This is a genomic window from Novosphingobium sp. (assembly GCF_032093395.1).
Classification (GTDB): domain Bacteria; phylum Pseudomonadota; class Alphaproteobacteria; order Sphingomonadales; family Sphingomonadaceae; genus Novosphingobium.
On record NZ_DAMDBA010000012.1, the window covers coordinates 1 to 57006 of the forward strand.

Consider the following 57006-nt stretch of genomic DNA (forward strand, 5'->3'; position numbering starts at 1 on the left):
CGCACGGCGTCGATCTGCGCACCGGCGTGGCGGTGGAATGCCTCGAGGGCGACGGTCACAAGGTAACCGGCGTGAAGCTGGCGGACGGCGAAGTGCTCCCCGCCGAGGCGGTCATCGTCGGCATCGGCATCGTCCCGGCCGTCGGCCCGCTGATCCTGGCGGGCGCGGCGGGCGCGAACGGTGTGGATGTGGACGAATATTGCCGCACCTCGCTGCCCGACATCTACGCCATCGGCGATTGTGCGGCTTTCGCCTGCGACTTTGCGGGCGGCACGGTGATGCGGGTGGAATCGGTGCAGAACGCCAACGACATGGGCACATGCGTGGCCAAGGCGATCTGCGGTGACGAGAAGCCCTACAAGGCCTTCCCGTGGTTCTGGTCCAACCAGTACGACCTCAAGCTTCAGACTGCGGGCATCAACCTGGGCTTCGACCAGACCGTGATCCGCGGCAATCCCGAGGACCGCAGCTTCTCGGTGGTCTACCTCAAGGAAGGCAAAGTGCTCGCGCTCGATTGCGTGAACATGGTCAAGGATTACGTTCACGGCCGCAAGCTGGTCGAGGCAGGCGCCATGCCGGGTCTGGAAGCGCTGGCGGACAAGGACAGGCCGCTCAAGGAATTGCTGTAAACGGCACGGAATTTTCCCTGCCGATCGGTGGGGAGGCCTGCAATCGCCGTGCGGCCCACTCCGCGGCTTCCGCCACGGCGGGGTCCGGGTCTTCCAGCAGCGGAGAGACTTGCGCCATGAGCGCCGCCTTTCCGCTGTTTCCGGCGGCATAAAGGCAGTTTCGCACGAAGCGGTCGCGGCCGATTCGCTTGATCGGCGATCCCGAAAACAGCTTGCGAAAGCCCGCATCGTCCAGCGTCAGCAGATCGGCCAGGTTCGGCGCCGTCAGTTCCGCGCGCGGCAGAAAGGCCTTCAGGCGATGCGCCGTCTCGGCGAACTTGTTCCATGGGCAGACGGCCAGACAATCGTCGCAGCCGTAGATACGGTTGCCCAGACCTTCGCGGAACTCCTCGGGAATCGGGCCTTTGTGCTCAATCGTGAGGTAGCTGACGCAGCGCCTTGCATCGAGGCGGTAAGGCGTGGGGAATGCGGCCGTCGGACAGGCATCCTGACAGGCCCGGCACGACCCGCAGCGATCCCGGCCCTCCCTGGAAAGCGGCAGGTCCAGCGTGGTGTAGATTTCGCCCAGGAACAGCCACGAGCCATGTTCGCGGCTGACCATGTTGGTGTGCTTGCCCTGCCAGCCCAGCCCGGCAGCGGCGGCTAGCGGCTTTTCCATGACCGGGGCGGTATCGGTGAAGACTTTCACTCCGGCCGGTCCCAACCCGCGCTTGTCGGCCTCTGAAACCAGCCAGCGCGCGAGGTTCTTCAGCGCTTTCTTGACCCAGTCGTGATAGTCGGCGCCTTGCGCATAGACCGAAATGCGTCCGACATCCGCCGCATCGGCAAGGCTTAGCGGATCGCCCGCGGGCGCGTAGCTCATCCCCAGCGCGATCACGCGCCGCGCCTCGGGCCAGAGTCCTTGGGGCGAGCGGCGATGATGGGCGCGATCGGCCATCCATTCCATCGACCCGTGCATGCCTTCCGCCAGCCACGAATCGAGCCGCGCCGCCCGCTCCGGGTCTTCCTCGGCCGAAGCGACGCCGAACGCGCAGAACCCCAATTCCCGGGCTTGCGCCTCGAGATCACGGGTCAGGGCCTTGAGGGCATCGTTAACCAAGCTTGCGGACTTTCCAGTACATAGGCACGACCACGGCGCCATCGCATGAACGTCGCAGTAGGAGATTGGGCCTTGGCCAGCAACTTGGAAGGGCATCCCCTCGCGATCGAGGCGCGGGGCCTGGTCAAACGCTTCGACGGTTTCACGGCGGTGGACGGGGTAGACCTGCAAGTGCCGGTGGGCGCGGTTTACGGCATTCTCGGCCCCAATGGCGCGGGCAAGACCACGACCTTGCGCATGTTGCTGGGCATCATCGACCCGGATGCGGGAACCCGCCGCATCCTCGGCGCCGAGCGTCCTCACGACGTGGCCCATGCCATCGGCTACCTGCCCGAGGAGCGCGGCCTCTATCCAGCGATGAAGGCCACCGAAGCCATCGCCTTCCTCGGCGCCTTGCGCGGATTGCCGCTGAAGGAAGGGCGCCGCCGCGCGCACGACCTGCTGGAGCGGCACGGGTTGGGCTACGCGGCAGACCGGCAGATTCGACAGCTTTCCAAAGGCATGGCGCAACAGGTGCAGATTCTCGGCACATTGGTCCATCGGCCCCGGCTGGTCGTTCTCGACGAACCCTTTTCCGGGCTCGATGCACTCAATCAAGGGAAGCTGGAGCGGTTGATCCGCCAGCTTGCCGAGGATGGAACGACGGTGATCTTTTCCACCCATGTCATCGCCCATGCCGAGCGTCTTTGCGACGACGTGGCGATCATCGCCGGGGGCAAGGTGCCCTTTGCCGGCCCCGTCGATGCCGCGCGGGATCGGATACCCCGGCAGGTCCGCCTCGAAACGCGGGAGCCGGACGGTCCTTGGCGCCGGGCTCTGCCTGAGGATGCGCGACGGGAGGGCGCGAGCTGGAGTTTCGCCTTGCCCGAGGGCGGCGCGGAACCTCTGCTGCGTGCGCTTATCGAAGGCGATGCTGGGATTCTCTCGCTCTCGATCGAGCGGGCGGGGCTTCACGATGCTTTCGTTGCGATCGCCGGCGAGGCTGCCGCGCGTGCGCTGAAAGCCAGCCCGGAGCAGGAGGAGCTGCGATGATGGGGCGTCTTTCCGGTCTCGCCGCGGCCTGGGTCGTGGCGCGTCGCGATTTCACCGCCATTCTGTTTAGCCGCAGCTTCTTTTTCTTCCTGTTGGGGCCACTGTTCCCGATCGTCATAGCGGTGTTGGCGGGCAGCCTCGGCTCGCGTGTCGATGCAAGCCAGGAACGGCTTCTGCTGGGGGTGGCGATGGGAACGGGCGAGGTGCGGAAGCTGGAGCAGGCCCGCAACCAGCTTGCGCCTGCGCTGGATGACGAACTGCCGCGGCTGGTGGTGATCGGCAGGCTGGCCGACGGCGAGCGCCATGATCCGGCCCAGACGCTGGCTTCACGCAAGGCGAATGTCGCGGCCATTCTGACGGGCTCGCTGGCCGCGCCGGTGCTGACCGGGCCGGACGGCTTGATCGAGGCCTGGCAAGGGCCGGTGGCGATGCTTGCGGCGCAGGCCCGTTCAGGTCAGCCGATCGCCTATCCCGCAGTCGCGCTGGAGCCGGTGGCGCGCAGCAACGCGACCGACCGCAAGGGGCGTTTTGCCACCGCTCAGGGCGCCCAGACCCTGCTGTTCCTCTTGACGATGATGCTGGCGGGCATGGTCCTGTCCAACCTGGTGGAGGAAAAGGGCAACAAGATCATCGAAGTGCTGGCGGCGGCGGTGCCGATGGACGCGGTGTTCCTGGGCAAGCTCTTCGCCATGCTGGGCGTTTCGCTGGTCGGCATCGCCACTTGGGCGGCGATAGGCGGCCTGCTCTGGCTTGGCGGCGGTATCTCGCCGGAGCGCTTCCCCGATCCTGCGGTCGGATGGCCGCTGCTGATCGGACTTGGCGTGATCTATTTCGCGATGGCCTATCTGTTGCTCGGCTCGGTGTTCCTGACGATCGGCTCGATGGCGACCACCGTGCGCGAAGTGCAGACCCTGTCGATGCCGGTGACGATGGCCCAGCTCATGGTATTCTTCTTCGCCAGCTTTGCCATGACCCAGCCCGGCAGCGCGGTGGAGATCGCCGCAGTGCTGGTGCCTTTCAGCTCGCCTTTCGCGATGCTCGCACGCGCGGCGCAGGAGCCGGCCCTGATGCCGCATGTGCTGGCGATCGGCTGGCAGGCGCTGTGGGTCTTGCTGCTGGTGCGCGGAGGGGCGCGCCTGTTCCGTTCGCGGGTTATGAAATCGGGACCGGCCGGGAAGGTGAAGCGCTCGGGGCGCCGCTTTTCGCGCCGCCTTTGAGGGGCTCCCGCTGAAGGGGCACAGTTTCTGGTACGGACGGCGGGACTCGAACCCGCACGATCAAGGATCAAGGGATTTTAAGTCCCCTGCGTCTACCATTCCGCCACGTCCGCACGAGATCGGCCACCTGCTGGTGTCTGCGCGCGATCTGGCAGATCGCGCGCGGCAGGGCAACTGCGACACGCGAATTATGCCGGTGCGGCGTTCACATCACTCGACGTTGAGACGGGCGCGCATTTCCTTGCCGGGCTTGAAATAGGGTACGCGCTTTTCCGGCACGTCCACGCTTTCGCCGGTCCGGGGATTGCGGCCGGTGCGGCCGTCGCGATGGCGGGTGGAAAAAGCACCGAATCCGCGCAGTTCCACACGGCCGCCGTCGGCCAGGCGCTGGGTGATCTCGTCAAAGAAGGTATCCACCGCGCGCTCCACATCCTCGGCGCGAAGCTCGGGGTTTTCCTTGGCGAGAGCGAGCAGCAGTTCGGACCTGATCATCGCGTGCTTCCCTTTCAAAATGCCCTTCGGAAAAAATCCCGACGTCACGGCGAATCATAATATTTCGCGTGACTTGGCCCCGTCTTCCCAAGAAAATGCCATTCCGGGGCCATTCGCGCAATGGCTCTCCAGAGGTAGGAAATTTCGGTCGGGCATGGACCGCAAAACCGCCTGTCGAGGTGCGGGCGACCCATTTACACGGCCGATTTGGCCGCTAACGTCCCCGCTTTCAAGCTTGTGGGTCAAGCTTTTCGGGCGACAGGACAAAAGAAGGGCGCATGAAAGATATCGCAACCTGGAACGAGGGGGACTGGATCGCCGCGATCGGCGCCATTCTCCTCTTTGCCGTGCTGGCGATCGGCGGCGTGATCGCCACCCGCAAGAGCGAGGAATTCGTCGGCCACCCGCGCGGCCTGTTCGTGCTGTTCTATGCCGAGATGTGGGAGCGTTTCTCCTACTACGGCATGCGCGCGCTGCTCATCCTCTATCTCACCAAATTCTGGCTGTTCAATGACGGCAGCGCCAACCTGATCTACGGCGCCTATACCAGCCTGGTCTACATCACCCCGGTGTTGGGCGGCTATCTGGCCGACCGTTACCTGGGTCAGCGCAAGGCGGTTCTGTTCGGCGGTATCGTGCTTGCGGTGGGCCACTTGTTCATGGCCTACGAGGGCATCCACGGCGCCACCGATCCGCTGGTGAAGCAGGCGGATCCTGCGATCAATGTGTTCTGGCTGGCCCTGGCGCTGATCATCGTCGGCTCGGGCTTCCTCAAGGCGAACATCTCGGTGATCGTCGGCCAGCTCTACAAGATGACCGATTCCCGCCGCGATTCGGCCTACACCATCTTCTACATGGGCGTGAACACCGGCGCCGCGCTGGGCACGATCCTGGTCGGCTATCTGGGCGAGACGATCGGCTGGTCGTGGGGCTTCGGCCTCGCCGGCATCGGCATGGTGCTGGGCCTGCTCATCTTCGTGGCCGGCAAGCCCGCGCTCAAGGGCCGGGGCGAGCCGCCCAAGCCGCTGGCCAAGAAGGGCGAACTGACGCTCTACGGCATCGGCATCGGCTCGGTGGCGGTGATCTGGTTCCTGATTCAATACGTCAGCGTGATCCAGTCGCTGCTCGTCGTATCGGGCATCGCGATGCTCGGCTATACGCTCTACGAAGCGTTCAAGCTGCCCAAGGAACCGCGCGAGCGCATCTTCGCGATCCTGTTCCTGATCGCGCTGAACCCGATCTTCTGGGGTCTGTTCGAGCAGGCCGGCGGCTCCCTGAGCCTCTATACCGACAAGTTCGTTGACCGCGGCGGCGTGCCGACCAGCCTGTTCCAGTCGATCAACCCGATCTACATCGTGCTGTTCGGCCCGATCTTCGCGGCCCTTTGGCAGTACCTCGGCCGCAAGGGCATCGAGCCTTCGGCCCCCGCCAAGTTCGGCCTCGCGCTGATCCAGGTCGGCCTCGGCTTCCTGGTCTTCGTCTGGGGCGCGGGCAGCGGCGATCCGGCAGCGATGACCTCGGTCTTGTTCGTGTTCCTGATCTACGCCTTGCACACGACAGGCGAGCTTTGCCTTTCGCCCGTGGGCCTCTCGGCCATGACCCGCCTCTCGCCGCTGCACCTCGGCAGCTTCATCATGGGCGCGTGGTTCTACATGACCGCCGTGGGCAACTTCGTGGCGGGCAAGATAGGCGAGGCTACCGGCGGCGAAAGCGGAGTGATGGACAAGCAGGTGACCCTGGGCATCTACTCCACGATCGGCTGGACCACGATCGGCGTCGCGGTCGTGGTGCTGGCGCTTTCGCCATTGGTGAAGCGCTGGATGCACCTCAACACTCTGGAGGATCGCGGGATCGACCGCGATCTGGCGGGACAGAGCGAACTGGGACTGGAAGCGCAGGAAGCCGGCTTCCACCCGGAACGCAAACCGCACTGACATCAAACCGGCCCGGCGAACCAAGGTTCTTCCGGGCCGGATAATATTTGAACAGGGGAAATACGACATGAGGGTATCGCCGGCATTGCGGCGCTGGTCGTCCACGCTCGTCCTGGGCGCGGCACTGGCGCTGGGGGCTACGGGTGCGGACGCCAAGAAGCAGGACAAGAAGGCGGCGCCGATTGCCGCCGATCCTTATCCTTCCACCTACAAGTCCTATCCCGGCACGCCGACGGCTCTGGTGGGTGCCACCGTCTATGACGGGCGCGGCGGCAGGATCGAGAACGGCGTGGTGCTGTTCCGCGACGGCAAGCTCCAGGCCGTGGGCGCTGCCGACATGGCGATCCCCGAGGGCTATGCCCGTATCGACGGCACCGGAAAGTTCGTCACGCCCGGCGTGATCGACATCCACTCGCACCTCGGCGTTTATCCCTCGCCCGGCGTGGATGCGCTGGCGGACGGCAACGAGATGACCAGCCCGACCACCCCCGACGTCTGGGCCGAGCATTCGGTCTGGCCGCAGGATCCTGGTTTCACCCGGGCGCTGGCCAATGGCGGCGTCACCAGCCTCCAGATCCTGCCCGGCTCGGGCAACCTCATCGGCGGCCGCGCGGTCACGCTGAAGAACGTGCCGAGCATCACCGTGCAGGGCATGAAATTTCCCGGCGCGCCCTACGCGCTGAAGATGGCCTGCGGCGAGAACCCCAAGCGGGTCTACGGCGGCAAGGGCCAGAAGCCCTCGACCCGCATGGGCAACATGTCCGTCGATCGCCAGGCCTGGATCGATGCGCGTCAGTACATGGACGGCGACCATTCCGAGCGCGATCTCGGCAAGGATACGCTGGAAGGCGTGCTCAAGGGCGAGATCCTGGTCCAGAACCACTGCTACCGCGCCGACGAGATGGCGCAGGTGATCGATATGTCCAAGGAGATGGGCTACAAGGTCACCGCCTTCCATCACGCCGTGGAAGCCTACAAGATCGCCGATATCCTGCGCGAAAACGACATCTGTGCTGCCATCTGGGCCGACTGGTACGGCTTCAAGATGGAAGCCTATGACGGGATCCCCGAAAACGCGGCGCTGCTGGCCAATGCAGGGGCCTGCGTGGTGATCCACTCGGATGACGAAAACGGCATCCAGCGCCTCAACCAGGAAGCCGCCAAGGCCCAGGCCGACGGCCGCCGCATCGGCATCGACATTCCCGACGCGCAGGTGGTCGGCTGGTTCACCTACAATGCCGCCAAGACCATGGGCATCGGCGAGAAGACCGGTAGCCTTGAAGCGGGCAAGATGGCGGACGTGGTACTGTGGAACGGCAACCCGCTCTCGGTCTATTCGCGGCCGGAGAAAGTGTGGATCGACGGCGCCCTGATGTTCGACGCACAGGACGCCAGACGCCGTCCGGTCAGCGATTTCGAGCTGGGCCAGCCGGGTGAAGGAGACGTGAAATGAGCCGCCGCGCCCTTGTCATAGCCGCGCTGGCGGCAGTCGCCCTTCCGGCCATGGCCTCTGCGCAGGACTTCGCGATAACCAACGCCACCGTCGCCACGGGAGACGGCGGCGCGCCGATCGAGCATGGCACCGTCGTCGTGCGGGCCGGCAAGGTGGTCGCCGCGGGGGCCGGTGTTGCCGTGCCCGCCGGCATGCGAAGTGTGGACGGCACCGGCAAGTGGGTGACGCCGGGGCTGTTCTCGGCAGTCACCGACCTTGGCCTCTGGGACGTGGAAGGCGTGGCCGACAGCAACGATTCCGAAGCGGGCAAGTCGCCGTTCAATGCCGCGCTCGATGTGGCCCCGGCGATCAATCCCGCCAACGCGCATATCGCGATCAGCCGCGAAGGCGGAGTTACCCGCGCCAGCGTCGCGCCGGTAAACGGAGATTCGATCTTCGCCGGGCAGGGCGCGCTGATCGATCTGGGCACCGGCGTCGATCCGGTGAACATGGCGCGGGCCTTCCAGTTCGTGCAACTGGGGGAAGCGGGGGCCAGATTGGCAGGCGGCAGCCGCATTGCCGCCCATGTTGCGCTGCGCAATGCCCTGCGCGAGGCGCGAGACCTTGTGGCGGCGCCCGGCGCGCGCAGTAGCGATGCCATGCTCACCCGTGCGGATGCCCTGGCACTGGCGCCGGTGCTGGACGGCCGTCAGGCGCTCTATGTCGGCGTCGAACGCGCCGCCGACATCCGCAGCGTTCTGGCGCTCAAGACCGAGTTTCCCAAGCTGAACCTCGTGCTGGTGGGGGCGACCGAAGGCTGGCTGGTGGCCAGCGCCATCGCCGCCGCCAAGGTGCCGGTCATCGCCATGCCGCTCCGCGATCTCCCCGCCAGTTTCGAGAGCCTCGCGGCCACCCAGTCGAACGTCGGGCGGATGAAGAAGGCGGGCGTAAAGGTTGCCATCGGCATGTTCGGGGGCAGCAACCAGCCGCGCTATGCGCCGCAGCAGGCAGGCAATCTCGTGGCCCTGAACAGGCTGCCCGGCGCGGCAGGGCTTACCTGGGGTGAGGCGCTCGCCGCGATCACATCGGTTCCGGCCGAGATCAGCGGCATGGGCGGTAAAGAAGGCGTGCTGGCGCCGGGTGCGGCGGGCGATGTCGTCATCTGGGACGGTGACCCGCTCGAGCTCTCATCGGCGCCGGTGGAAGTCTATATCGACGGGATCAAGCAGCCGTTGGACAACCATCAGAGCCGCTTGAAACAGCGCTACAAGAGCCTGGATCGGACTTATCTGCCCAAGGCTTACGACTGGTAAAGGAAAGGGGCCTTCGGCGATTGCCGAAGGCCCCTTTTAATTCGTGTCGGGGCAACGCTCCGAGTCTCTACCCCTCGTCATTGCGAGCGTAGCGAAGCAATCCAGGGGAGGCTCTGCGCGACTCTGGATTGCTTCGCTACGCTCGCAATGACGAATCTGTCATAAGGTCGACGACGAACGTTCCGTCAGGCCCGCGCCTCGTTCACGCCGGCGCTGTTGTGGCGCAGGGCCTTCAGCACGGTGTCCACGATCTGCGGCGCGTTCAGGCCCGCCTCGTCGTACTGCGCCTCGGGCTTGTCGTGATCCTGGAACACGTCCGGCAGGCGCATGGTCCGAATCTTCAGGCCTGCATCGGTCAGGCCCTCGTCGCTGGCCATCGTCAGAACGTGCGCGCCCAGACCGCCGATGGCGCCTTCTTCCACGGTGACGACCACGTCGTGGCTCAGCATCAGCTTGCGGATCAGGTCGGTGTCCAGCGGCTTGGCGAAACGCAGATCCGCCACAGTGGTGGAAAGACCCTTGGCGTCCAGCAGATCGGCCGCCTTGAGTGCTTCGCCGAGGCGGGTGCCGAGCGAGAGTAGAGCAACCTTGGTGCCTTCGCGGACGATCCGGCCCTTGCCGATCTCCAGCAATTCCGGCGTTTCCGGCAGATCGACGCCAACGCCGTTGCCGCGCGGATAGCGGAAGGCGATCGGACCGTCATCATACTGTGCGGCGGTGTGGACCATGTGGACCAGCTCCGCCTCGTCGGCGGCGGCCATGACCACCAGGTTGGGCAGGGTGGCCAGATAGGTCACGTCGAACGAGCCGGCATGCGTGGCGCCGTCCGCGCCGACCAGGCCGGCGCGGTCGATGGCGAAGCGCACGGGCAGGTTCTGGATGGCCACGTCGTGGACCACCTGGTCGAACGCGCGCTGGAGGAACGTGGAATAGATCGCGCAGAACGGCCGCATGCCCTGCGCCGCCAGACCGGCCGCGAAAGTGACGGCATGCTGTTCGGCAATGCCCACGTCGAAGCTGCGGTTCGGGAAGAGTTGCGCGAACTTGTCCAGCCCGGTGCCCGAAGGCATGGCGGCGGTGATCGCACAGATGCGGTCGTCCTTCTCCGCTTCGGCAACCAGCGCCTTGGCGAAGACGCCGGTATAGCTGGGCGGGCCAGCGGGCGCCTTGGCCTGTTCGCCGGTGACGACGTTGAACTTCTGCACGCCGTGATACTTGTCGGCGGCTTCCTCGGCGGGGGCGTAGCCCTTGCCCTTCTGGGTTACGACATGGACCAGGATCGGGCCTTCGGCAGCATCGCGCACGTTCTCCAGCACGGGAACCAGCGCATCGAGGTCATGGCCGTCGATCGGGCCGACGTAGTAGAAGCCGAGTTCCTCGAACAGGGTGCCGCCCATCGCCATGCCGCGCGCGAATTCGTCGGTCTTGCGGGCGGCGGCGTGGAGCGGGCGGGGCAGGCGGCGCGCGAACTTGCGAGCAAGGTCGCGCAGGCCCAGGAACCGGCCCGAAGAGACGAGGCGCGCAAGATACGAGGACAGCCCGCCGACCGGGGGTGCGATCGACATGTCGTTGTCGTTGAGGACGACGATCAGGCGGTTTCCGGCCTCGGCAGCGTTGTTCATCGCCTCGTAGGCCATGCCCGCGCTCATCGCGCCGTCGCCGATCACGGCGATGCCGCGACCCGGCGTGCCCTTGATCTTGTTGGCGACGGCGAAGCCAAGCGCGGCCGAGATCGAGGTGGAGCTATGGGCGGTGCCGAAAGGATCGTATTCGCTTTCGGAGCGCTTGGTGAAACCCGAAAGCCCGCCGCCCTGACGCAGGGTGCGAATGCGGTCGCGGCGGCCGGTGAGGATCTTGTGCGGATAGGCCTGGTGGCCCACGTCCCAGATCAGCCGGTCGGTCGGCGTGTCGAACACGTAGTGGATCGCAACGGTCAGTTCGACGACGCCGAGACCGGAGCCGAGGTGGCCGCCGGTCTGGCCGACCGCGGAGATCATCTCGGTGCGGAGTTCGTCGGCCAGTTGACGCAAGTCCGCAGGCTTGAGCTTGCGAAGATCGTCCGGAGTGTCAACGGTGTCGAGGAGCGGCGTGGCCGGGTTGGCTGTCATGGTCTGCTTCTACACGCTACATGTTCTGGTGTCGAATTAAGCGGTGGGCAATATGCCGGTGCCGTCCGAAAGGACAGGAAAAACATGAGGCCTCGTGCTTCGATGCGACGTTTCCGCGCGTCTTAACTACAGGTGGCGCAAGTGCCGCGCAGCTCCACCACCGGGCGCACGCCCGCGAACCCGGCCTGCTTCGCGGCGGCGATGAGGGCGCCGGTCAGCTTGTCGTCGTCGATATGGACGGCCTGTCCGCAGACGTCGCAGATCAGGAAGATGCAATCGTGCTGGCAGCCAGGGTGGCTATTGGCGAGGTAGGCATTGGCGCTTTCCACCCGGCGCGCGAGATTGGTGCGCACGAACAGGTCGAGGATGCGATAGACGCTGTTCGGCGCCACCCGCTTGCCGCGCAGGTTCGAGACGCTTTCGGCCAGATCGTAGGCGGAGGCAGGGCGATCGCGTTCGGCCAGCGCGCCGAAAACGTCGGCGCGCATCTCGGTCCATTGCTCGCCGGCCTTTTCGAGAGCGGCGCGCGCCGCATCGATCAGGTTTTCGCCGGAATGTTCGTGATGATGATGCGCATTAGCCATGTCGCCCATATGGGCACTGCCGGCCTCGTGCGCAATTGAAAGCTGGAGAGGCGGGCCTCCCGCGATCAACGCACCTGCGCTGCCGCTTCGGCCGGAGGCAAAAGCCCATCCGCGATCGAGTGATTGCCCACGCCCATCACGCCGAGCACCAGCAGCGCACCGCCGGCGAAGCCGAGAGCGAAGAAGCGGTAGAAGTCGGCCTTGAAGAGTCCCATGACGAAAATCAGCTCTGTTGCTTGGTAACGATTGCGTGCGGCCCACTTGGGACGAATCGCCTTGCCGTCCAGTGAATGGCGACGAATTGCGCCACGTTATGCGACGAACCGTTTGTCGCAGGCGGTGAAGCGGCGGAACCGTCACATTTCCGTCAATGCGGACCCATCAACGGGGCGTGCCGAGGATCAGCGCCGAGGCCACCGAGACCACGGCCAGCACCGCCACCGGCAGCGCCGCGCAGCCGAAGGGAAGGGCGAGTGCGCCGACGACGTGATGCGGCTTTCGGATTCGTCCAAGGCGGACCAGCACCGCCGCCGTGGCCAGCCCGACGAGGAAGGCGACGGTGACGAGCGGTCCAAGCCACATCAGCCACATATTCGTCTCCTTCGCGTCGTCGGACCCCGGTTCAAGCCGCGTCCTTCGGGATCAGTGCTTGAAGTGGCGCATGCCGGTAAAGACCATGGCGAGGCCCGCTTCGTCCGCAGCGGCGATAACTTCATCGTCGCGGATCGAGCCGCCCGGCTGGATCACCGCCGTCGCGCCCGCTTCGGCGGCGGCCAGCAGGCCGTCCGCGAAGGGGAAGAAGGCGTCCGAAGCGACCGCCGAGCCGACCGTGCGCGCCTGCGCCCAGCCGAACTTCTCGGCGGCTTCCGCGGCCTTCATCGCGGCGATGCGCGAGGAATCGCGGCGGTTCATCTGGCCCGCGCCGATCCCGGCGGTGACGCCGTCCTTGGCATAGACGATCGCGTTCGACTTGACGTGGCGGGCCACCGTCCAGGCGAACAGGCAGTCCTTCAGTTCCTGGTCGGTCGGTGCGCGCTTGGTCACGACCTTGAGATCGTCGAAGCCGATGGCGCCGTTGTCGCGGTTCTGCACGAGCAGGCCGCCGGTGATCTGGCGCACCAGCAGGCCAGCGCGGCGCGGATCGGGCAGGTCGCCGGTCAACAGCAGGCGCAGGTTCTTCTTCTTGGCGAAGAAGGCGCGGGCGTCCTCGTCGGCATCGGGGGCGACGACCACTTCGGTGAAGATCTGGCAGATCGCCTCAGCCGTGGCGCCGTCGAGCGTGGTGTTCACCGCCACGATCCCGCCGAAGGCCGAGACGTCGTCACAGGCCAGCGCGCCCTGCCAGGCTTCGAGCAGGCTCTTGCCCTGCGCGACACCGCAGGGGTTGGCGTGCTTGACGATGATCACGGCCGGATCCTGGCCCTTGAACTCGGCGGCGAGTTCGAAAGCGGCATCCGCATCGTTGTAGTTGTTGTAGGACAGTTCCTTGCCCTGCACCTGCTCGCTCTGGGCAAGGCCCTTGGTGAACGGGCCTACGGGCGTGTAGAGCGCGGCCTTCTGGTGCGGATTCTCGCCATAACGCAGCTCGGTGCCGAGACGGCCGTTGATGCTGAGCATCTCCGGGAATTCAAGGCCCTGGTCGGCGAAGGCGAACCACTGCGAGATCATCGAATCGTAAGCGGCGGTCTGCGCATAGGCGCGGGCGGCCAGCAGCTTGCGGAAGGCGAGCGTGGTGCCGCCGTCGGTCGTCTCCAGCTCGGAAAGCAGGCCGTCGTAGTCCTTGGGATCGGTGACGATGGCAACGAAGGCGTGGTTCTTCGCGGCCGAGCGCACCATCGACGGGCCGCCGATGTCGATGTTCTCGATGATCTCGTCACGATCCGCGCCCTTGGCGACGGTCGCCTCGAAGGGATAGAGATTGACGACGACGAGGTCGATTGCGCCGATTTCGTGGTCGGCCATGGCCTTGGCGTGTTCCGGATTGTCGCGCACGGCCAGCAACCCGCCGTGGACCTTGGGATGCAGAGTCTTGACGCGGCCGTCCATCATTTCCGGGAAGTCGGTGATTTCGGAGATGTCCTTCACGTCCAGACCGGCTTCGCGCAGTGCCTTGGCCGTGCCGCCGGTCGAGACCAGCTCCACTCCGCGTGCGGCGAGCGCCTTGCCCAGATCGGCGAGGCCGGTCTTGTCGGAAACCGAAAGCAATGCGCGGCGGATCTGGACGGTATCGGTCATGAAAGCGGCCTCGTTCTGAACGTGCGGAGAGGGATTTTGCGCGCCGTCTAGGTTGGCAAAGCGCAAGCCGCAAGGTCAGGGTGCCACAAGCCGTGGGGCTCGTCTCGGCATTTCACCCCATTTTCTTGATAAGCCACCCGAAATTACCGCCTCCGCGCGAGACGAGTCCCTGGATTACCAGCTGCTGTGTCGCCTGGGGACGCCCCTGACCGTCCACCCAGAGCGAATCCTCCAGCGTCACCTCGCCCGCGCTGCTGCGGAACTGCCAGAGGCTACCGTCGGCCAGGGCCATGCCCGCGCCCTGTCCATCCTCGGTGAGCAGCACTTCGACATCGGCCCCCAGGTGGAAGCGGATGGCGAAGCCCACCTTGCCGCGATGGCCCTTGCGCCCCGCCGGAATCAGCACGTCTTCGCCGCGAAGCTCGCTGCCGTCGTCGCGCAGGATCAGGATGCGGCGATGGGTAAGGCCGTAGCGCGCCTCGTAGCCGTTATGGCTGGCCTCGATGCGGGTGGCGTTGCCGCCGTTCTCCTGGGTCAGCGTCTTGCGGTCGATATCGACTTCGCTGACGCCGCCGCCGATCGCGCCGTTGATGAGGACGGCGGTGGAATTGGCATCGTCCAGCGTCAGCGTGGAATGAGCGGCGGTGGCGCGCAGGCCCTGTTCGAGGCGCACGGGGACCAGCCCGCCGCCGCTGGCCGAACCGCCGCAGTTGACGATCAGGCGATGGCCGGAATGCGACATCTCGAAGGCCAGCGTGGAGGCGCAGCCGTAGCGCGCGTGGGCCGGCAGCGGCGGCGGCGCGGTGTCGAACTGGAGGATGGACTTGTGCGCAAGCACGCGCTGGTAGCCCCATTGGCGCACTTCGCGCAGCGGGCGCGTGCGCACGCCGGTGGCCTTCACGAGGGCGTTGACGTCATCGCCGTCCACGGCCCAGCCGCCCTGCCACGATCCCAGCGAGCCATCGCCATGGGTCAGCGCGAGCAGCGGCGGTACCAGCAGTTCGATCACGCGTTCCACCGCCTTGGGCGCGTCCCGGCGGGTGGCGTGATAGCAATTGCGCAGCCGCACCAGCACCGCGATCGCTTCCATCTGCGCGAGGGGGCTGCGCGACAATACGCCGCCGTCGTCGCCGATCAGTTCGCCCAAGGCCTTGACCAGCCCGGCCTCCCCATAGAGGCGGCGCGGGCGTCCCTCGGGCAGCAGCAGGCCGGCGGCGACGATCGCGCTCCAGCCGGCCAGGGCGGCGAGTTCGTCCTCGGCCCGGCCGACGTGCCGGTCCAGCCAGCGGGCCGTCTCGGAGATATGCGCCAGCGTGCGGTTGCGCAGCGCTTTCTCGCCCGAAAGGATGAGCGGGGCATGGGCCAGCCAGTTCATCAGGCGCGCGCCCGTGTTGCCGACATCCCAGGCCGGACCCTTGCCGGGCTTTGCAGGCGGCTTGGGATTGGCTTGGAGCCAGGCGGTAAGGATACGCTCGGCCGTAGGCGCGCCCTGTTCGCGCGGACCGCAGGCTTCCAGATCGGTAAGCCACGAGAAGCTGTGCACCACCCGCTCCAGCGGCGGCGTGACGCGCGAGGGGCCGGCATAATCGACCTGGGCGATCGGCGTTTTCGCGCCGTGGATCAGGAAATGTCCGGCCCGCAGCGCGGTTCCGGTGGCCGCATTTCCGGGCAGCGTGTTGCTGACGGTCGCCAGCAGGCGCGTGCGGGCCTTCTTGCCCATCGGCGCCGACAGCATCGAGCCGGGTATGCCGAGCCGGTAGGCGAAGCGGATGAAACGCTCGCCCGCGCCCACCGCGGGAGGCGAGAAATCGGCCAGGGCCAGCGCGCGGCCGCCCTCGATCTGGCCGATCTCCACTTGCGGGCCGGAATGAACCTGGTCGCGGGGCGGCAGGAAGCCATGATCCTCGGCCCCGAAAGCGGAGATATCGGTGATGTCGGGTTCGGCAGCCGTCGCCAGGGACGGCGCTCCGCTAACGCTCTGATTCAAGGCACCCTCCACCCCGCCGAATTGCGGTCCATCCGCCGAAGAAATCTCCCGGAGCCCGCCCAGGTTCCCATCGGTCGTTCCCCTCGGGAAAGCGCGGATGGGCGTTCAGGGTCACCGTCTCAGTCAAGCCCCTTCAGGGCGCGGATGTTGGCGGCGTATTGCGAAGGGCCGCCCCGGAAGGTTGCAGAACCGGCCACCAGCACGTCAGCTCCCGCCGCAACGCAGAGCGGTGCCGTCTTGGCATCGACGCCGCCGTCTACTTCGAGGCGGATGTCGCGGCCGGATTTCTCGATCATCTTGCGCACGGCCTCGATCTTGCGAAGCTGGCTGGAGATGAAGCTCTGGCCGCCGAATCCGGGGTTCACGCTCATGATCAGGACAAGGTCGATCTCGTCGATCAGGTAGTCCAGCATCTTGGCAGGCGTAGCCGGGTTCAGCGAGATGCCCGCCTTCTTGCCCAGATTGCGGATCGTCTGCACCGTGCGGTGGACGTGCGGGCCCGCCTCGGGGTGGACGGTGATGTAGTCCGCACCGGCCTCTGCGAAGGCTTCGAGATAGGCATCCACCGGAGAGATCATCAGGTGGACGTCGAACACCTTGGCCGAGTGCGGGCGAAGCGCCTTCACCACGGCGGGGCCGATGGTGATGTTGGGCACGAAGTGGCCGTCCATGACATCGACGTGGATCCAGTCGGCTCCGGCTTCGTCGATCGCGCGGACTTCCTCACCCAGGCGGGCGAAATCGGCGGACAGGATGGAGGGCGAGATCAGCGGCGTGGTCATGGTAAAGAACGGTACTCCTCGATGCGAAGGATAGGGCACCAGATGTTGGGGCTACAAGCGCGGCGGTCCCGTTTTCCACACGCCATATGGAGGAAGCTCCGTGAATTCGCCGACCCGGAAGGGTGTCGTCCGGGATCCGGGCGGTTGTGAATTGCCAATTCAGAGTGCATTCACGGCCCGAATGGCAGTGCAGCGCCAGATATTTCACGGGGTTGGACCGCGTGAAGAGCAACGGAACCGGAGATGAGTTTGAAGTTCCCCAAGGCGCCTCTGGCCGCCGCAGCAGGCCTTGCTGCCCTGGCCGTCGCGATGCCCGCCGCAGCCCAGTACCGTGACGAGGCTCGTAACGACATGAGCCAATGCCGCGCCGGCGGCGGCCCTGCGATCATGGTTACCGTGGATGGGATCAAGGCGTCCGAAGGGCGCATGCGCGTCCAGTCCTACCGCGCGACATCGGCGGAATGGCTTGCCAAGGGCAAGTGGCTGAAGCGGATCGAGGCGCCTGCCAAGGCCGGGACCATGACGTTCTGCGTGCCGGTTCCCGCTACCGGCACATATGGCATCGCGGTCCGTCACGATGTGAACGGGAACGGCAAGACCGACCTCGGCTCGGACGGCGGCGCGATGTCGAACAATCCTTCGATCAACATCTTCAACCTCGGAAAGCCGAGTTACACCAAGGTCGGCGTGCCGGTGGGCAACAAGGAAGTGAAGTCGATCCGCATCCAGATGCGTTATATGTAAGGCGACGGCGGGCTATTGACGCTTCCGGCTTGCCCCCGAAGCATTGCCTTCAGTCTTACGCACTCCGTCATCCTGAACTCGTTTCAGGATGACGGTTGCTTTGAGGGCGAGGCGCGAGGCTGCTCCGGCGTCAATGCCCGCTTCGCCAGGATCGCGCGGGCGTCCACGAGGTCGGACGGCTTGTCCACGTCGACCGCCGCCAGCCCGTCCCGCGCGGCGACGAGGCGGGCGTTGAGGCCGATTTTCTTGCCCAACCGGGCGAGCGCGGCGGAAAGGGTAAGGCGGCCCAGCGCATAGCTTGCGAGCATGCCCAGCCCGAGCCGCGCGGCGATGCGCCATGGGCGCTTGCGATCGGCCTCGACCAGTTTCCAGGTCTCGATCGCGGCTTCGGCGCGGTTGGTCTTGAGCAGGAACAAGTTGCAACCGGACCAATGGCCATCGGCAAAGCGCAGGTACGTCCGCCGCGATCCCGGCATGGCCGTTTCGATCGCTTCACGCCGAGCCAGGAGAACGGAGACGTCGGCCTCTTCCGGCGTGTCTTGCAGGAAATCGCTCACCCACTGCCCGCGAAGCAGCGCATGGTCTGAGGTGGTCACCAGCATCGGCGCGCCGAGCAAGGCAAAGCCTTCCGCGACGCTGGCGCTGGGGCCGGATGCGGCGGGCACGGTCTCGCAGCCGAGCAGTTCGGCAAGGGCAACCACCGCCGGGTCGTTGGCAACGACTGCGACGCGCGTGATCCCCGCATCGCGCAAAGCTTCCACGACATGGGCGAGCATCGGCTTGCCCTCCAGCTCCACCAGGGCCTTGTGCGTGACGCCTTCCGCCGCGGCAACCGGATCGGGGGCACCGGGGCGCGAGCCTGCCAGGATCAGGGCCGAGGGCCGGGTCATGCCGGCTTGCGCTCCATCGCCCTCTTGGCGCGCCAGACCTGCCAGAGCACGCCGGGTGCCGAAAGCACGGGATGTCGCTCGCGCCAGGGCGTGATCGTTACCGGCACGCCGGTGTGGCGCTCGATTTTCCACGCGGCATAGCGGGCGGCACCTTCGAACGTGGTGGACGCCTTGAGCAGGCGTAAGACGTTGTAGGGCTTGCCCAGGCGGCGGCGGCGTTTCCACCAGTCCAGCACGCGGGCCCGTTCGCGCGGGGATACTTGAGGGCGTAGCGCACCGTTGGGCAGGCGTTCGAAAGCGATATCGTCGGCCGCGAGTGCCAGCGGCAGCAGCCCTTCGAAATGCTCCTGGTTCACGGAAAGGATCGAATCTTCCCGACCGGCTTTCTCGACCCGAAACTCGGCGGCGTACGTCGCGCGGAACAGGGCGCGCCAGTAATCCTCGGCCGTGCCCGACTCCGGCCCGAGCGCCACGGCGAGTCGCGCGGCGGTGCGGGCCGCGCCGGAAACGGCAGCGACGATATGGCCGCGCGCGACTTTGCCGCCAAGCCATGCCAGACCGCTGGGCTGGACGAAGCGAGCCCAGATCGTGGTATCGACAAGTTCACCGGCAGCGGCGGCGCGGAAGGTTTCCAGCGCCATTGTGGCCACCTTGGCGCGCAGGGGCACGCCCTGGAAGGTCCATTCGTGATAGCTGACGCGGGGCCAGATCTTCTCGACCTGGGGGCCTTCGGTAAGGACATAGAAGTCCAGCACGCCTTCCAACGAGCCGGTGCGCAAGTTCGAGCCGTAGAACAGCACGGCCACGGCGTTTCCCGAAGCCTGCGCCAGTCGCTCCGCGAAAGCGCGAACTTCAGGCACGACAGGACGCTGAAGCGCCTGGTCTACGCGCCCTTCGAGATATTGGGTCATATCGTCATGCTCGGGCACCGGCGCGGCGAAATCAAGCGCGCCAATGTCATTCAGCACGCCATCATCCGAAAAATGCCGATCAGGGGACCACGAAGGTCAGTTGCGGGCCTTCTTCCAGCACGTAATCGCCGGCGGGGAAGGCTTCGCCATCGAGGATGAACGAGCCGCCCAGTTCCAGATCGACAGCGCTGGCACTGAGGCGATGGGCGCCGCGACGTTCGAGGAACCTGCCGTTGAAGCCGAACATGATGGCAGGCAGCAGGGCGATGATCCAGCGCACCGGCGAATCGATCACGCCCAGCTTCATGCCCGGCGCCACGTCGCGACCGAACGGCTTGGCTCCCAAGGGGAACTTTTCGAACGTGGTGGCGACGGCCATGAACCGTTCGTTCGGATTACCGTCGCCCATGTAGGACAGGTCGCGACCGGTGTGGCGGTCGATCAGGCGCATCGGCGTGCAGGATCGCCAGGGATTGCCCGCGCGGCCGAAAAGCGTCTGGATCATGGTCCAGAGCACGCTCAGGCCTACGGCGAAGCTGTTGAACGCACCACGGCGATGCGCTTCCTGCCCAGCCTCGGTGGCGAGCGCGAAAGCGCCCGTGCCGAGGATGAAGCCCATGATCTGGCCGCTGGCCCCATCCTGCGACGACACGCGGAGAGGGCGGCGGGTAACTGTATTGCCCTTGTGCGCGGCGGCCAGCGCTTCGGCGAGCGACCAGTGAGTCGGCAGGCCGATGTCGATCGCCAGTGCATTGGTCTTGCCCTTCGGCAGGACCATGAGCGTGGGCCATTCGTCACCGAAGATCTCGGCGCCGCAGGTCAGCACGTCGCGAACGGTGCCGTCCCCGCCGTCAACAACGAGGTAATCGACGCTGCGACGGGCGAAACCTTCCAGCACCCGGTAAAGCTCCGGGCGCGTGCGCGGGGTTTCCGTCAGGATGTTGGAGCAATCCTCCATCTCGGGCGCATGGCCCTTGTTGCGATGGCTACGAGGATTGCGAATGATGCCGACGAGAGGAACGGCGCGTCCACGGCGCGCCACGCGCGCAGGACCAGTGGCCTTACGCTTGCCTTGCTCACCGAAGGTCGGCAGCGTTTCGAATTCGTAAATGGTTCCGTACACGGATCTCTATGTAGGGATGCCGTGCAGGAAAATCATCAGGAAACATTCACTGACACATTAAGGTTACAGTTGTATGGCGTTTATGCGCCACTTGCAAGTCCGGCAAAATGTGCCGCATTTTCCGCAAGTCCCGCCGTTGCTTCCGGCGAAACGACCGATTACGGCCGGAATCATGCCCGAACATGACATTGCCCCCCAAGTCGCCACAATCGGTGCGAACCCCGTCAAACTCTGGGGTCTGACGATGGCGGAACGCGTGGCGCGCATAGCCCGCGCGAACGGCGCGCAGCCGCAGCTCAACTTCCTGGAAGTCGGCGCCGAGGGGCCGTTTATTCTTTCGAATGCGGCATTTGCCTGGGATCCGGCCTGGTTCAAATATGTATCATCCCATCCTGGCATGGTGCTGACGCTGGGCGGCTTGCCCGCCCTGGCCCACGCCGCCGATGCCGCCCAGGCTTCGCGAATCGCCGAGGCCATGGCGACCGGGGTGCCGCTCCGCGATGCATCCGGCCTGCACATCGTCACCTACGAGAGCGGGCCCACCATCGAGAACAAGCAGCTGCGCAAGCGCGAGACGCCGTTCCTCATGGCCTTGACGCCTGCCTCGGTCCGCACGATCGAGCGGGCGAGCTATTTCGGCGCCTACAAGGGTGTGACGGACGTGCTCACCAAGTACCTCTGGCCCGAATGGGCGCTGGTACTGACGCGAATCTGCGCCAGGCTGCACATCACGCCGAACATGGTGACGGCCCTGGGCGCAGTGTTCTGCGTGGCCGCCACGGTGCTGTTCGCCTACGGCCATTACTGGCTGGGCATGGCGCTGGGGCTGGCGTTCATGGTGCTCGACACGGTGGACGGCAAGCTTGCCCGTTGCACCATCACCTCTTCGGAATGGGGTAATGTGGCCGATCACGGCATGGATCTGGTCCATCCGCCTTTCTGGTGGTGGTTCTGGGCGACCGGGCTCGCCACCTGGGGGCTGGCCTATGACGACGTCACGTTCTGGTGGGTGCAGGGCGCCATCCAGGGCGGCTACGTGGTCCAGCGCCTGATCGAAGGGCTGTTCATGAAGCAGAACGGCCTCATGCATATCCACGTCTGGCGCAAGTTCGACAGTCAATTCCGGCTGTTCACCGCGCGCCGCAATCCGAACATGGTGATCCTGTTCGTGGCGATGCTGTTCGGCCGCCCCGATATCGGCCTGATCGCGGTGGCATGGTGGACGGCGATTTCCTGCCTTATCCATGCTGTGCGGCTGGTGCAGGCTTGGATCGTCCGCGCACAGGGCGGCAGGATCACGTCCTGGCTGGCGGATGCCTGAGGGAGAAACGAAGATGAACGCGACGATCGAAAAGTTCGGATATCCGCACACGCTCGTCGCGGAATTCGCGCATTGGGTCGTGCTGGCCCGCCCCGCGCAGCCGACGTTGGGGTCGCTGGTTCTGGCGGCCCGGTCGGAGGCGACCGCCTTCGGCGACTTGCCCGCAGAAGCCCATGCCGAACTGAAGGCGGCGACCGGCGCGATCGAGGCGGCCCTGGGCCAGGCGGTCGGCTATTCGCGCCTCAACTACCTGATGCTGATGATGGTGGACCCCCACGTCCACTTCCACGTCATCCCGCGCTACGAAGGCACGCGCGAGTGGCAGGGGCGCGAGTTCGTGGACTGCGGCTGGCCCAAGGTGCCCGATCTGGGGCACGCGGTGGCGCTGGAAGGCGACGAACTTGCCGGGCTGGTGGCCTGGCTGAAGGGGCATTTCGGCTGAGCCATGGCCCGTCGTCCCGGACTTGATCCGGGACCGCTGGCCGTGAACGGCCCATCCTGCGGCTAGGCGCCCCGCCGCAAGCTCGCGTCTAAAGAACGCCAGCGGTCCCGGATCAAGTCCGGGACGACGTTATTCTCTCACCAAATTCTCTCACCAAATTCTCTCATCAAATTTTCTCACCGGCTATTCTCACCAGGTGTCGGTCAGCTTCGTGGCGATCTCGATATCGTTGAGGAAGTCCACTTCCGCCCAGTGCATTCCCTCGATGGAGACGGTACCGACTTTGCCGGTAGGCGCGATCGAATCGATCACCTTGAGGTACCAGTGCTGGACGCCTTCCGGCGTGCGCATGGCCTGGCGAACGGTTTCGCGGAACAGGTCCGCGCCTTCGCCGCGAAAGGCCAGGAAGCCGATCGATTCGGAATTAGACTGGGCTGCCGTCAACGTCTTGCCGATGTGGACGAGGCGGCCGTCGGCCTCTCGTTCCACTTTCATGTCGTCGCTGTCGTAGCCCTCCGCCTTGACGTCCACGGTGACGGTGATCGGCCACGTCTGGCCGGAGGCGTCGGTTGCGCCCTGCTGGACCTTGCTGACGATCTCCTCGGAAACGAGCGTGTCGCCGTTCAGGATCAGGAAGTCGCCGCGCATGGCCTCGCGCGCGATCCAGCAGGAGCCGAGATTGTCGGCCACCTTGAAGAAGGGATTGAAGCGGATGTTGATCTCGACCCGCGGATCGACGATCGCGTTCAGGTGCTCTTCCAGCATGTCGGTCATGAAGCCGGTGACGACGTCGATCCGCTTCACGCCGCCGCGGGCGAGCATCTCGATCTGCCATTCGATCAGCGACTTGCCCGAAAAGTCGATCATGCACTTGGGCCGTTCGGCGGTAAGCGGAAGCAGGCGCGAGCCCTGGCCGGCGCTGAGAAGAATGGCATGTTCGATCATGGGATTTTCGCGTTTCGTCAAAGGGGGAGATGCCCGCATCTAGGGACTGCGGGGCGAAAGGGAAAGGTGCGCCGCGCACGCGGGCCATTAGGGGGGCAGCACGGGGCCTGGCAGCTCCGCTTTTCTTTCGCCATGGAGGGCATCGCTGCTCGCCACAGCTTGCAAGTCTCATCCCCCTCGTTCACATGCTGCCGCAATGTCCGCCAAATTTCACCGCCGCGAGAGCAACTCTCCGCTAGGGCGGATCCTACAGAACACGGCCTGGCTGCTGGGCGGCAAGGGCTTCGGCGCCGTCTGCGGCCTGGCTTACCTTGCCATTCAGACGCGGTCGCTCGGCCTGAAGGATTTCGGCCACTTCTCGCTGATCTTCGGGACGGCGCAGGCGCTCATCGCGCTGGCCAGCTTCCAGACCTGGCGGGTGGTGGTGCGCTACGGCAGCGAGCACGTCCACCAGAAGGATTGGGGCAAGCTGGGCCGCCTCGGCATGCTCTGCGGCCTGCTCGACGGTGTGGGCGCGATCATCGGCTGCGGGCTGGCGGCGGTGCTGATCTACGGGTTCGCGCATAAGCTGGAACTCAACCCCCATTTCGTGGACGTGGCTTTCTGGTTCTGCGTGGGGTCGCTCTGGGCGCTGGTTTCGGCGCCGACCGGCATCGTCCGCGCGCTCAACCGCTTCGACATGGCGGTCTATGTAGAGGCCATCGTTCCCAGTGGGCGCCTGGCCGCGTCGCTGGCGATCTGGCTGACCGGCCCAAGCGTCGGCCGGTTCCTGTTCGCCTGGGCGGCGATCGATATCCTGGAAGCGCTGCTCTACTGGATCATGGCCCGGCGGCTTTGCCCCGAAGCGGTGAACCTTTCCAACTTGCGCAACTGGCGCAAGGCGATCGACGAAAACCCCGGCGTCACCCGTTTCGTCATGCAGACTTACGGGGCCTCGACGATCGACGCGGCGATGCGGAACGGCCCGCTGCTGATCGTCGGTGCCTGGGTAGGCACCAAGGCGGCGGGCCTCTACCGCCTTGCCTCCCAACTTTCCCAGGCGCTCAGCAAGCTGTCCTCGCTGCTCACCCGCTCGGTCTACGCCGAAGTGGCGCGAGCGCGGGTGTCCTCGAAGGCTGCGGAGTTCCGCAAGCTTGCGCTCCAGACCAGCAAGATCGCGGGGGTTGCGGGGATCGTCGTGGTGACGGTGGCGGTGCTGCTGGGCAAGCAGATGCTGGAATTCATCGGCGGCGACGATTTCGAGCAGGGCGCGGCGATTCTCGTGCCGTTGACGCTGGCCGCCTGTTTTGACCTCGCCAGCGTGGCGTTCGAACCGGTGCTTCACGCCACCGGCCGGGCGCGTCATTCGCTCGTCGCGCGGCTGATCGCCCTGATCGCGCTGGCTATCGGGCTGGTGTACCTGCTTCCCGTAGGCCCCAGCGGGGCGGCCTGGGCCGTGGCCGTGGGCGGGGCGGTATCGTACATCGTCATGGGCCTGATGGCCTGGCGGACCCTCCAGCAGATCGATCGCAACGAGATCACGATCAAGCCGGACCCTGAGGACGACCTCCCAGTCGCCGATTCGGCGGTCTGACGCTCGACACCTGCGGTCTGGGAGCTATCATGCGACGATGCTCTCGACCGCGAACCCCCTGACGGAGGAGGCTGCGGGCCTCGCCGACCGCATCGTCGCCCTGCGCCGCGCCATCCATGCCGATCCGGAGATCGGCCTTCACAATCCCAAAACGCGGGACAAGATCCGGCAGGCTTTGGCGCATCTCCCGCTGGAATGGCGGGAAGGGCCGTCCACCACCGGCCTTGTCGCCACCCTAAAAGGCGGTGCGGGAACCGGCGGATGCGTTCTGCTGCGCGGCGATACCGATGCCCTGCCGATGCCCGAGGAAACCGGGCTGGACTTCGCGTCCACCACGCCCGGCGTCATGCACGCCTGCGGACACGATACCCACGTCGCCATGCTGGCGGGGGCGGCGGAACTCCTGTCGGCCCGCCGCGAAAGCCTTGCCGGCGAAGTGCGCTTCATGTTCCAGCCGGGCGAGGAGGGCCATCACGGTGCCCGCTTCATGCTGGAGGACGGCCTGCTCGGCGGTGACGGTTTCGACCGACCGCTGCCCGATGCGGCTTTCGCGCTCCACATCATGCCCAATGCCCCTCACGGCGTGATCGGCGGCCGTGCAGGGCCGCTGATGGCAGCGGCGGACGAACTGCGGATCACCGTCACCGGACGCGGCGGTCACGCCTCGATGCCGCACGACACGGTCGATCCGGTGCCGGTCGCCTGCGAGATCGTCATGGCCATCCAGACCATGGTCGCGCGCCGCTATAGCGTGTTCGATCCGGTAGTGGTGACGATCGCCAAGATCGAGGCGGGAAGCGCGCACAATGTCATCCCGGACACGGCTCGGCTAACCGGCACGATGCGCACCCTGTCAGCGGCGAATCGCGCCCGGCTGAAGGAGGAACTGCCCCTGCTCGTTGCCGGTATCGCCGGAGCCCACGGGCTCAAGGGCGAGGTCGCGATTCTGGAAGGCTTCCCCGTGACCGTGTGCGATCCGCGCGCGGTGGACTTCGGCGAGGGCGTGGCGCGCGATCTCTACGGCGACATGGCTTTCCAGCGCCTGGCGGACCCGATCATGGGCGCGGAAGACTTCGCCTACGTGCTGGAAAAGGTGCCCGGCGCGATGTTCTTCCTGGGCGTGGCGGACGACGGTGCCGACTGGAAGCATTGCTGCGGCATCCACTCAACCCGGATGATGGTGGACGAAAAAGCCCTGCCGCGCGGCGCCGCTTTCCTGGCCGGACTGGCGCAGGATTGGTTGGCGGGGGGCTTCGGCTGAGGCATTTGCTCCTTTTCCGAGGCCGCACTTCTTTCTTCGTCATTGCGAGCGTAGCGAAGCAATCCAGGGCAGTTTCGCGCCGCCCTGGATTGCTTCGCTACGCTCGCAACGACGAGAGAGGCGAATGAGGAGCGGCATCAGGCCTTCACGTCTTCCCATTCCGGATGTCGCCGGAACGCCGCCACCACGTAGCTGCACAAGGGCGCGATCTTGAAATGGTTCTCCCGCGCGTCGGCGACCATGGCTTCGACCAGCCGCGCCGCCACGCCGCGGTTGCCGATTTCGGACGGCACCAGGGTATGGTCGGCGTAATGCACGCCGTCCCGCGTCTGCCAGGTGAGGTGGCCGGTGACGTCGCTGTCGGCAACATGGGCCTGGTATTCCCCGCCGGTGGCGGTCTCATGCTTGGTGATGGTCAGGCCGACCATGGGCATGTCTCCTGAAAAGGTCTGCTTGACGGCGCGTTCGTCCGCTTGAGCTTCTGTTTGCCGCGTTTTCCGAGTCATCAGGATTCCTCCTGATTAGAAAACGCTCTAGCAGGGGAATATGGTCATGAAATTCCTCTCCGACAACGCCGCACGGGTCCACCCGAGGGTATGGGACGCCATGATGGCGGCCGACGCGCCGGATGCGCCTTACGATGGCGACGCGCTCAGCGGCCTGCTGGACGAGCGCTTCTCCGCGCTGTTCGGTCGCGATTGCACCGCGCTCTGGGTGGCGACCGGAACGGCGGCGAACTGCCTTGCGCTTTCCGCTATGGTCGAGCCGCACGGCGCGGTGATCTGTCACCGCGAAGCCCATATCGAGATGGACGAAGGCGGCGCGCCCGGATTCTACCTCCACGGCGCCAAGCTGCTGCTGGCCGATGGCGAGGGCGCCAAGATCACCTCCGAAGCGGTCACCAAGGTTATCGACCCGATTCGCGACGGCGTGCACCAGGTACAGCCGCATGCGATCTCGATCACCCAGGCGAGCGAATATGGCCGCGTCTACCGGCCCGAGGAACTGGCCGAACTGGCGGCATTCGCGAAGGGGCGGGGGCTCCGCCTGCACATGGACGGGGCGCGCTTCGCCAATGCGGCGGCGTTCCTGGGCGGCGATGCGGCGCGGACGGCGGGAGATGTCGACGCCCTGAGCTTCGGCATGGTCAAGAACGGCGCGATGAGCGCGGAAGCGATCGTGTTCTTCGACCCGGCGATGGCCGACAAGGTCCGCTTCCGGCACAAGCGGGCGGGGCACTTGCAATCGAAGGGCCGCTATCTGGCCGCGCAGATTCTCGTCATGCTGGAGGGCGACCTCTGGCTGGACAATGCGCGCGCGGCCAACGCCGCCGCTGCCGAGATCGCCAGCGCGGCGCAAGAGCGCCTGCTTCACCCGGTGGAAGCGAACGAGATATTCCTGACCACCACCGCCGTCGAGCGGCTGGCGCTGCGCGAACAGGGCTTCGCCTTCTACGACTGGGGAGACGATGCCGCCCGCCTCGTCACCGCCTGGGATTCGCGTGCGGATCACGTCGCAGCCCTTGCCAATGCGATCTCGTCGCTGTGAACGGTTCCGTCGATACCGCACCGGGCTTCATGAAGCCGGCCGTTGCGCTGCCGTTCCTGGTCGTGGCGCTGATCTGGGGTTCCACCTGGTTCGTCATCACCGGCCAGATCGGGGACGTGCCCGCAAGCTGGTCGGTCGCCTGGCGCTTCGTGCTGGCGACGCCCGCGATGTTCCTGGTGGCCGTGGTGATGCGGAAAAGCCTGAAGCTGGGGGCAGCGGGCCAGTTGCTGGCGCTGGCGGTCGGCGTGGCGCAGTTCTGCGGCAACTACAATTTCGTCTACCGCGCGGAGATGCACCTGACCTCCGGCATCGTCGCGGTGATGATCGGGCTGCTGCTGGTGCCCAACGCCATCCTTGCGCGGCTGCTGCTGGGTCAGCCGATCACCGGGCGCTTCGCCATCGGCAGCCTGATCGCCATTGCGGGCCTGGCCCTGTTGCTGCTCCATGAGGCGCACGAAGCGCCGCTGGGCGGCAAGGTTCTGCTCGGTACCGTCTTCGCGCTGATCGCGATGCTCTGCGCCTCGGTGTCCAACGTGATCCAGGCCAACGAGACCGGCAAGGCGCTGCCGATGGTCAGCCTGCTGGCCTGGGCGATGCTCTACGGCACCCTGGCCGACGTCATGATCGCCTGGGTGACTTCCGGGCCGCCCGTCATCCCCCGCGACCCGCTCTACTGGCTGGGCACCGCCTATCTGGCCATCCTCGGCTCGGTGGTTACCTTCCCGCTCTACTACACGCTGATCCGCCAGCTTGGCGCGGGCAAGGCGGCTTATAACGGCGTCATGGTGATCATCATCGCCATGCTGATCTCCACCGCGTTCGAGGGCTATCGCTGGTCGCTGCTGGCGATCGCCGGGGCGGCGCTGGCCACTGTAGGCCTGGTCGTGGCGCTCAAGGCGCGCAGCCCTTCGCGATAGGTCGGGAAGCGGGGCTTCCAGCCAAGCACGCGCCGGGCCTTGCCGTTCGCGACGCGCCGGTTCTCGGCATAGAACCCGCGCGCCATCGGCGAGAGCTGCGCCTCGTCCATGGACTGGAGCGGCGGAAGCGGCAGGCCGAGCAGGCGGCAGGCTTCCTCCACCAGGATGTTCTGGCCGCAGGGCAGGTCGTCCGCAAGATTGTAGGCCCCGGACGGTCCTTGCAGTCCGGCGATCACCCCGGCGGCGATGTCTTCCACGTGGACCCGGCTGAAGACCTGTTCCGGCAGATCGATCCGGTGGGCGCGGCCCTGCCGTACCCGCTCCAGCACCGAGCGCCCCGGTCCGTAGATGCCGGGTAGGCGATAGACCCGCGCGCCCAGCGCCAGCCATTCCGCATCCGCCTCTGCCCGCGCGGTGCGGCGGCCGGTGCCCACCGGTGCGCTCTCGTCCACCCAGGCGCCGCCGGTGTCGCCATAGACCCCGGTGGAGGAGAGATAGGAGAGCGGTATCCCTTTCAGCGCATCGCCATAGCGATCCAGCACCGGGTCGAGCGGCTCTCCCCGCCCTTCGTTACCGGGCGGAACCGAGGAAAGCACATGATCGGCATCGGCCAGCGCCAGCCGCACGTTGCCCTCGTCCTCGAACGAGAGCGTGCCCTCGCTGCCCGTGGAGATCACTTCCCACCCCCCCGCAAAGGCCCGACCCGCGATGGCCTTCGCGGTATAGCCGAGCCCGAAGATGAAGAGGCGCTTCGGCAGGACGGTGGACATTAGGGCATTCCTTTCGATTCGCCTGTGAATTCGTCTTGGCTGTGAATTCGTCGCGCGGTCTCTGGCATTCGAGGCACAAGGCTCTAATTTAGCGGCATGGACATTGCCAGCACCCCCGCCACGCCCGATGCCGAAGCGCAGATCGCCGATGCCGCGCCCCCTCCTCACGCGCCGCCGGTCATTCGCCGCGAAGACTATCAGCCGCCGGCCTGGCTGGTGCCGCAGATCGCACTCGATTTCCGGCTGGGCGTGGACGAAACCCACATCACCGCCAGCCTGTCCGTCCGCCGCAATTCGAACGGAAACGGCACTTCGACGCTGCACCTGAACGGCGACCAGCTTACCCCGCTGGCCGTGCGCGTCGATGGCGAGGCGGTGAACGACTGGCGCATGGATGGCGCCGACCTGCTGGTCGAACTCTCCGGCGATGCGCATGAGGTGGAGATCGAAACCGCCGTCAATCCGGCGGCGAACAGCCAGTTGATGGGGCTCTACGCCTCGAACGGCATGCTCTGCACCCAGTGCGAGGCCGAGGGCTTCCGCCGCATCACCTTCTTCCCGGACCGGCCGGACGTGCTCTCGACCTACTCGGTGCGGATGAGCGGCGACAAGGCGCAGTTCCCGATTCTGCTCTCCAACGGCAACTGCACCGCCACGGGTGAGGGCGAGCACGGCACCCACTGGGCGGAATGGCACGATCCCTGGCCCAAGCCGAGCTACCTATTCGCGCTCGTCGCGGGCGATCTCGTCGCCAACCACGCCGCCTTCACCACCCGCTCGGGCCGCAAGGTCGATCTCAACATCTGGGTGCGTTCGGGTGACGAGCAGCGCACCAGCCACGCCATGGATTCGCTGATCCACTCGATGAAGTGGGACGAGGATACCTTCGGCCGCGAATACGATCTCGACCTGTTCAACATCGTCGCCGTGTCCGATTTCAACATGGGCGCGATGGAGAACAAGGGCCTCAACGTCTTCAACACCCGCTACGTCCTTGCCGACCCGGAAACCGCCACCGATGCCGACTATGACGGCATCGAAAGCGTGATCGGCCACGAATATTTCCACAACTGGTCGGGCAACCGCGTCACCTGCCGGGACTGGTTCCAGCTTTCCCTCAAGGAAGGCTTCACGGTACTGCGCGACCAGCTGTTCAGCGCCGACATGGGCAGCGAAGCGGTGAAGCGCATCGAGGACGTGCGCGTCCTGCGCTCGGCCCAGTTCCCCGAGGATTCGGGCCCGCTCGCCCATCCGATCCGGCCTGATTCCTACCAGGAGATCAGCAACTTCTACACCGCGACCGTCTACAACAAGGGCGCCGAAGTGATTCGCATGATGCGGACCATGGCCGGGCCGGAACGGTTCCGCCAGGGTACCGACCTCTACTTCGACCGCCACGATGGCGAAGCGGCGACGTGCGAGGACTTCGTCAAGGCGATCGAGGAGGGGACCGGGCTGGACCTTGCGCAGTTCCGCCTCTGGTATTCGCAGGCGGGAACGCCGCAAGTGGCCGTGGAACTGGCGCATGAAGGCGATACGGCGACGCTGACGCTCACCCAGATCGTGCCGGCCACCCCCGGCCAGCCCGAGAAGCAGCCGGTGCCGATTCCGCTGCGCCTGGCCCTGTTCGACCGCGACACCGGGCATCACGCGGGCGAGCAGCTGGTCGTCTTCGACAAGGGCAGCCAGAGCTTCGCGTTCGAGGGCTTCTCGCGCCCGCCGGTCGTCTCGATCAATCGCGGCTTCTCCGCCCCGGTCGCGATCGACATGGAGCGCTCGAACGAGGATCTCGTGTTCCTGGCCGCTCATGACGACGATCCCTTCGCCCGTTACGAGGCGATGCAGAACCTGGTGGTCCAGCATCTCGTGGCGGCCGTAAGCAGCGGGCTTTCCGATGCCGCGCGGGCCGAGGGACGCAAGGCGATCGGCGAGGCTTTTGCCGCCGTGCTTGCGGACGAATCGCTGGACGACCTCATGCGCGGCGAACTCATGGTCCTGCCGGGCGTCGCCTACCTTGCGGAACAGGTGCTGGTGGCCAATCCCGCCGTCATCCACGAGGAGCGCGAGGCGCTGAAGGCTTGGCTTGGCCACGAGCTGTCCGAACCGCTCGGCGCGCTTCACGATCGCGTCTCCGCCGTGCCCTATGGCCGCGATGCCGCCGCGCGCGGCGCCCGTAAGACCAAGGCGCAGGCGCTCGTTCTGATCGCTTCCGGCGACACCGCCGAGGGTGCCCGCCGCGCCATTGCCCAATACCGCGCGGCCGACAACATGACCGATCGCCAGTCGGCGCTGACCGTGCTCTGCAACATCGAAGGGCCCGAACGCGAAGAGGCGCTGGCCGATTTCCACCGCCGCTACCAGGGCAATGCCCTTGTCATCGACAAGTGGTTCGCGCTTCAGGCGGGCTCGTTCCATCCGCAGGTGCTGGACCATATCGAGGCGCTTTCCCGGCATCCGGACTTCACGCTGAACAACCCCAACCGCGTCCGCGCGCTCTATATGACGGCGGCGGTAAACCCCAAGGCATTCCACGACGCGGGCGGGGCGGGCTATCGCATGACCGGCGAACTGATCCGCAAGCTCGATCCGATCAATCCGCAGACCACCGCGCGATTCGTCCCGCAGTTGGGCCGCTGGCGGCGGATCGAGCCTACCCGCGCCGCCATGATGCGCGCCGAACTGGAGAAGATCGCTGCCGAGCCCAACCTTTCGCGCGACGTGCGCGAACAGGTGGGCAAAAGCCTTGGTTGATCTTGGAAGCGACGCGGTCGAGGTCAATCTCGCGGGCCTGCTGGACGGGCTGCCGCACGGCTTTCTCGGCCGTCGCGGCGGGGTGAGCAGTGGCGGGGTCGCAGGTCTCAACGTCGGCCTCGGCTCGGGTGACGAACCTGCCGCCGTGGCCGAAAACCGCCGTCGCGCGGCCGAAGCCGTGCTGCCGGGCGCGCCCCTCGCGTCGGTCTACCAGATACATTCGCCCGACTGCGTGATCCTGAGCGAAGAGGTATGGAGCGATGCCCAGCGTCCCCACGCCGATGCCCTCGTCACCAACCGGCCGGGCGTGTTGATCGGCGTGGTCACGGCGGACTGCGCGCCGGTGCTGCTGGCGGACCGGGTGGCTGGCGTGGTCGGCGCCGCTCATGCCGGGTGGAAGGGGGCCATCGGCGGGGTGACGGACAGCACTATCGCCCAGATGATATCGCTCGGAGCCGAACGCGCCCGCATTGTCGCGGCGGTCGGCCCTTGCATCGCCCAGGCTTCCTACGAAGTGGACGGTGCCTTCCGCGATCGCTTCCTCGCTATGGCCGCGGACAACGCGCAGTTCTTTGCGCAAGGCCGCGAAGGGCACTGGCAGTTCGACCTGGAGCTATACGTCGCCGCGCGGCTGGAATCCGCCGGAATCGCCGGTGTCGAGCGGCTTGGCCTCGATACCTATCCGGCGCCGGAGCGTTTCTATTCCTATCGCCGTGCCACCCACCGGCAGGAGGCGAGCTACGGACGCCAGATTTCGCTGATCGCAGTTGGCTGACAAAGCGCCATCCGGCATTGTTGCCGGATGGTTATACCTTGAATTCCTTGACGACCCTCCGCTGCCGCCCAACCAAAAACACGGTTGGCAGGGCAGGTTTCCCTGTATATCAGAACCCCAAAGTCGGTATTCGTCTCGGGTCGCTCCCGAAGCATCTAACCGTCGACGGGGGGCCGTTTACGGGGATACCAGACAAAAAATAGAATTGGTCAGGAATCTGGGCTTGCTTCCGGAATCCCGGGAGTAGGTTTGTCAATAACAAGGCAAGGGCAATCATGGCAGAAGCAGATGGCGTGCGGCGGCGCGATTTCATCAATATCGCCGCGGTAAGCGCGGCGGGTGTCGCCGGCGTGGGCATCGTCGTCCCGCTGGTCAGCCAGATGTCCGCGTCGGCGGACGTTCTCGCGGCGTCCTCCACGGAAGTCGACATTTCCTCGATCCAGCCCGGGCAGGCCATCAAGGCGATCTTCCGCAAGCAGCCCGTTTTCGTGCGCAACCTGACGGCGCATGAGATCGCGGAAGCCAACAAGGTGGACGTCTCCTCGCTCCGCGATCCGCAAACGCTTGAGGAACGCACCAAGGAAGGCAAGGAAAACTGGCTGATCACCATGGGCGTCTGCACCCATCTGGGCTGCGTCCCGCTCGGGGCCGGCGAGGGTGAATCCAAGGGCGAGTTCGGCGGCTACTTCTGCCCCTGCCACGGCTCTTCCTACGACACGGCAGCCCGTATCCGTAAGGGCCCTGCGCCCAAGAACCTAGAGGTTCCGGAATACGCCTTCACCACCGACACGGTCGTAAAGATCGGTTGAGGCCAAGAGAGAGGATCAAGAACATGAGCTTTCCCTGGGCCAAGGAATATACGCCGAGCCACCCCTTCATGCAGTGGATGGACCAAAGGCTGCCCCTGCCGCGCCTCGTCTACAACGCTGTCGGCGGCGGCTATCCGGTTCCCCGCAACCTCAACTATTTCTGGAACTTCGGTTTCCTCGCCGCCCTCTGCCTCGGCTTGCAGATCGTCACCGGCATCGTCATGGCCATGCACTATGCGGCCAATACGCAAGTAGCCTTCGACACCATCGAGCAGACCGTCCGCGACGTGAACTGGGGCTGGATGATGCGCTATGCGCACGCCAACGGCGCCTCGGCCTTCTTCGTCGTGATCTACATCCACATCTTCCGCGGCTTCTTCTACGGCTCGTACAAGGCCCCGCGCGAAATGGTGTGGCTGCTGGGCGTGGTGATCTTCCTGCTGATGATGGCCACGGCCTTCATGGGCTACGTGCTGCCCTGGGGCCAGATGAGCTTCTGGGGCGCCAAGGTCATCACCGGCCTGTTCGGCGCGATCCCCTTCGTGGGCGAACCGCTCCAGCAGTGGCTTCTCGGCGGTTTCGCGCCGGATAACGCCGCGCTCAACCGCTTCTTCTCGTTGCATTACCTGCTGCCCTTCGTGATCGTGGGCGTGGTGATCCTGCACATCTGGGCGCTGCACATTCCCGGTTCGTCGAACCCCACCGGCGTCGAAGTGAAGACCGAGAGCGATACCGTACCGTTCTACCCCTACTACGTCGCCAAGGACGGCTGGGCGATCGGGGTCTTCGCAATCCTGTTCTGCGCCGCGCTGTTCTTCTTCCCGAACGCGCTGGGGCACCCGGACAACTACATTCCGGCCAACCCGATGAGCACGCCCGCCCACATCGTCCCCGAATGGTATTTCTGGCCGTTCTACGCGATCCTGCGCGCCTTCACCCAGGACTTCTTCTTCATCCCGGCGAAGCTCATGGGCGTGCTGGCGATGTTCGGCGCGATCCTCGTGTGGTTCTTCCTGCCCTGGCTCGACCGGTCGCCGGTCCGCTCGGGCTCGTTCCGCCCGCTCTACCGGAAGTTCTTCTTCTTCGGCCTGATCCCGGCCATGGCGGTGCTGTTCTACTGCGGCGGCGCTCCGGCCGAAGAGCCCTACGTGATGCTCAGCCAGATCGCGGCGCTCTACTACTTCGCGCACTTCCTGATCGTGATCCCGATCGTCTCGGCCATCGAAAAGCCGGATCCACTGCCATTCTCCATCACGGAATCGGTGCTCGGCCATGACGAAGGCGCAAAACTGCGTCCCGCCCATGGCGCCACCGAAGCCGTCCACGGCGACGTGTGATCAACAGCTAGAGCGAAAGACGAAAGACATGGCACGCATTCTCTCGATCCTCGTCGGGCTGTTCTTCACGGTGGCGCTGGCGTGGTCCTTCGCCAAGGGGGCCTACCAGGAGATCACCGAACCGGCAGCGGCAACCGCCGAACACGAATTCCACCTTCATCCCAAGGAAGTGCATTTCGCCAGTGACGGCGGTTTCGGCAAGTTCGACCGCCAGCAGCTCCAGCGCGGCTTCCAGGTCTATAAGGAAGTCTGCGCCGCCTGCCACGCGCTTCGCCACGTGGCGTTCCGCGACCTTGCCGCGCTGGGCTACAACGATGCCGAAGTGAAGGCCATCGCGAAGGGCTTCCAGGTTCCGGTCTACAACAACGGCACGGGCGAAGTGGAAACCCGCGAAGGCGTAGCCACCGACTACTTCCCGCCCGTGCTCTACGCCGGGCAGGGCACACCGCCAGACCTCTCGCTGATGGCCAAGGCGCGCCACGACGGCGCAGCCTACGTCTACTCGCTGCTGACCGGTTATCAGAACCAGCCCGCCGAACTGCTGAAGAAGTTCCCGGATGCGAAAACGCCGGACGGCCTGCACTACAATCCGTACTTCGCGAACCTCAACCTCGCGATGCCGCCGCCGCTGACCGGCGAAGGACAGGTCACCTACAGCGATGGTACCAAGGCGAATGTCGACCAGATGGCCAAGGACGTCTCGGCCTTCCTGATCTGGACCGCCGAGCCGAAGCTCGAGAAGCGCAAGCAGACCGGTTGGGTGGTGCTGGGCTTCCTGCTCTTCGCCACGATCCTGGGCTACATGTCGTACCGCAATATCTGGGCTGGCAAGAAGCACTGAGACTTTTATTCGAAACCTGATCAAAGGGCCTTGCGTCATCTCACGATGGCGCAAGGCCCTTTCGTTTGCGGGTACGACGCCGTAAGGCAGCGGCCATGACCCTCGACGAGATCAAGGCGCTGGTGCGCACCGTGCCGGACTTCCCCAAGCCCGGCATCCTGTTCCGCGACGTGACCACGCTGGTCGGCAACGGCCCCGGTTTCGCCGCCGCCGTCGATCTGATGGCGGAGACGGTGACGGCGTCCGGAGCCGATGTCATCGCCGGCGTAGAGGCGCGCGGCTTCATTTTCGGCGCAGCGATCGCGGCCCGTCTGGGTCTGGGCTTCGTGTCGATCCGCAAGCCGGGCAAGCTGCCGGTGCCGGTCATCGCCATCGACTATGCCCTCGAATACGGTACTGACACACTGGAGGTAGATCCCGAGGCCGTTGGCGAAGGCCATCACGTCATCCTCATCGACGACCTCCTGGCCACCGGCGGCACCGCGCTCGCCGCCGTCGAACTTCTGCGCCGGGCAGGTGCGAGGGTCGAACACGCACTCTTCGCCATCGATCTACCCGACCTGGGCGGCTCCGAACGCCTGCGCACGGCCGGCATCACACCGCATGCCCTGCTGGACTATCCAGGGCACTGAGCGTCTGGGAACCGCTACCTGCCGAAAAGCTGAAGGAAGGCGTTGACGAGGCCCCACTCCCGTGGCAAGCGGCTGCCACAACGCTGTTGGGAGCCTCACTACGGGCTGCTCCCTCGATGAGCGGGTATAGCTTAGTGGTAAAGCTCCAGCCTTCCAAGCTGGCTATGCGGGTTCGATTCCCGCTACCCGCTCCAGTGCGTGTCTCAAACGTGCTCATAAAGAGCCGTGAATAGCTGTTTTCTGCGGTTTTTGACTGATACAATGTCCGGGCAGTTCCGGATATGTTTCATGCCGTCTCAGTCAAAGTTGGCGCCATATGTGGACCTGCAGTTCTCTTGAGCTGACGGAGGTCCACTCACAATGGCAGGCGAATCACCCAAATCCGGTCTCTCGGCCACGGCCGTCGATCGAGCTCGCCCACAGGAAAAAGCGTACAAGCTTTCTGACCGCGACGGCCTCTACCTGCTCGTGAAGCCGTCCGGCGCCCGCTATTGGCGGATGAATTTCAAACTTCACCAACTTCAACGCACGGCTTCCTTCGGACGTTACCCCGAAGTCACTCTCGCAGAAGCCCGCCAGCGGCTGCTTGAAGCGCGGCGCCTGCTGAAGCAGGGCATCGATCCCGTTCATCAAGCCAAGCTGGACAAGGTCGCCGCCTCCATCGCTGCCGGAAACACCTTCCGGCTTATCGCGGAGGAATGGCTTGAAAAGATGCGGCTGGAAGAGCGCTCCCCCAAGTCGATTAGGAAATGCGAATGGCAGGTCAGCCTGGTCCTGCCTGACATCGGCAATAGGCCGATTTCGCAGATCACTGCGCATGAGGTGCTCCTCTCGCTCAAAAAGATCGAGCGTACGCGGAAATTCTACACCGCCATGAGCGTGAGGGCTCTGTGCGGGCAGATTTTCCGATACGCCGTCTCCACCGCGCGGGCGGAACGAGACGTGTGTGTAGATCTGCGCGGCGCATTGGTCACGCCCAAGGTCGTGCACCGCCCGGCGATCACGATGCCCAAACAGGTCGGCGCTCTCATGCGTGCGATTCATGACTACGACGGGGCACGCTACACGAACATCGCACTGCGGCTGCTCGCACACACCTTCGTCCGCCCGGGAGAACTACGACACGCCGAATGGAGCGAGATCGATCTCGAGCGGGCGGTCTGGATAATCCCGCCGCACAAGATGAAGATGCGACGTCCGCACACCATCCCGCTGTCCCAGCAGGCGCTCGCCATCATTGCGGAGATCGACCATGGCGAGAATTTCAGCACGTATCTTTTCCCTTCCATCCGCTCGACCACGCGTCCCATTTCAGACAATACCATCAATGCGGCACTGCGCCGGATGGGCTACGAGAAAGATCAGATGACGGCACACGGGTTTCGGGCGATGGCTGCGACCCTTCTCAACGAGATGGGCAACTGGAATCCCGATGCGATCGAGAGGCAGTTGGCTCACGCCGAACCGAATTCGGTGCGACGGGCATATACTCGCGGTCAGCACTGGGACGAGCGCGTGCGGATGATGCAGCACTGGTCAGATTACCTGGATCAGCTACGCGGCGGTGCGGAAATCATTCGCCCGCAATTCGGCAGAAGAGAGCCGAAACTGACGGTCGTCGAGTAAGGGAACGCGGGGCATCCATGCGACGGCGATCTCGAGTGGGCGACCATGGGGCAACTTCTCCGCGACCTGTTACGGCTGGATGAGGCATAGACCTGAGGTTTTGCCTCAAAAAAAAGTTTTGATGAGGTGTAAAAGGCTATTTATTGCTCATGAAGTGGAATTAGCAGCAGCCAGATTGGCCTGAATTTCGTTGTGAGAGCGCCCCGCTGGCGGCACTTGAAACCCGCTTCCTGCAACGGTCCGGTCTTCTCATCGGTTCGGTCAGGCATCTCGGTGACGATTACAGCGCCCCCGTCACCATCGAGATCATGACCGGCGAAGCGCTTAAAACCTCCGAGACCAAAGGTGAGTTGCTCAACCGCGACAGCGTGCAGCGTTTGCTGCGCCGCGAGTTGGGTCTTGAAGGCGGAGACCGTCGCGTCCCACCAGCCGAGCGTGGCATCGCTGAAATGATGATTGCGCTCTATCGCCACTTTGCCAAGCCACTCATGGATGAGACCATGTTCGCTTGGCACCGCATGGTGGTCAGTGGGCGACACGACATCGAGGCTGTCGGCAGCTCCCGCGAACATGCAGATGTAATGCACGCGGCGATCCGCGACGAGGCTTAAGGCAGATCGGCGCTGGCGAAGCTCATCGTTTGATGTGTCAGCTCGGCCTTATCGTCCTTGCCCGCGGGGCAACTGAGACAAGGAAAACCGCACGGACGACAAGGTCAACGCATATCGTCCATCAAAGGCGGCACTTGGGCTGCGATAAAGCGCTTTCCAGAATCTCTATCAGATTCGCGTCGGCGTCTGCTGCACGTTTCACAACATCGATCCACCATAGCAGCATCCTGGGCTCAGCGACGAAGCCAAGGAAATCGCGTTCTTCTGCATTCATTTCGCGAAAGCGCGCAATCAAGGCGATCTCAGCATCATTCAGATGGAAGAGGCGGGAATGATAGTCCTCTTCTTCCCGCTCACGTCGCAGTTCCCGGTGCTGGGGAATATTGGCGCGCTCCCATCCTGCGCGATCTTCCCATGATACTCGTGCGTGCTGGATGGCCAGCGGAATCCAATAAGCCCAATCCGGAATGTGCTCTCCCTCACGTTCAAATCGCGCAACGCGTTTTTCGGTTGCCCGGTCGAACCGGGCGCCGCCGCCGAGCCCAATGTACAGATCGCTCTGGGCAGCACACGCTGAAAAGGCTTTGGCCACGTCGTTGTGTGACCAGCCGAGCAGGCGGCGCTGTCCGATAAGCCATGTTCTTGCGTCAAGCGGCGTGGCCCAGTTCGGCCCTGGCAGCATGGACCAGCGATTTTCCGCCTCGTCGCTCATCATGATTTTGAAGCCCTATGTACGTCGGACAAGTGCCGCTAAGAAGTTGCAGTCAGGAGATTCGTGTCAACCACATCGACTGGTCCGAACTGGAACTGCATCAGGATGGATGGACGCCGCTGCGGTAACGCGTCAGGCTCTCCCTGAGCAGAGAGTGGTATTCGCGATTTGTGCGCTCAAAAGGCGTTCCGACCCTCGGCTATGTTGAGAAGCTCGGAAAACACCAGCGTCGCGGGAGCCCTGCCGGAAGCCGGTACGAGCTCACGCAGAATGCCGTGGTCGCGAAAGTCCCGAACAAGCTTTCTCGCGGTCGCGGCGGGGATTTGCGCTGACTCGATGAAGTCGGGGGTCTTGAAAAGAGGTCGCTGGAAGATCCAATCCAGCGCGCGCACAGCATACTGCGAATGCGTGACCTCGACGACAGCGTCGCGTTTTTCCTGGTGCAGGGCGAGAATGGCCTGCGCCTTTTTCGTGTTGGCATCCGCCTGGGCGATAATCCCGCGCAGGAAGAAGGCAACCCACCCGCTCCAGTCATCGTCGCGCGAAACCGCGAGCATCCGGTCATAGTACTCGCCGCGGTTCGCCTCTAGATATTCCGAGAGATAGAAATTCGGCCGCGACAGCAGACCGTGGTTGTAGAGAAACAGGGGGATGATAAGGCGTCCGATGCGCCCGTTCCCATCGAGGAAAGGGTGGATCGCTTCGAACTCGGCGTGGACGATGGCCAGCTGGACCAGGCGGTCGGGCGCATCGGCATGGATATACTCCTCCCATCCGGCCATTGCCGCATCGATACGGTCGGCACTGGGGGGAACAAACCGCGCCTGCTCGATGGTGCATCCGTCCGCGCCGATCCAGTTGGGAATGCCTCGATAGTGTCCGGGATCCTTGTTGCGCCCGCGCACTCCGTCCATCAGCACCTGATGCGCGGCCTTGATCAGGCGCTGGGACAGGGGGAGGCGCTCCATGAGCCGCGTGGCTTCATGCAGGGCGGCCCGGTAATTGAGAACCTCGCGGGCGTCGGCCTTCTTGGGGCTGCTTTCGTCGAAAAGGTGGCCCTGCGCTTCAAACTCGAGGACTTCACCGAGTGTGACCTGGGTGCCTTCGATCTTGCTGGAAAGAACGGCTTCCCGCGAAGTTAGGGGCGATAGCAGAATATCGGGGTTGGGAATGCCGGCGAGCACGCCCTCGTAGCGCGCAACGGCCGCATTTGCAGGCCCTACCAGCGGGAACAACGCGCCCAGGTCGAGCGCCTGAGGCGGGAAGCGGCCTTCATGGTACAAGACGGGCACAGGTCGTTCTCCGGATCACATGAAGCCGTAGCGGCCCCATTCTTGATGATCGTCTGCTTCTATCTAGCGCTTTTGATGATCGCGAAAAGGCGATTTGCCTACATCAAGATGTTTTAATGTCGAAAGGCGATCATCAAACATGAAGCCTGTCAGGCAGGAATGTGCAGGGCCTTTTCCTCCATAGGGTTTGTTTGCCTGCCAGATATGCTAGTACCGCTCAGTTCGCGCCGAACACCGATCCGATGCCCTCTATGCATTTGCTGCCCGCAAGCCGGCGAGACGGCGCTGATATCTTTACATTGCCGGGACAGAGATTTTCCGGGATGTCGCTCCTCCTAGCGCGGAAAAAGATCAAAAAAGCGTTAGGGTAGATCGGAAGTAGCGCCGTTCTCGTCACGAAGGATCCCGCGAACGGCGGATTCCCGGATGGAGTTACCAAGTGCGTTACTGTTTAAAGGCGTGCTGCAGTTTGGCTGCAGGCGCAATTGCATCCCGCGCTCCGATCACCGCGCAGGCTCAGAAAAGTTCCATCGGATGTAGGCGAAAGTCGATCTATCTTTCGGAGCCGCCGCTGGCCGGCACGCTTCATGAACTTGGAAAGGTTTTTGCTGGCGGCATCAGCGCCGATATCGCAAATCACGTCAGGCGTCGGCTAGTCCGTCACAGTATTATTGAAGAGTGCTTCGCGTTTTCCTCGAGGGAAACTCTTTGATGGCGAGGACAAGTGGTGAACTCTTCGAAAGCGCACGGTCGGAACGGGAAAGACAGGCTGTAGACCGTTTAGTCGCGACGGGGTTGCGCATTCGCGGTGCAGGCATTGCCTCGGCCACTTTTGTCTACGAGTGGAAGAAAATTTGCGAGACGGGGCAATCGCTCGTTGCCAACGTCCTGCGCGCGATTCTGCCGAATTTCGGCGGCGGTCGAAAAGCAGGTGCCGGCGACAAAGTGCCGGATGGAAGGTGTGTTGATTTCGGCGGCAGACCCTCAATTAACCACCGAGGCCCGGGCAGCGATGCCACACTGACGCCGCTAGACGGACTGCGGTGGTGCTACACGGGCAGTACCCAGGGGGGTGGTTTCTCTGCCATCCCGGACCCGAACGGATCTGGAGAGGCAACAGATACGGCCGTAACTGGCTGTTTTCGTGGGCGTTTGGCTGATACTACCTGGGCAAGTCCGGGTAACCGTTACCGCGTCCCAGCAAGAAACTGCACTAGATCTGGACCCGCAGTTCGCAAGAACTGAACGAGGCCCTTTCCAAATGCCATGTGGATCACCCAAATCAGGTCTCTCTGCAACCGCAGTCGATCGCGCTCGTCCCCGGGAGAAAGCGTACAAACTATCCGACCGTGATGGCCTGTACCTGCTCGTTAAGCCGTCAGGCGCGCGCTATTGGCGGATGAATTTCAAACTGCACCAACTTCAGAGAACGGCGTCGTTCGGCCGCTACCCCGAAGTTACGCTCGCAGAAGCCCGTCAGCTACTGCTTGAAGCACGGAGGCTGCTCAAACAAGGCATAGATCCTGTTCATCAGGCGAAGCTGGACAAAGTCGCTGCGTCCATTGCGGCAAACAACACCTTTCGGGCGATATCTCTGGAATGGCTGGAAAAGATGCGTCTGGAGGAGAAATCGCCAAAATCGATTAAAAAATATCAGTGGCAGTTGGGTCTGGTCATGCCGGATATCGGAAACCGGCCAATTTCACAGATAACCGCCCATGAGATACTAATATCGCTGAAGAAAATAGAAAGCACCAGAAAATTCTACACAGCGATGAGTGTCCGAGCACTGTGTGGACAAGTGTTCCGATTTGCTGTCGCTACGGGAAGAGCGGAACGGGATGTTTGTACTGATCTACGCGGAGCGCTCGTAACACCCAAGACTGTACATAGGCCTGCCGTTACCATGCCGAAACAAGTCGGGGCGCTCATGCGCGCGATCTGCGAGTATGAGGGCGCCCGCCAAACTGCGATCGCGCTACGGATGCTCGCCCACACGTTCGTCCGACCAGGGGAACTGCGACATGCTGAATGGAATGAATTCGATCTCGAACGTGAGGTCTGGATAATTCCACCAGAGAAGATGAAGATGCGACGACCGCACTCGATACCACTCTCTCAGCAGGTAATCGGATTGATCGGAGAAATCGACCACGACGAGAATTTCAGCAGATACTTGTTTCCTTCGATCCGATCCACCAAGCGCCCCTTGTCCGACAACACAATCAATGCCGCGTTGCGCCGGTTGGGCTACAAAAAAGATGAAATGACGGCGCACGGTTTCCGTGCGACGGCAGCCACATTGCTCAATGAGATGGGCATGTGGAATCCCGACGCGGTCGAACGGCAATTGGCCCACGCGGAGCCGAACTCGGTGCGCCGGGCCTATACTCGGGGTCAACATTGGGAAGAGCGCGTCCGCATGATGCAGCATTGGTCGGATTATCTGGATCAGCTGCGTGGGGGCGCCGAGATCATTCGTCCACAATTCGGCAGAAGAGAGCCGAAGCTGACTTTAGTTTAAGGGGCCATGCCCCGTCATGACGCCGGTTTCAGCTCTGCCTTTCAACACTTACAAAAATTGAAGTGGTGATCGACGGATTTTCACCTCCAAGAGCGGCTTCGTATCGGTTTGAGGGAAGAGATGGAGGGTTCGCTTTACCATAGAAGATAAATCTGTAACGGTCTGGCGATGACGATCGCATGTGATGAGAACCAGGAGAGGGATCAAGGCGCGCCGCTGCGCATAGGCGACAGAGTGCCGCGTTTCGTGGCGCGAAGTACGGCAGGTCCGATAGATCTCGATAGCTATCGCGGGAACTGGCTGATCCTGTTTTCCCATCCTGCCGATTTCACGCCTGTCTGCACTAGCGAGGTGGTCGCACTGGCGAGGGCGGCGCCGCAGTTTGGGGAGCTTGGATGCAGGCTGCTCGGACTCTCAGTGGACAGTCTCTATTCCCATCTCGCGTGGATCAGGCTGATCCGCGACACGGCGGGCGTCGCTATCGACTTTCCTATCATCGAAGATCCCACCATGGAGATCGCCCGGGCCTATGGAATGGTGGGCGCCGATGCGCGTGACAGCGGCACCGTGCGGTCCACTTATTTCATCGATCCTGGTGGCGTGCTCCAGGCCAGCAACAGCTATCCGCTGACTGTCGGGCGTTCGATCCCGGAAATGCTGCGGGTATTACGGGCGCTTCAGGAGGTGCGGGATGGGGCGGGGTTGGCTCCGGCCGACTGGCAGCCAGGGGCGCCGCTTCTGGGGCTACCGGGCGAGACTGCCGAAGCTGCGCTCGCCTCCGAGGATCCGGCAGGGTGGTTCCATGCCACGCTGGGCAGCGGAAGCTGACGTGATGGAACCGGAAGCTTTCGTCGGATTCGATGCGACGTCCGAACTCCTGCGGGCGCTTGCGCATCCCTTGCGGTTGCAGATCCTCCATGCCGTGCGGAGCGGGCAGCTTTCGGTTGGAGAGATCGAGGAGCGAACCGGCATCGGCCAGCCTGGTCTCTCCCAGCAGCTGTCGATCCTGCGCAAGGCGGAACTGGTACGGTCGGAGCGCAGCGGCAAGCAGGTGTTCTACCGCGTCGATCGCGATCGTCTGGCGGAGATCGGTGTCGCTCTGGCGGTGCTGAGCGGTGGCACTGTGGGCGAGTCGGCCTCCGGGGACACGCCTTCACCGTCTTCAGCTCCGGCGGAGGCTCCGGCAGGCGGCGCCGCGAGGTTCGCGCGGGTGTTCCGCTGATGCGTTTAGTGCAGGTCGGTCACGTCGATCCTTTCCGCGCATAGCGCCAGCGGCGCCTTGCGGTGCGAAACGAGGACGAGGCCGGTTCCGGTCCGGTCCAGCCACGCGCCCAGGCTCTTGACCAGCGCCGATTCGGTGGCGGAGTCCAATCCTTCGCTCGGCTCGTCCAGCAGGAGCCAGGGGCGCTGGCTCAGCAGCGCACGCGCCAACGAGAGGCGCTTGCGCTCACCTCCGGAAAGGATGCCGCCGCCTTCGCTGACCGCCATATCGAGCCCACCTTCGTGGCGTCGGATGCGCAGATCGAGTTGAACGACTTCGAGCGCCTCCCACATTTCCGCTTCCGTTACGCCGGGGCGGGAGAGGCGCAAGTTGTCGGCCACGGTGCCGATCAGCATCGGCGCATCCTGGGGCGACAGGGAAAACTGCCCGTTCAGTATCTCGGGCGCCAGGCTGTTCAGGGGCCGGTCCCCGCAGGTCAGAGTCGCGACTGGCGTCTGCATCCCGGAAAAGGCCAGAAGTACGCGCGTTTTGCCCGAGCCGGATGGGCCAGTGATAGCGATTCGCGCGCCGGGTTTGAACCGGCGGCTGCCGAGAGCAAGGGGGAGGGGCTGGCGGGGCGCGGGGCCGCGCACGGTGGCATCGAGAGCATTGAGCGAGGCTATCCGGCGCAGGCCTGCTTGCAGAGAGGCGCGGCGCAGGAGGCTGCGCGACAGGCCGCCCAGGGCCTCGACGGCCGAAGCGGTGGCCAGGATTGCCAGTGCGACCATCGGCGCGGATGCGCGCGCCAGCATCAGGACGCCGGCAACGGCGACGGCGCCGTAGAGCGATAGCAGTGCGGCTTGGACGGCCTCGGCTCGGAACAGGCATGCTCTGGCGCGGTCGAGGCGGGTGGAGGCGGGCTCCAACTCGGCCAGGGCCTGATCGGCAAGGCCGTAGGCGGCGATTTCGGCGCGCGATCCGGCCAGTTCCACGTAGCGAATTCGCAAGTCTCCGAGCGCGGCGGCGGCCTCTTCGGCTGGGGCCTGGGTCAGGCGCGTCGAAATGCGGCGAAACAGGAATGGCAGGCCGGCCATCATCGCGGCGAGAAAGAGTAGCGCGGGCCATCCGGCGAAGGCTACGAGCGCGAGGCTGACCAGTCCTGAAACCACAGCGGCATCGCGCGCAGGCTGGCGGATAACCAGGTCTTCAAGGGCCTCTACGTCGTCGATCAGGCGCGTGCTGGCTTCTCCGGGCGAGGTGTCCGGCGCGTGGCGGCTGTCCTGTGCAGCCAGCTTCTGGAATAGCGACCCGCGCAAATCCGCCATCCCCTCCAGTGCGACCTTGTGGGACAGCAGGCGCTCGCCGTAGCGGGAGAGCGTGCGGACAATGGCGAGCAGGCGGATCGCGGCGCTGGGAACAAGGTAGTTAAAGGCTGTTGCCGCCGCATATCCGGCCGAGCCTGCCAAGGCAGCGGCGGTCAGGAACCAGCCCGAGACAGCCAGGAGGCCGATGGCGGCCAGCGCGGCGATCCCCGCGCAGAGGCTTGCGAGCAGAAGGCGGCGGCGGGCGAGGCCGGCCGTGGCGAGAAGCGAGTAAGAGGTCACAGAGCGATCTCCTGGCCTGCGGCGGCGATCAAGGCGGCGTCATGGGTGGCTGCAAGGATGCAACGCTCTGCCGAGAGCTTGACCAGAACCTCGATGATCCTGGCTGCGGAGACTTCGTCGAGGTCGGCCGTGGGTTCGTCGCAGAGGATCAACGGGCGGCCGGACAGGATCGCGCGGGCCAGGCCTATGCGCCTGCGTTCGCCGCCGGAAAGGCCGGAGCCGCCGTGATCGACCGGCATGGCAAGGCCGCCGCGGCGGTCTAGCAGGGGGCCGAGTCCCACTGTGCGCGCAGTGGCCTGAATGTCCGCTTCGCTGGCATGGGGCGCGGCCATCGCGAGGTTCTTTCCGAGCGTTCCCGTGACCAGCAGGGGACGCTGCGCGGCCCAGGCTATCTCCTCGGGTGCGAGCGGCTTGCCGGCTAAGCCGCCGATATGGCCTGAGGCCGGCACCAACTGCCCGGCGATGGCGGCGAGCATGCTGGTCTTGCCACTGCCCGTGGGGCCGGAAAGCGCGGCCAGTCCGGTGCGTTCGAGCGTGAAGTTCAGCGGCCCCGCCGAGAGGCCGGGGAACGCGAGGGCAAGATGCTCCACGCGCAGGCCGTCGAAGCCTCCTTCGTTCGTGCCGACACTTGGCTTTGCCGGAATAGCGGTGTCGTCGAACGGAGCGAGGGCCTGGGTGGCCGCTTCGCCGAGCTGCTTTTCATGATAGGCAGCGGCGAGGCGGCGCATCGGCAGGTAGAATTCCGGGGCCATGGCGAGCACGAAGAAGGCAGGTACCAGAGTCAGCGTTTCCGGCGCGGGGAAGGGGAGCAGGTCCAGCAGCGAGAAGCCGCAGTAGACCGCGACCAGCGCGATGGAGAGCGCGGAGAAGAATTCGAGCACCGCATTGGAGAGGAACGCCGTGCGCAGCACCGCGACGGTGCGGTGCGCCACTTCCCCCGTGGCGGTGCGAACCTGGCGGCTGATTCGCGCTTCCGCGCCGAAGTGGCGAATCAGCGGCAGATGAGTGACTCTGTCCACGAACAGCCCCGACAGGGCGCTCAGCGCGGCAAGCTGACGTTCGGCGGCGCGGCGCGAGGCCGTACCCGCCAGGATCATGCCGAAGGCGAAGGGCACCAGCGTCGCCAGCATGATCGCGGCGGCCACCCAGCTTGCTGGGGCGACGATTGCGGCGACCACCAGGGGCCCGACTATGGCGTTGATCCTTATAGGGGAAAACCTCACGTCACGATTCTCGATCGCGGTGTTATGATCCAGGGCAAGATTTGCGCTTTCGCCCGAGGAGATTGGTTTTGCCAATCGCCCACCGAGGAGCCGACGCCAGAGCGCCGCGCGCCGTGTGCGGCTTGCAGCCTGGGCGGCCGCGACCGCAAGGCCGTTCACCGCGCAAGTCGCCAGAGCGCGCAATGCCGCGCCGCACAGGATCCAGGCCGCAGGAAGCAGCAGCGTTCCGTCCCGCGCCACCGCGCCGACACCGGACGCCACGCCCCATGCAAAGAGCGCCGCTCCCGTCACATCGATAAGCCAGGCTCCGGGTATCAGTACCCGTGCAAATTTGACATAGATCAAATTAAGTAAACCATGTAAGTAAAGTTTGACAGCTTTCGGATCGAAGCCTAACGCGACCCTACGAAACCAACCAGCTTGGGGCAATCGCTTTCTTCCGCCTCAAGCCGCTAAAAACAGCGGGATTCGACATGATCGACATGGCAGTGGTGGAACTATCACGGCTGCAGTTCGCCTTGACGGCACTGTACCACTTTCTCTTCGTGCCCCTGACATTGGGCCTTTCCTTCATTCTTGTAATTACGGAAAGTGTTTATGTCATAACCGACCGCCCCATCTGGAGGGACGTCACCCGGTTCTGGGGCAAGCTCTTCGGCATCAATTTCGTTCTCGGCGTGGCCACCGGCCTCACCATGGAGTTCGAGTTCGGCACCAATTGGGCTTATTACTCGCACTATGTGGGCGACATTTTCGGCGCGCCGCTGGCGATCGAGGGCCTCATGGCCTTCTTCCTCGAAGCCACGTTCGTCGGCCTGATGTTCTTCGGCTGGGACCGCCTGTCCAAGCGCGGCCACCTGCTGACGACCATCATGGTCGCGGTCGGCTCCAACCTTTCGGCGCTGTGGATTCTCATTGCCAACGGCTGGATGCAGCACCCCGTCGGGGCCGTCTTCAACCCCGAGACGATGCGCATGGAGGTGTCCAACTTCAAGGACGTCCTCTTCAACCCGGTGGCCCAGGCCAAGTTCGTCCACACCGTCAGCGCAGGCTATGTCTGCGCCGCCGTCTTCGTGCTGGGCGTGTCCTGCTACTACCTCCTGCGCGGGCGCCATATCGAAATGGCCAAGCGCAGCTTCACTGTGGCTGCGGCCTTCGGCCTGGCCTCCTCGCTCTCGGTCGTCGTGCTGGGTGACGAGAGCGGTTACGCGCTTACCGACAACCAGCAGATGAAACTGGCGGCGATGGAAGGCATGTGGGAAACCGAAAAGGCCCCCGCCGGGCTGACCCTGTTCGGCATTCCCTCCAATTCCGCGCACGAGACCGCCTACGAGATCAAGGTTCCCTACGTATTGGGCCTGATCGCCACGCGCAGTCTTTCGGGCGAGGTGGCCGGTATCGTTCCGCTGGTGGAGCGCGCTGACTATCGCATCCGTCAGGGCGTGCTGGCCTATGACGCGGTGGAGAAGCTCAAGGTCAACCGGGGCGACCTGGCCGCACGCGAGGCCTGGGAGCGCCACAAGAACGACCTCGGCTATGCCCTACTGCTCAAGCGCTTCGTGGCCGATCCCCGCCAGGCGGACGACGCGACGATCGCCAAGGCGGCCTGGAGCACCGTGCCCAACGTACCGGCACTGTTCTTCATGTTCCGTATCATGGCGGGGCTGGGCTTCTTCTTCATCGTGTTCTTCGCGACCGCTTTCGCCTTCTCGGTCCGTCGCCGGTTCGATCGCAAGTGGTTCCTGCGGCTGGCAGTGATCGCCATGCCCGCGCCGTGGATCGCAATCGAAGTGGGCTGGGCCGTTGCCGAATTCGGACGTCAGCCCTGGGCGGTGGACGGGGTGTTGCCGACCTTCCTGGGCGCATCGAGCCTGACGACGACGCAGATCTGGACGACGATCTTCGGCTTCACGGCGCTCTACAGCGTGCTGGCGGTGATCGAGGTCAAGCTCATGCTCGCCACGATCCGCAAGGGGCCCGAGATCTACGAGAGCTATGACGGCGAACCCACGCCCGAGCGCGCTCCGGCATCCACCTTCACCGCTATCCCGGCCGAATGAGACGGAGGCAACAATGACCATACCCTTCGACTACGAAACGATGCGGCTGATCTGGTGGGCGCTGATGGGCGTCCTGCTCATCGGCTTCGCCCTGACCGACGGCTTCGACCTCGGCTCGGCCTCGCTCCTGCCCTTCGTGGGCCGCACCGATGCCGAGCGCCGCATGGTGATCAACGCCATCGGCCCGACCTGGGAAGGCAACCAGGTGTGGTTCATCCTCGGCGGCGGTGCCATCTTCGCGGCCTGGCCCTTCGTCTATGCGGTGAGCTTCTCCGGCTTCTATCTGGCGATGTTCCTGGTGCTTGCGGCCTTCATCCTGCGTCCGGTGGGCTTCAAGTACCGTTCGAAGAAGCCCGATCCCGCCTGGCGTTCGCGCTGGGACTGGGCGCTGTTCGTAGGCGGGTTCGTGCCGGCGCTGGTGTTCGGCGTGGCGGTCGGCAATGTCCTCCAGGGCGTTCCCTTCCGGCTCGATAGCGATCTTCGCAGCTTCTACGAGGGCTCGCTGCTCGGCCTGTTCAGCCCCTTTGCCCTGCTCGCCGGACTTGTCTCGGTGGCGATGCTGGTGCTGCACGGCGCAGGCTGGCTGACACTGAAGCTGGAGGACGGCCCGGTGCGCGACCGCGCGCAGCGGTTCGGGCAGATCGCCGCCCTCACAGCCTTCGCGCTCTATGCCTTGGGCGGCGTCTGGCTGGCGATGGGCGACATCGGCTACCGCATAGCAGGCGTAGCCGAGGCGGCTGGCCCGTCCAACCCGCGCATGACCGAAACGGTCCATGCGGCGGGAGCCTGGCTCGCCAACTACGGCGCGCATCCCTGGATGGTTCTGGCGCCGCTGCTCGGCCTCGCCGGACCGCTGGTGGCTTTCATGGGCATTCGCGGTCGCAAGGACGTGCTGGTCTTCGCCGGATCGTCGATGGCGAACCTGGGCATCATCGCCTCGGTCGGGCTGTCGATGTTCCCCTTCATCCTGCCCAGCTCGATCGACGCGCGTTCTAGCCTGCTGGTGTGGAATGCCTCGTCCAGCCACACGACCCTGTTCATCATGCTGCTGGTGACGGTGCTGCTGCTGCCGATCGTGCTGGCCTACACGGCCTGGGCCTACAAGGTCATGTTCGGCCGCGTGACGATGCGCGAAGTGAACCTCAACCCCGACTTCTATTGAGGAAACGACGATGTGGTACTTTTCCTGGATCCTCGGCGTCAGCTTTGCCGTCGGCTTCGGCATCATCAACGGTGTCTGGCACGAATTCCACACCGACCCGGCCGATGAGCACACCGTGCTCGACTGATCCGATAATTGGCGCAAGAAAAAGGGCAGGGGGCCGATGGCCTCCTGCCCTTTTCGTTTTCTGAGGCTGTGCCTCAGGCCGGCTTGATGCCCATGCAGAGGTACTTGACCTCCATGTAGTCATCGAGCCCGTAGTGCGATCCCTCGCGCCCGAGGCCGGACTGCTTGACCCCGCCGAAGGGCGCCACTTCGGTGGAGATCAGCCCTGTGTTGATGCCGACCATGCCCGCCTCCAGCGCTTCCGCCACACGCCACACCCGGCTGATGTCCGAGGCGTAGAAATAGCTGGCGAGGCCGAACTCGGTATCGTTGGCCATGCGGATGGCCTCGGCCTCGTCGGTGAAGCGGATCACGCCTGCCAGCGGCCCGAAGGTTTCTTCGCGCGCCAGCTTCATGTCGGGCTTCACGCCTGCAATCACGGTCGGGTTGAAGAATGAGCCGCCGCGTTCGTTGCGCTGGCCGCCGGCGAGGACTTTGGCGCCGCCGTCGACGGCGTCCTTGAGGTGCTCCTCCACCTTCTCGACCGCTTTCTCGTCGATCAGCGGGCCTACCTCGGTTCCATCGTCCAGCCCGTAGCCGACCTTCATGCCGGATACGCGCTTGGCGAGCTTCTCGACGAACTCGTCGTAGACGCCGTCCTGCACGTAGAAGCGATTGGTGCAGACGCAGGTCTGGCCGCCGTTGCGGAACTTGGAGATCATCGCGCCGTCGATGGCGGCATCCACGTCGGCATCGTCGAACACCAGGAACGGTGCATTGCCGCCCAGTTCCATCGAGGTCTTCTTGATCGTCTCCGCGCACTCGCGCAGCAGGTCGCGGCCGATCTCGGTGGAGCCGGTGAAGGTCAGCTTGGCGACCTTGGGACTGGCGGTCAGCGTGCCGCCGATCTGCCCCGCGCTGCCGGTGACGACATTGACGACGCCCGCCGGGATGCCCACCATCTCGCAAAGCCGCGCGATCGCCAGCGCCGAATAGGGCGTGGCCGAGGCGGGCTTGATGACGATCGTGCAGCCCGCCGCCAGCGCCGGGCCGAGCTTGCGGGTGATCATCGCATTGGGAAAGTTCCAGGGGGTGATCGCCGCCACCACGCCGACGCCCTGCTTGATGCAGACGATGCGGCGATCCGGAGCATGGCCGGGGATCACGTCGCCATAGGCGCGCTTGCCCTCTTCGGCGAACCACTCGATGAAGCTGGCGCCATAGGCGATCTCGCCGCGCCCTTCGGCCAGCGGCTTGCCCTGCTCGCGGGTGAGGAGTTCGCCCAGATCGTCCTGGTGCTGGAGCATCAGTTCGAACAGCTTGCGCATCAGCTTCGCGCGCTCGCCCGCCGTCTTGGCGCGCCAGGCGGGGAGGGCCTTTTCGGCGGCATCGATGGCGCGCGCGGTTTCATCGGCGCCCATCTTCGGAACGGTGCCGAGCGTCTTGCCCGTGCCGGGGTCCGTCACATCGAGCGTGGCGCCGCTGTCGGCGTCGCACCACTGGCCGTCGATGTAACACTGCTGCCGAAGGAAGTCGGTGTACGCCATTTCGTGCTGATCCTCGCTGGTTGCGGTGATGCCGGACGCATCGCCTCGCGTGTGCGGGAGGAAATAGGCACCGCTTCGGGGGGAGGCAACTGTGACAGGTGATCGTCACGCCGGAAGCGCGGACGCGATTGACCTTCGCGGCTGGCTTGGTTAGTCTCATCTGCGAATAGAAATTCACAATAATGAATTATTGGGAGAGAGCCCCTGGTACAGGCAGGCTATATTGATGGCGGTTTCGTGGCCGGAGAGGGGAAGTCCTTCGCGGTGCTCGATCCGTCCGACGAAAGCGTCGTGGATAACATCGCGGGCGTTTCGCCAGCACAAGTCCAGGCTGCGATAGCCGCGGCACGCGGGGCCTTCGACACCGGCGAATGGCCTCGCCTCGCCATGCGGGAACGCGGCGCCGCGATGTCGCGCTTCGCCGCCGCGCTGGAGGCGCGGGCCGAGCGCCTTCGCGATCTTGCCATCCGCGAGGCCGGATGTCCGGTTTCCTCCACGGTCATGGGCGCGCAAGTCGCCTCGCCGCTGCGCATGGCGCGCGAGATCGTCGAGATGTTTCTGCGCCTGCCGGAGATCGAGGACAATGCGCTGCCCCTGCACGAGCGGGTCAACGCCCACTTCGCGGTGCAGAGCGTCAGGCGCTGGTCCCCGATTGGGGTAGTGACGGCGATTTCCGCCTACAACGTACCGTTCTACACGGCGCTCTGGAAAGTCGTGCCGGCACTGATGGCGGGCAATACGGTGATCCTGCGGCCCAATCCGCTGACGCCGCTGTCCGCGCTGGTCTTCGCCGAAGCCGCCGAGGAAGCCGGGCTTCCCGCAGGCGTGTTCAATCTGGTGATCGAGGAGGGCGTCGAAGGTGCCCAGGCGCTGACGAGCGATCCGCGCGTGGACATGGTGAGCTTTACCGGCTCCTCCACAGTGGGCGTGGAAGTCGCGAAGCAGGCCGCGCCGACGCTCAAGCGGCTGGTGCTCGAACTTGGTGGCAAGTCGGCGCAGATCTACCTGCCGGACTCGGTGGAGCGCGCACCTGCGGCGGCGCTGACGGTCTGCACCTCCCATGCCGGGCAGGGCTGCGTGCTGGGAACCCGCGTCTTCGTGCCGCAGGAGAGCAAGGCCGAAGTGCTGGAGGCGATGGCGAAGCTGCTCTTGGGCGTGAAGATCGGTCGCGCGCGCGATCCGGCGACGCAGCTTGGCCCCGTGGTCAGCGCCGCCCAGCGTGCTCGCTGCGAGCATTTCGTGGCCGCCGCCGTCGCCGGGGGAGGCCGCGTGGTCTGCGGCGGCAAGCGGCCGGATGGTCTCGACAAGGGCTATTTCTTCGAACCCACCGTGCTCGACCTTCCCGACAATGCCAATCCCGCCGCGCAGGAGGAGATCTTCGGCCCGGTCGTCTCGGTGATCGGTTACCGCGACCTCGATCATGCGGTGGAAATGGCCAACGATAGCCGCTTCGGCCTTTCCGGCTGGGTCCACGGAAAGGACAAGGTCAAGGCGCTGGAAGTGGGCCTGAAGATCCGCAGCGGCGCGGTGAACGTCAACGGCGCGCTGGCCTCCAGCCATGCCAGCGGCGGCGGCATCAGGATGAGCGGCCTCGGCCGCGAACGCGGAATCGAGGGCCTGCGCGAATTCCAGATCATGACCACGTTGAACATTGGCGGCTAGCCAGCCGCGGGGAATATCGAGGGGTGAGGGAGAGGACCGGAATGAAAGGACTGCTCGAAGGCAAAGTCGCGCTGATCACCGGCGCCGGATCGGGCGTCGGCCGCGCCGCCTGCCTGCTCTTTGCGGAACACGGCGCGAAAGTGATCGCGGCGGATGTGAATGGCGCTGAAGCGACCGCCACCGCCGAGATGGTGCGCTCGGAAGGCGGGGAAGCCATCGCGGTTGGGTGCGACGTTGCCGATCCCGCCTCTGTCGATGCCGCCGTGGCGGCGGGCGTCGAGGCTTACGGAAGGCTCGACTGCATCTACAACAATGCCGGTGTCACCATCAGCCCGATCCCCGGCAAGGGTCTGCGCACCCTCACTGAATGCGATGGGGAGGACATGCGCCGCGTAGCCGAGGTCAACCTGATGGGCGTGGTCCACGGCTGCCAGTCGGCGATCCGCCAGTTCGAGAAGCAAGGCGATGCAGGGTTGGGAAAGGGGGGCGCCATCGTCTCCACCGCCTCGGTCGCCGGGCTGATCGGCTATGGCGGGGTGTTCTACGGCGCCACCAAGGGCGCAGTGGTCCAGCTTACCCGCGCGCTCGCCATAGAGGTGGCGGAGAAGGGCATTCGCGTGAACGCCGTCTGCCCGGCGGGCATGCTCACCCACTATGCCGGAATGGACCCCGACAGCGAACACCGGGGCCGCATCCTCGAAGGCATGGGCCGCGTTCACCCGCTTGGCCGCGCCATCGACCCGCGCGACACGGCATCGGCGGCGCTGTTTCTCTGTTCCGATCTCGCAAGCAACGTGACCGGCGTGAATCTCCCCGTGGACGGGGGGCTCTCGGCCGGACGCAAGGTAGGAGGCTGACCATGGCGACCTGTCCCTATTCCGGAAGCGATTCCCGCTCGAACGCGCTGGCATCGCTACTGTCCGACAATCCGCGCTATGCGGAAATGTTCGATGTCGACAAGGCGGACGCCAATTCCGGCGTCGATCCCACGCGCGACTATACCGAGGACATGAATGCCTTGCGGGAAGCAGGCGCGGTCCACAAAGGCACCTTGCGCGAACTGCTGGGCGTGCCGGAAATGGTGACGATGCTCGGCGCCCCGCGAGAGAACATGACGTTCTTCTCCTATCGCGCCTGCGAGATCGGCTTTCGCGAGAACCAGCTCTATTCCTCGGAAGGGTACAACGAAAGCGCGGGCGTGCGGACCTTGGGCACCACGATCCTGTCGATGGTGGGCAAGCCGCACAAGCGCCTGCGCTCCGCCGCGCAGCCCCTGTTCAAGCGGCCCAAGGTGCTGGACTGGTGGAACAAGCGCTGGATCGAGGAGACAGTGGACGTCCTGCTCGATCAGCTGCTCGATCGCGACACCGCCGATCTCAACACCGAACTTTGCGCCCGCCTGCCGATGGCCACCGTCACCCGCGCCATCGGGCTGGAGGGCGAGGACGTGATCGAGTTCCGCTACCAGCTCAACCGCGCAACCTTCGGCGCCCGTTATTTGAAGCCGGAGGAAGCCGCCGAGGCGCGCGCCTGGGTGGACGGCACCTTGCGCCGCCTGATCGCGGAGAACCAGCGCGAACCGGGCGACAACCTGATCGCCGGGCTGATCGGCTGCGAGATCGCGCACGAGGACGGCTCCAAGCGGCCGCTCACCGAAGACGAGCTATTCGGATACTGCAAGCTGGCCATCTTCGCGGGCGGCGGCACCACCTGGCGCCAGCTTGGCATCACCATCGATGCCCTGATGAACCACCGCCACTTCTGGGAAGCCTGTCGCGCCGATCGCAGCGTGATCGACCTGGCCGTGGAAGAGGGGCTGCGCTGGCGCGCGACCGACCCGGTGTTCATGCGCCTGTGCATGGAAGATACCGAGATGGAAGGCGTGAAAGTCCCCGCCGGCACCCGCATCCACTTGTGCCTCGGCGCCGCCAATCACGATCCCACGGTGTTCGACAAGCCGGAAGAATACGACATCTTCCGCCGCAAGGAGCACCATATGGGCTTCGGCTTCGGACCGCACCGGTGCCTCGGCATGGACGTGGCGCGGCAGGAGATGGTGGTGGCGATCAACGGCCTGCTCGACCGCTTCCCGAACATGACGCTCGATCCCGGCAAGCCCAAGCCCGAGTACCGGGGCCTCGACCATCGCGGTATGTCAGCGGTGACGGTGTCGCTGCGGTGAGCGAGACGATGAAACAGGTCGTGCTCGCCAGCTACGCCAGCGGCAATCCGAGGCCATCGGACTTCCGCGTGGAGCAGGCCCCGATACCGCGGCCGGGCGAGGGCGAAGTGCTGCTGAGGACGCTGTGGCTTGGTTTGGACCCGCTGATCCGTTTCGCCATTGATGAGAAGCGCCTTTCCGGCGTCACCCAGGTCCATCCGGGGGAGGTGATGTACGGGCCGACCGTCAGCGAGGTGGTCGCTTCCAACCACCCCGCCTACGCGGTGGGCGACGTGGTGGAAGACCGCACCGGCTGGCGCGAATATGCCGTGGTCGCGCCGGACAAGGCGGACTGGCGCGGGCCGCCGCGAAAGCTCGATCCCGCGCTGGCGCCGGTTTCCACCGCATTGGGCGCGCTGGGCATGCCGGGGCAGACCGCCCATGCCTGCGTCATCGGCATCGGCCGCGTGGCGGCGGGGGAGACGGTGGTGATCTCGGCGGCGGCGGGCGCAGTTGGCAGCATTGCCGGGCAGATCGCGAAGATACGCGGCGCCCGCGTGGTCGGTATCGCCGGAGGGCCGGACAAGTGCCGGGGCCTGCTGGAACTCGGCTTCGACGCTTCGGCCGACTACAAGGCGCCGGACTTCGCTGCACAACTCGCCAAGGCATTGCCCGAGGGCGCGGACGTGTTCATCGATAACGTCGGCGGCAACGTGATGCTGGCAGTGCTGCCGCATCTGAAGCGCGGCGCGCGGATGCCGGTCTGCGGTTTCATCGCCTATTACGGCATGGGCATGGAAGGGCCGGGCCCGGACCGGCTGCCCGGCTTCTTCCGCACGATCATGTCGAAAGGGCTGGAAATCCGTGGGTTCGGCGGGTTTCTCGTCGGCGGACAGCAGGCGTTGGAAGACATCGCGGGCTGGATTGCGCAGGGACGGATCCAGTGCGCCGAGTCGGTCGTGGAAGGACTGGAAGCTGCACCGCAAGCCTTCGCCGGGGTGTTTTCTGGCAACAACCATCTAGGCAAGCTGCTGGTGAAGGTGTCAGGCTGACCGCGATAACAGAAAATCGCAGGATGCCAC

The 57006-nt window shown here is 64.8% G+C and carries 50 protein-coding genes, 2 tRNA genes and 1 pseudogene; 32 read left to right on the top strand and 21 right to left on the bottom strand.

All coding sequences use genetic code 11. From position 1 onward, the window contains the following. Positions 1–629, top strand: a 629-nt coding sequence (locus RT424_RS06470) for an oxidoreductase C-terminal domain-containing protein (protein WP_313435475.1), incomplete at its 5' end; no start/stop codon positions are given. Here RT424_RS06470 and queG read toward each other — a convergent pair. Beyond that, entirely contained in the window at positions 613–1728 is a 1116-nt protein-coding gene (queG, locus tag RT424_RS06475) for a tRNA epoxyqueuosine(34) reductase QueG (protein WP_313435477.1), read from the bottom strand. The two genes, RT424_RS06470 and queG, sit on opposite strands and share 17 nt — an antisense overlap. A gap of 45 nt (positions 1729–1773) precedes the next feature. On the opposite strand from queG, the gene RT424_RS06480 reads away from it, so the two are divergent. Both RT424_RS06480 and RT424_RS06485 read left to right on the top strand, forming a co-directional pair. After that, positions 1774–2760 (top strand): ATP-binding cassette domain-containing protein, encoded by a 987-nt coding sequence (locus RT424_RS06480; protein WP_313435478.1) that lies wholly within the window; start codon positions 1774–1776, stop codon positions 2758–2760. Continuing rightward, entirely contained in the window at positions 2757–3977 is a 1221-nt protein-coding gene (locus tag RT424_RS06485; protein ID WP_313435480.1) for an ABC transporter permease, read from the top strand. The genes RT424_RS06480 and RT424_RS06485 overlap by 4 nt, the downstream gene beginning before the upstream one ends. A 28-nt stretch (positions 3978–4005) precedes the next feature. Here RT424_RS06485 and RT424_RS06490 read toward each other — a convergent pair. Further along, positions 4006–4090: transfer RNA gene (locus tag RT424_RS06490), tRNA-Leu, on the bottom strand. A 97-nt stretch (positions 4091–4187) separates the two neighbouring features. After that, positions 4188–4469: an integration host factor subunit beta gene (locus RT424_RS06495; protein WP_313435482.1), complete on the bottom strand. Its 282-nt coding sequence runs from the start codon at positions 4467–4469 to the stop codon at positions 4188–4190. A gap of 278 nt (positions 4470–4747) precedes the next feature. Here RT424_RS06495 and RT424_RS06500 point away from each other — a divergent pair, with 278 nt between their 5' ends. The 3 genes from RT424_RS06500 (at position 4748) to RT424_RS06510 (ending at position 9148) form a co-directional block, all read left to right on the top strand. Then, entirely contained in the window at positions 4748–6403 is a 1656-nt protein-coding gene (locus RT424_RS06500; RefSeq protein ID WP_313435484.1) for a peptide MFS transporter, read from the top strand. A gap of 67 nt (positions 6404–6470) precedes the next feature. After that, entirely contained in the window at positions 6471–7856 is a 1386-nt protein-coding gene (locus RT424_RS06505) for an amidohydrolase (RefSeq protein WP_313435486.1), read from the top strand. Beyond that, positions 7853–9148, top strand: coding sequence for an amidohydrolase family protein (locus RT424_RS06510; protein ID WP_313435488.1), 1296 nt, complete (start codon positions 7853–7855; stop codon positions 9146–9148). Before RT424_RS06505 ends, RT424_RS06510 begins: the two co-directional genes overlap by 4 nt. 185 nt (positions 9149–9333) lie before the next feature. Here RT424_RS06510 and dxs read toward each other — a convergent pair whose 3' ends face one another. From dxs to rpe, 7 genes are all read right to left on the bottom strand, one after another. Then, a complete protein-coding gene (gene dxs / locus RT424_RS06515; protein ID WP_313435490.1) occupies positions 9334–11256 on the bottom strand; it encodes a 1-deoxy-D-xylulose-5-phosphate synthase in 1923 nt (640 codons plus the stop codon). 122 nt (positions 11257–11378) lie between these two features. Beyond that, positions 11379–11840 (bottom strand): transcriptional repressor, encoded by a 462-nt coding sequence (locus RT424_RS06520; RefSeq protein ID WP_313435492.1) that lies wholly within the window; start codon positions 11838–11840, stop codon positions 11379–11381. Between the two features lie 65 nt (positions 11841–11905). Beyond that, complete coding sequence (locus tag RT424_RS06525) at positions 11906–12055, bottom strand: hypothetical protein (RefSeq protein WP_313435494.1); 150 nt, start codon at positions 12053–12055, stop codon at positions 11906–11908. A 166-nt stretch (positions 12056–12221) separates the two neighbouring features. Beyond that, positions 12222–12431, bottom strand: a complete 210-nt coding sequence (locus tag RT424_RS06530; RefSeq protein WP_313435496.1) for a hypothetical protein — start codon at positions 12429–12431, stop codon at positions 12222–12224. 51 nt (positions 12432–12482) lie between these two features. Next, the gene (purH, locus tag RT424_RS06535; RefSeq protein WP_313435498.1) at positions 12483–14075 is read right to left on the bottom strand and encodes a bifunctional phosphoribosylaminoimidazolecarboxamide formyltransferase/IMP cyclohydrolase; all 1593 of its coding nucleotides are present in this window, start codon (positions 14073–14075) and stop codon (positions 12483–12485) included. Positions 14076–14187: 112 nt separating this feature from the next. Further along, positions 14188–16062 (bottom strand): heparinase II/III family protein, encoded by a 1875-nt coding sequence (locus RT424_RS06540; RefSeq protein WP_313435500.1) that lies wholly within the window; start codon positions 16060–16062, stop codon positions 14188–14190. Between the two features lie 119 nt (positions 16063–16181). Then, the gene (gene rpe, locus RT424_RS06545) at positions 16182–16844 is read right to left on the bottom strand and encodes a ribulose-phosphate 3-epimerase (RefSeq protein WP_313435502.1); all 663 of its coding nucleotides are present in this window, start codon (positions 16842–16844) and stop codon (positions 16182–16184) included. Between the two features lie 243 nt (positions 16845–17087). Between rpe and RT424_RS06550 the strand changes: the two genes are divergently transcribed. Then, positions 17088–17588: a DUF2141 domain-containing protein gene (locus tag RT424_RS06550; protein ID WP_313435504.1), complete on the top strand. Its 501-nt coding sequence runs from the start codon at positions 17088–17090 to the stop codon at positions 17586–17588. A gap of 83 nt (positions 17589–17671) precedes the next feature. Here RT424_RS06550 and RT424_RS06555 read toward each other — a convergent pair whose 3' ends face one another. The 3 genes from RT424_RS06555 to RT424_RS06565 all read right to left on the bottom strand — a co-directional run bounded on the left by RT424_RS06555 (position 17672) and on the right by RT424_RS06565 (position 20512). Next, positions 17672–18478 (bottom strand): nucleotidyltransferase family protein, encoded by an 807-nt coding sequence (locus RT424_RS06555; protein WP_313435506.1) that lies wholly within the window; start codon positions 18476–18478, stop codon positions 17672–17674. Beyond that, positions 18475–19389 carry a hypothetical protein gene (locus RT424_RS06560; RefSeq protein ID WP_313435635.1) on the bottom strand — a complete coding sequence of 305 codons (915 nt, stop codon included), beginning with the start codon at positions 19387–19389 and terminating at the stop codon, positions 18475–18477. The genes RT424_RS06555 and RT424_RS06560 overlap by 4 nt, the downstream gene beginning before the upstream one ends. A 79-nt stretch (positions 19390–19468) precedes the next feature. After that, complete coding sequence (locus RT424_RS06565; RefSeq protein WP_313435508.1) at positions 19469–20512, bottom strand: diacylglycerol kinase family protein; 1044 nt, start codon at positions 20510–20512, stop codon at positions 19469–19471. A gap of 172 nt (positions 20513–20684) precedes the next feature. Here RT424_RS06565 and RT424_RS06570 point away from each other — a divergent pair, with 172 nt between their 5' ends. Together RT424_RS06570 and RT424_RS06575 are read left to right on the top strand one after the other, a co-directional pair. Next, positions 20685–21833 carry a CDP-alcohol phosphatidyltransferase family protein gene (locus RT424_RS06570; protein ID WP_313435510.1) on the top strand — a complete coding sequence of 383 codons (1149 nt, stop codon included), beginning with the start codon at positions 20685–20687 and terminating at the stop codon, positions 21831–21833. Between the two features lie 13 nt (positions 21834–21846). Beyond that, complete coding sequence (locus tag RT424_RS06575) at positions 21847–22275, top strand: HIT family protein (RefSeq protein WP_313435512.1); 429 nt, start codon at positions 21847–21849, stop codon at positions 22273–22275. A 189-nt stretch (positions 22276–22464) separates the two neighbouring features. Here the strand turns inward: RT424_RS06575 and RT424_RS06580 are convergent, their stop codons facing one another. Beyond that, positions 22465–23220: a phosphocholine cytidylyltransferase family protein gene (locus tag RT424_RS06580; RefSeq protein ID WP_313435514.1), complete on the bottom strand. Its 756-nt coding sequence runs from the start codon at positions 23218–23220 to the stop codon at positions 22465–22467. 196 nt (positions 23221–23416) lie between these two features. Between RT424_RS06580 and RT424_RS06585 the strand changes: the two genes are divergently transcribed. Both RT424_RS06585 and RT424_RS06590 read left to right on the top strand, forming a co-directional pair. Beyond that, positions 23417–24793: a lipopolysaccharide biosynthesis protein gene (locus RT424_RS06585; protein ID WP_313435516.1), complete on the top strand. Its 1377-nt coding sequence runs from the start codon at positions 23417–23419 to the stop codon at positions 24791–24793. A gap of 37 nt (positions 24794–24830) precedes the next feature. Next, entirely contained in the window at positions 24831–26054 is a 1224-nt protein-coding gene (locus tag RT424_RS06590; protein WP_313435518.1) for a M20 family metallopeptidase, read from the top strand. 137 nt (positions 26055–26191) lie between these two features. Here RT424_RS06590 and RT424_RS06595 read toward each other — a convergent pair whose 3' ends face one another. Continuing rightward, positions 26192–26560 (bottom strand): GNAT family N-acetyltransferase, encoded by a 369-nt coding sequence (locus RT424_RS06595; protein WP_313435520.1) that lies wholly within the window; start codon positions 26558–26560, stop codon positions 26192–26194. A 46-nt stretch (positions 26561–26606) separates the two neighbouring features. On the opposite strand from RT424_RS06595, the gene RT424_RS06600 reads away from it, so the two are divergent. Together RT424_RS06600 and RT424_RS06605 are read left to right on the top strand one after the other, a co-directional pair. Continuing rightward, on the top strand, positions 26607–27602 hold the full coding sequence (locus RT424_RS06600) for a beta-eliminating lyase-related protein (protein ID WP_313435522.1): 996 nt from the start codon (positions 26607–26609) through the stop codon (positions 27600–27602). 29 nt (positions 27603–27631) lie between these two features. Continuing rightward, on the top strand, positions 27632–28519 hold the full coding sequence (locus tag RT424_RS06605) for a DMT family transporter (RefSeq protein ID WP_313435636.1): 888 nt from the start codon (positions 27632–27634) through the stop codon (positions 28517–28519). Here the strand turns inward: RT424_RS06605 and RT424_RS06610 are convergent. Then, the gene (locus RT424_RS06610; RefSeq protein WP_313435524.1) at positions 28429–29289 is read right to left on the bottom strand and encodes an SDR family NAD(P)-dependent oxidoreductase; all 861 of its coding nucleotides are present in this window, start codon (positions 29287–29289) and stop codon (positions 28429–28431) included. The genes RT424_RS06605 and RT424_RS06610 overlap by 91 nt on opposite strands. Positions 29290–29385: 96 nt before the next feature. On the opposite strand from RT424_RS06610, the gene pepN reads away from it, so the two are divergent. From pepN to RT424_RS06655, 9 genes and pseudogenes are all read left to right on the top strand, one after another. Next, positions 29386–32040: an aminopeptidase N gene (gene pepN, locus RT424_RS06615; protein ID WP_313435526.1), complete on the top strand. Its 2655-nt coding sequence runs from the start codon at positions 29386–29388 to the stop codon at positions 32038–32040. After that, entirely contained in the window at positions 32033–32815 is a 783-nt protein-coding gene (gene pgeF, locus RT424_RS06620) for a peptidoglycan editing factor PgeF (RefSeq protein ID WP_313435528.1), read from the top strand. Before pepN ends, pgeF begins: the two co-directional genes overlap by 8 nt. A gap of 275 nt (positions 32816–33090) precedes the next feature. Further along, positions 33091–33624 carry a ubiquinol-cytochrome c reductase iron-sulfur subunit gene (petA, locus tag RT424_RS06625; RefSeq protein ID WP_313435530.1) on the top strand — a complete coding sequence of 178 codons (534 nt, stop codon included), beginning with the start codon at positions 33091–33093 and terminating at the stop codon, positions 33622–33624. Positions 33625–33647: 23 nt separating this feature from the next. After that, positions 33648–34961: a cytochrome b N-terminal domain-containing protein gene (locus RT424_RS06630; RefSeq protein ID WP_313435532.1), complete on the top strand. Its 1314-nt coding sequence runs from the start codon at positions 33648–33650 to the stop codon at positions 34959–34961. A 28-nt stretch (positions 34962–34989) separates the two neighbouring features. Continuing rightward, positions 34990–35802: a cytochrome c1 gene (locus RT424_RS06635; protein WP_313435534.1), complete on the top strand. Its 813-nt coding sequence runs from the start codon at positions 34990–34992 to the stop codon at positions 35800–35802. A 95-nt stretch (positions 35803–35897) separates the two neighbouring features. Then, positions 35898–36434 (top strand): adenine phosphoribosyltransferase, encoded by a 537-nt coding sequence (locus RT424_RS06640; protein ID WP_313435536.1) that lies wholly within the window; start codon positions 35898–35900, stop codon positions 36432–36434. Between the two features lie 120 nt (positions 36435–36554). Continuing rightward, a tRNA-Gly gene (locus tag RT424_RS06645) sits at positions 36555–36628 on the top strand. A gap of 166 nt (positions 36629–36794) precedes the next feature. Further along, positions 36795–38060, top strand: a complete 1266-nt coding sequence (locus RT424_RS06650) for a tyrosine-type recombinase/integrase (protein ID WP_313435538.1) — start codon at positions 36795–36797, stop codon at positions 38058–38060. Positions 38061–38236: 176 nt separating this feature from the next. Beyond that, positions 38237–38671: pseudogene (locus RT424_RS06655) on the top strand (DUF4172 domain-containing protein); the annotation flags it as partial. A 121-nt stretch (positions 38672–38792) separates the two neighbouring features. Here the strand turns inward: RT424_RS06655 and RT424_RS06660 are convergent. Both RT424_RS06660 and RT424_RS06665 read right to left on the bottom strand, forming a co-directional pair. Continuing rightward, on the bottom strand, positions 38793–39386 hold the full coding sequence (locus RT424_RS06660; RefSeq protein WP_313435540.1) for a hypothetical protein: 594 nt from the start codon (positions 39384–39386) through the stop codon (positions 38793–38795). A gap of 173 nt (positions 39387–39559) precedes the next feature. Beyond that, complete coding sequence (locus RT424_RS06665; RefSeq protein ID WP_313435542.1) at positions 39560–40675, bottom strand: Fic/DOC family N-terminal domain-containing protein; 1116 nt, start codon at positions 40673–40675, stop codon at positions 39560–39562. 1261 nt (positions 40676–41936) lie between these two features. Here RT424_RS06665 and RT424_RS06670 point away from each other — a divergent pair. The 3 genes from RT424_RS06670 (at position 41937) to RT424_RS06680 (ending at position 44421) form a co-directional block, all read left to right on the top strand. Then, positions 41937–43199: a tyrosine-type recombinase/integrase gene (locus tag RT424_RS06670; protein ID WP_313435545.1), complete on the top strand. Its 1263-nt coding sequence runs from the start codon at positions 41937–41939 to the stop codon at positions 43197–43199. Between the two features lie 168 nt (positions 43200–43367). Then, positions 43368–44027 carry a redoxin domain-containing protein gene (locus RT424_RS06675; protein ID WP_313435547.1) on the top strand — a complete coding sequence of 220 codons (660 nt, stop codon included), beginning with the start codon at positions 43368–43370 and terminating at the stop codon, positions 44025–44027. Then, positions 44002–44421, top strand: coding sequence for a metalloregulator ArsR/SmtB family transcription factor (locus RT424_RS06680; protein WP_313435549.1), 420 nt, complete (start codon positions 44002–44004; stop codon positions 44419–44421). The genes RT424_RS06675 and RT424_RS06680 overlap by 26 nt, the downstream gene beginning before the upstream one ends. 5 nt (positions 44422–44426) lie before the next feature. On the opposite strand, the gene RT424_RS06685 is transcribed toward RT424_RS06680, so the two are convergent. Both RT424_RS06685 and RT424_RS06690 read right to left on the bottom strand, forming a co-directional pair. Beyond that, positions 44427–46004 carry an ATP-binding cassette domain-containing protein gene (locus RT424_RS06685; protein ID WP_313435551.1) on the bottom strand — a complete coding sequence of 526 codons (1578 nt, stop codon included), beginning with the start codon at positions 46002–46004 and terminating at the stop codon, positions 44427–44429. Further along, positions 46001–47572, bottom strand: coding sequence for an ABC transporter ATP-binding protein/permease (locus RT424_RS06690; RefSeq protein WP_313435553.1), 1572 nt, complete (start codon positions 47570–47572; stop codon positions 46001–46003). Before RT424_RS06690 ends, RT424_RS06685 begins: the two co-directional genes overlap by 4 nt. A 131-nt stretch (positions 47573–47703) precedes the next feature. On the opposite strand from RT424_RS06690, the gene RT424_RS06695 reads away from it, so the two are divergent. The 3 genes from RT424_RS06695 to cydX are packed head-to-tail and all read left to right on the top strand — an operon-like array spanning position 47704 to position 50576. Next, the gene (locus RT424_RS06695; protein WP_313435637.1) at positions 47704–49287 is read left to right on the top strand and encodes a cytochrome ubiquinol oxidase subunit I; all 1584 of its coding nucleotides are present in this window, start codon (positions 47704–47706) and stop codon (positions 49285–49287) included. A gap of 13 nt (positions 49288–49300) precedes the next feature. After that, complete coding sequence (cydB, locus tag RT424_RS06700) at positions 49301–50449, top strand: cytochrome d ubiquinol oxidase subunit II (RefSeq protein WP_313435555.1); 1149 nt, start codon at positions 49301–49303, stop codon at positions 50447–50449. A 10-nt stretch (positions 50450–50459) separates the two neighbouring features. Continuing rightward, positions 50460–50576, top strand: coding sequence for a cytochrome bd-I oxidase subunit CydX (gene cydX / locus RT424_RS06705; protein ID WP_313435557.1), 117 nt, complete (start codon positions 50460–50462; stop codon positions 50574–50576). A gap of 73 nt (positions 50577–50649) precedes the next feature. On the opposite strand, the gene RT424_RS06710 is transcribed toward cydX, so the two are convergent. Next, complete coding sequence (locus tag RT424_RS06710) at positions 50650–52101, bottom strand: NAD-dependent succinate-semialdehyde dehydrogenase (protein WP_313435559.1); 1452 nt, start codon at positions 52099–52101, stop codon at positions 50650–50652. Positions 52102–52338: 237 nt separating this feature from the next. Between RT424_RS06710 and RT424_RS06715 the strand changes: the two genes are divergently transcribed. From RT424_RS06715 to RT424_RS06730, 4 genes are read left to right on the top strand one after another with little or no spacing between them, the layout of a single operon-like run. Further along, the gene (locus RT424_RS06715; RefSeq protein ID WP_313435561.1) at positions 52339–53763 is read left to right on the top strand and encodes an aldehyde dehydrogenase family protein; all 1425 of its coding nucleotides are present in this window, start codon (positions 52339–52341) and stop codon (positions 53761–53763) included. A gap of 41 nt (positions 53764–53804) precedes the next feature. Continuing rightward, entirely contained in the window at positions 53805–54620 is an 816-nt protein-coding gene (locus tag RT424_RS06720; protein WP_313435562.1) for an SDR family oxidoreductase, read from the top strand. Positions 54621–54622: 2 nt separating this feature from the next. Further along, a complete protein-coding gene (locus RT424_RS06725) occupies positions 54623–55945 on the top strand; it encodes a cytochrome P450 (protein ID WP_313435564.1) in 1323 nt (440 codons plus the stop codon). Then, positions 55942–56976 carry an NADP-dependent oxidoreductase gene (locus RT424_RS06730; protein ID WP_313435566.1) on the top strand — a complete coding sequence of 345 codons (1035 nt, stop codon included), beginning with the start codon at positions 55942–55944 and terminating at the stop codon, positions 56974–56976. Before RT424_RS06725 ends, RT424_RS06730 begins: the two co-directional genes overlap by 4 nt. The last annotated feature ends 30 nt before the right edge of the window (positions 56977–57006 follow it).

Excerpts from the sequence above, each read along its gene's own strand:
- RT424_RS06480 (WP_313435478.1), top strand. The coding sequence starts at position 1,774 with ATGAACGTCGCAGTAGGAGATTGGGCCTTGGCCAGCAACTTGGAAGGG.
- RT424_RS06485 (WP_313435480.1), top strand. The coding sequence starts at position 2,757 with ATGATGGGGCGTCTTTCCGGTCTCGCCGCGGCCTGGGTCGTGGCGCGT.
- RT424_RS06495 (WP_313435482.1), bottom strand. The coding sequence starts at position 4,469 with ATGATCAGGTCCGAACTGCTGCTCGCTCTCGCCAAGGAAAACCCCGAG.
- RT424_RS06500 (WP_313435484.1), top strand. The coding sequence starts at position 4,748 with ATGAAAGATATCGCAACCTGGAACGAGGGGGACTGGATCGCCGCGATC.
- RT424_RS06505 (WP_313435486.1), top strand. The coding sequence starts at position 6,471 with ATGAGGGTATCGCCGGCATTGCGGCGCTGGTCGTCCACGCTCGTCCTG.
- RT424_RS06510 (WP_313435488.1), top strand. The coding sequence starts at position 7,853 with ATGAGCCGCCGCGCCCTTGTCATAGCCGCGCTGGCGGCAGTCGCCCTT.
- dxs (WP_313435490.1), bottom strand. The coding sequence starts at position 11,256 with ATGACAGCCAACCCGGCCACGCCGCTCCTCGACACCGTTGACACTCCG.
- RT424_RS06520 (WP_313435492.1), bottom strand. The coding sequence starts at position 11,840 with ATGGCTAATGCGCATCATCATCACGAACATTCCGGCGAAAACCTGATC.
- RT424_RS06525 (WP_313435494.1), bottom strand. The coding sequence starts at position 12,055 with ATGGGACTCTTCAAGGCCGACTTCTACCGCTTCTTCGCTCTCGGCTTC.
- RT424_RS06530 (WP_313435496.1), bottom strand. The coding sequence starts at position 12,431 with ATGTGGCTGATGTGGCTTGGACCGCTCGTCACCGTCGCCTTCCTCGTC.
- purH (WP_313435498.1), bottom strand. The coding sequence starts at position 14,075 with ATGACCGATACCGTCCAGATCCGCCGCGCATTGCTTTCGGTTTCCGAC.
- rpe (WP_313435502.1), bottom strand. The coding sequence starts at position 16,844 with ATGACCACGCCGCTGATCTCGCCCTCCATCCTGTCCGCCGATTTCGCC.
- RT424_RS06550 (WP_313435504.1), top strand. The coding sequence starts at position 17,088 with ATGAGTTTGAAGTTCCCCAAGGCGCCTCTGGCCGCCGCAGCAGGCCTT.
- RT424_RS06555 (WP_313435506.1), bottom strand. The coding sequence starts at position 18,478 with ATGACCCGGCCCTCGGCCCTGATCCTGGCAGGCTCGCGCCCCGGTGCC.
- RT424_RS06560 (WP_313435635.1), bottom strand. The coding sequence starts at position 19,389 with ATGACCCAATATCTCGAAGGGCGCGTAGACCAGGCGCTTCAGCGTCCT.
- RT424_RS06570 (WP_313435510.1), top strand. The coding sequence starts at position 20,685 with ATGCCCGAACATGACATTGCCCCCCAAGTCGCCACAATCGGTGCGAAC.
- RT424_RS06575 (WP_313435512.1), top strand. The coding sequence starts at position 21,847 with ATGAACGCGACGATCGAAAAGTTCGGATATCCGCACACGCTCGTCGCG.
- RT424_RS06580 (WP_313435514.1), bottom strand. The coding sequence starts at position 23,220 with ATGATCGAACATGCCATTCTTCTCAGCGCCGGCCAGGGCTCGCGCCTG.
- RT424_RS06585 (WP_313435516.1), top strand. The coding sequence starts at position 23,417 with ATGTCCGCCAAATTTCACCGCCGCGAGAGCAACTCTCCGCTAGGGCGG.
- RT424_RS06590 (WP_313435518.1), top strand. The coding sequence starts at position 24,831 with ATGCTCTCGACCGCGAACCCCCTGACGGAGGAGGCTGCGGGCCTCGCC.
- RT424_RS06595 (WP_313435520.1), bottom strand. The coding sequence starts at position 26,560 with ATGACTCGGAAAACGCGGCAAACAGAAGCTCAAGCGGACGAACGCGCC.
- RT424_RS06600 (WP_313435522.1), top strand. The coding sequence starts at position 26,607 with ATGAAATTCCTCTCCGACAACGCCGCACGGGTCCACCCGAGGGTATGG.
- RT424_RS06605 (WP_313435636.1), top strand. The coding sequence starts at position 27,632 with ATGAAGCCGGCCGTTGCGCTGCCGTTCCTGGTCGTGGCGCTGATCTGG.
- RT424_RS06610 (WP_313435524.1), bottom strand. The coding sequence starts at position 29,289 with ATGTCCACCGTCCTGCCGAAGCGCCTCTTCATCTTCGGGCTCGGCTAT.
- pepN (WP_313435526.1), top strand. The coding sequence starts at position 29,386 with ATGGACATTGCCAGCACCCCCGCCACGCCCGATGCCGAAGCGCAGATC.
- petA (WP_313435530.1), top strand. The coding sequence starts at position 33,091 with ATGGCAGAAGCAGATGGCGTGCGGCGGCGCGATTTCATCAATATCGCC.
- RT424_RS06630 (WP_313435532.1), top strand. The coding sequence starts at position 33,648 with ATGAGCTTTCCCTGGGCCAAGGAATATACGCCGAGCCACCCCTTCATG.
- RT424_RS06635 (WP_313435534.1), top strand. The coding sequence starts at position 34,990 with ATGGCACGCATTCTCTCGATCCTCGTCGGGCTGTTCTTCACGGTGGCG.
- RT424_RS06640 (WP_313435536.1), top strand. The coding sequence starts at position 35,898 with ATGACCCTCGACGAGATCAAGGCGCTGGTGCGCACCGTGCCGGACTTC.
- RT424_RS06650 (WP_313435538.1), top strand. The coding sequence starts at position 36,795 with ATGGCAGGCGAATCACCCAAATCCGGTCTCTCGGCCACGGCCGTCGAT.
- RT424_RS06660 (WP_313435540.1), bottom strand. The coding sequence starts at position 39,386 with ATGATGAGCGACGAGGCGGAAAATCGCTGGTCCATGCTGCCAGGGCCG.
- RT424_RS06670 (WP_313435545.1), top strand. The coding sequence starts at position 41,937 with ATGCCATGTGGATCACCCAAATCAGGTCTCTCTGCAACCGCAGTCGAT.
- RT424_RS06675 (WP_313435547.1), top strand. The coding sequence starts at position 43,368 with ATGACGATCGCATGTGATGAGAACCAGGAGAGGGATCAAGGCGCGCCG.
- RT424_RS06680 (WP_313435549.1), top strand. The coding sequence starts at position 44,002 with ATGCCACGCTGGGCAGCGGAAGCTGACGTGATGGAACCGGAAGCTTTC.
- cydB (WP_313435555.1), top strand. The coding sequence starts at position 49,301 with ATGACCATACCCTTCGACTACGAAACGATGCGGCTGATCTGGTGGGCG.
- cydX (WP_313435557.1), top strand. The coding sequence starts at position 50,460 with ATGTGGTACTTTTCCTGGATCCTCGGCGTCAGCTTTGCCGTCGGCTTC.
- RT424_RS06710 (WP_313435559.1), bottom strand. The coding sequence starts at position 52,101 with ATGGCGTACACCGACTTCCTTCGGCAGCAGTGTTACATCGACGGCCAG.
- RT424_RS06720 (WP_313435562.1), top strand. The coding sequence starts at position 53,805 with ATGAAAGGACTGCTCGAAGGCAAAGTCGCGCTGATCACCGGCGCCGGA.
- RT424_RS06725 (WP_313435564.1), top strand. The coding sequence starts at position 54,623 with ATGGCGACCTGTCCCTATTCCGGAAGCGATTCCCGCTCGAACGCGCTG.